This window comes from Kibdelosporangium philippinense (assembly GCF_021390435.2).
GTDB classification, from domain to species: Bacteria; Actinomycetota; Actinomycetes; order Mycobacteriales; family Pseudonocardiaceae; genus Kibdelosporangium; species Kibdelosporangium philippinense.
Map to the genome: position 1 here is coordinate 1 of NZ_JAJVCN010000001.1, position 57147 is coordinate 57147.

Genomic DNA, 57147 nt, shown 5'->3' on the forward strand with positions numbered 1-57147 from the left:
GCTGGAATGGTGGACACGGTGTGCTGGAATGGTGGACACGGTGTGCTGGAATGGTGGACACGGTGTGCTGGAATGGTGGACACGGTGTGCTGGAATGGTGGACACGGTGTGCTGGAACGGTCAACACACCATGCTGGAATGGTGGGCACGGCATGGGGTGGGCGTGCTTGAGGGTGGGGTTAGGTGCGGGGGATGAGGGGGTTGCGGCGGACGTCGGACCATGCGGGGGATGTGCATAGGCCGCATGTGGTGTCTGAGCCTAGGAATTCGGAGCGGGCTTGGGGGTCGTCGGCGAGCCAGAGGCGGAACCATGCGGTCGTTGCCCCGCGGTATCCGCCGCCATTGCCGGTGGGTGTGGTGTGGGTGGCGCCAGCGAGCTCGCCATACACGGCAGGGATGTGGGTTGCTGCGTTGTACCGGGGAAGCACCAGGAGCAAGGGGAGGACGACGACGTCGAGTTGGCCGCTGAGGATGAACATGGGGCTGTGCAAAGCTTCGATGCCGCCAAGGGGACCCGGTTGGATGGGCACGGTTGTCCGGATGCGAGGGTCGGCACCGGCGGCGATGGCCCCGCCGCCGCCCTGTGAATGCCCGCTCGCGCCAATCCGGTTCAAGTCGACATGCCCGAAGTACAGACTGCCGGGACGGCTGTCCTCGGCGGTCAGGTACGTGATTCCGGCCAGCATCTCCTTGCCGGACCCGGAGTTAGGGGTGTTGGCCGCGGCGACGATGAAGCCGTAAGAGGCCCAGTGCTGTAACAAACCCGCGTACAGCGAAGGGGCTGCGCCTGTGCCGTTGCCCCAGATGATCACGGGGTGCCGTTGGGTCAGAGGGGATGGACGGTAGATGGTGTGCGTGGCCGTGGCCTCTGAGGTCACGGCGTGCGGGCCAGGGGCGGCCCAGTCGACGGCAGAAGGTGCCGCGACAGCAGGGAGCGCACCCCACAACAGGAGCGCGAGGAGCAGGGAGACTACGCGGGTCATATCTCAAGAGTGCCGCGAGTGCGAGCGTGTCAGATGGTCTGTGTATGAGATCAACTTGTTGAAGGAGTACACAGGTGACCGTGACTGATGATCAGCTGCCGCCGGCTCGTCAGGCGATCAACGAGATGATCGATGCCGGGCTGTTGGACGATGTGATGTCCAAGGTGGACCAGGAAGGTCTGGCGCTGACCGGGACGGGCGGGTTTCTGCCCGAGCTGGTCAAAGCCGTGCTGGAGCGTGGGTTGCAGGGCGAGATGACCGGGCATCTCGGTTATGAGAAAGGCGATCCGGCCGGGCGCGGTTCGGGCAACTCCCGCAACGGCTCAAGCGGCAAAACCCTGTCCACCGAGGTCGGTGACATCGATCTGAGCGTGCCGCGGGACCGGGCCGGGAGCTTCGAGCCCCGTCTGGTGCCCAAGGGCTCGCGACGGGCCGGCGGTCTGGACGACATGATCATCTCGTTGTATGCGGGTGGGATGACCGTGCGCGATATCCAGCATCACCTGGCTCGCACGCTGGGCACGGAGCTGTCGCACGACACCATCTCCACCATCACCGACGCGGTGCTGGAGGAGGTCAAGGCCTGGCAGAGCAGGCCGTTGGAGGAGATCTATCCGATCATCTACATGGACGCGCTGGTGGTGAAGGTCCGCGATGGCCATCAGGTGCGCAACAAGGCCGCGCACATCGCCATCGGCGTGGATCTCGACGGCGTGAAACACGTGCTCGGGATCTGAGTGCAGGCCACGGAGGGCGCGAAGTTCTGGGCCGGGGTCTGCGCGGAGTTGCGTAACCGTGGGGTGCGCGACGTGCTGATCGTGTGCTGTGACGGGCTGACCGGGTTTCCCGAGGCGATCGAGGCGACCTGGCCGCAGACCACGGTGCAGACCTGCACCGTGCATTTGATCCGGGCGGCGATGCGGTTTGTGTCCTATCAGGACCGCAAAAAGGTCGCCGCGGCGTTGAAACCGATCTATACCGCGCCGACCGTCGATGCCGCGCAGGTCGAGTTGGCCGATTTCGCCACCTCGGAGCTCGGCCGCAAGTATCCGGCGACGGTGTTGACGTGGGAGAACGCGTGGGACCGATTCGTGCCGTTCCTGGCGTTCCCGCCGGAGCTCCGCAAGATCATCTACACCACGAACGCGATCGAGTCGTTGAACTACCAGCTCCGCAAGATCATCAAGAACCGGGGGCATTTCCCGACCGATGACGCGGTGATCAAACTGTTGTGGCTGGCCATCCGCGACATCGAGGACAAACGCGCCCGGCAACGCCAGAAAGAGAAAGGCAAGCCCCGAGACCAACGCAAAGCCCCCGCACGGCTCGTCGAGGGAGCAACAGTCAGCGGCTGGAAACAAGCCCTCGGCGCCCTTGTGCTGCACTACCCCGACCGGCTAACCCACCACATCAACTAACCCAATTTACGATCACTTACACAGAAAACTTGACAAGCTCGCGAGTGCCTGTCAAAGAACATCACTCAATCGGGCGGCGTTTGGGGACGACCACCTGTGTCCCGTCGGGGCTTTCCACCACGACCAACCGCGCACAATAGTGCTGCTCCAGCACCGAAGCATCCAACACGGCAGAAGCATCCCCAGAAGCCACAACGGTTCCACGGTCCATGAGCAACAGCCGGTCCGCGTACTGCCCAGCCAGAGTCAGGTCGTGCAAAGTGGAGATGACGGTAGTCCCATCCTCGGTACGCAACCGGTCAACCAAATCCAGCAAGGCCTGCGCGTGCCCGATGTCCAAACCGGTCGTCGGCTCGTCCAGCAACAAAACTCCGGTCTGCTGCGCCAAAACCCGGGCCAGCACGGCCCGCTGGCGCTCCCCGCCCGAAAGCGTCCGAAGCAACCGCCCAGCCAGAGTAGACAAGTCCAACCGAGCCAGAACCTGGGAGACCACGTCCAGATCCCGAGCACCCTCCCGAGCCAGAGCGCCCAAATGCGGAGTACGCCCAAGCAAAGCGTAAGACGTAACCGACAACCCCTCAGGCAGCAAAGGAACCTGAGGCGCATAACCAAGAGCCCGCGCCCGCGAGCGAGCGTCCAACTCGGAAACCGGCCGGCCATCAAGCAGAACCGAGCCCGAGTGCGGAACGAGCCCTGCGATGGACTTGAGCAAAGTGGACTTCCCGGCGCCGTTGGGCCCGATGATGGCCAGCCAGCTACCCCGGGGAACCGAAACCGAGACGTCGGAAACGACGGTTTTCCCCCGATACCCAGCCGAAACCCCCATCAGCTCAAGCATCACCGGCCCGCCCTGTTCATCCGAAGCACCAGCAAGAAGAACGGCGCGCCAGTGAAAGCGGTGATCACGCCGATCGGCAACTCGGCTGGCGCGAGGACAGTACGGGCGATCTCATCGGCCACGATCAAAAATGTAGCTCCACCAAGGAAAGAAAGCGGAACCACGACCCGATAACTGGCCCCGGCAAGCAACCGGACGATGTGCGGCACGACGATCCCAACGAACCCGATCAACCCACCAACAGACACAGCCGCTGCGGTAGCCAAAGAAGCCGCGCCCAGTACGAGCAACCGAACCCGAGCCGGACGAATCCCAAGCGAAGCCGCCTCCTCATCACCCACGGCAAGCACATCAAGCAGCCGCGCACACAAGCACAGCACCACACTCGTCACAGCGATGTAAGGCAGTGTCAGCAGAACCTCACGCCACCCGGTGGTGTTCAACCCGCCCAGCATCCACGAGTAAACCCGCTGAATGGTGTCAATGTTCGCCTGCTGAACAAAAGTCTGCACGGCCGTCAGGAACGAAGCCACAGCCACTCCGGCGAGCAGCAACGTGGCCGGACCCCGTCCGGCGGACTCACTCAAAACCCAGGAAAGCCCAACCCCGCCAAGCGCCCCAGCGAAAGCCGCCAACGGCAGAGCAAACCCCCAAGAAGGAGCACTCACCACGATGATGGTCGCCCCCAACCCCGCCCCAGCCGCGGCCCCAAGCAAGTAGGGATCGGCCAACGGATTGCGAAACACCCCTTGAAAAGCCGCACCCGAGATCGCCAAAGCCCCGCCGACCAAAGCCGCAAGCACAACCCGAGGAGCCCGCAAGTACCACAGGATCGCCGCCTCACGAGAAGACAGCGGCGAAACGCCACCGGTCACCTGCGCCCAAATCTCCTGCAGCACGCGGCTGTAGCCGAGGCTGGAAGCGCCGAGCAACAGCGACCCCAAAGCGGCGAGTACCAGCAGAACCAGTGACAGGGCCAGCGCTCGGCCAGACAGTCTCAGGCCGCCGCTCGTTTCACCGCGGCGGAAACCTGCTCGACCAGCGTGACGATCCGTGGCCCCCAACGTGAGGCGATGTCGTCGTCCAGCGCCACGATGTTGTTGCGCTGCACCGCTGTCAGCGTCGACCACTGTGGCCTTGCTCGGACGGTTTCGACGGTCTGGGCGCAGCATTTGGTGTCCGATAGGAAGATCAGGTCGGGGTTGGCCTGGAACAGCGCCTGCTCCCCGAGTTGCGGGAATCCGCCAGCGGCAGGGGTGTCGGCCGGGTCAGCCACGTTCTGCAGGCCGAACAACGCGTAGACCCGCCCGATGAACGTGGCCGATGTCGCGGAGAACAGGTCCGGCCCGAGTTCGTGGTAGTACTTCAACGGTTTCGCCGGTGTCGCGTCCACCACCCGCTTGATGTCGTCACGGGCTTTCCGCACCACGTCATCGGCCTGCGTGATTTGGCCGGTCGCCTTGCCGAGCAGTGTCCACTGTGCATACGCGTCGTCCAGCGTCTTGGCGGTTGGCAACAGCAGCACCGGGATCTTCACCGCGGCCAGGCCGCCGACCACGTCGTTCAGGTCGGCCGCGACCACGACCAGATCGGGGTTCTGCTGGGTGATCGCCTCGACATTCGGCTTGAAGCCGGACAATTGGGTACGCGGGGCCTCAGCCGGATATGTCGACTGGTCGTCCACAGCGGCCACTTGCTTGCCCGCGCCGATGGCGAACAGGACTTCGGTTGCCGTAGGGCTAAGCGACACGATCCGGCTCGGCTGGCGTTCGATCACGACTTGCTTGCCGTCCGGCGCGCTGAGGGTCACCGGGAACGCGGCTTGCGGCGGCGCGGGCGAGGAGGCCGGTTGCTCTCTGGTAGCGCAGGAGACCAGCGCAAACACGCTCAGTAGCGACAGCAGCAGCGCCGTTACCCGGCGTCCAGAGCTCATTGCGAGCACGCTACCAGGTAGTTTGCCGTATTTCGCGGTAACCCGTACGTCGGTTATGCTTAGCATGTCGAACGAAGTCCAGCCTGACCGGCGCACTATCGTTGTGATCAATCGAATCGTTACCTAGGCCGACGGATTTCACTCCACAAGAGTGTTTTTTACGTTTCGCGGCTGTTAAGGTCACGTCAACAAAGCGGGCCATCGGCGTCCCGCGCCCAGAAGAAGGAAACACCTGAGCGCGAGGACGACGAGGGAGGTCTGCTCATGATCTTCTCCGCCATCCCGGGTTCCCAAGGACTGTACGACCCCACCACCGAGCAAGATTCCTGCGGTGTCGCGATGGTTGCCGACATTCTCGGCCGCCGGTCGCACGGCATCGTCTCGGATGGGCTGACAGCACTGGCGAACCTGGAGCACCGTGGTGCGGCCGGGGCGGAACCGACCAGCGGCGACGGCGCCGGCATCCTGGTCCAGCTGCCCGACCGGTTGCTGCGGGCGGTGGCCGGCATCGAGTTGCCGGAGGCGGGTGAGTACGCGGCCGGGATCGCTTTCCTGCCCGCGGAACCAAGCGAGCGAACCGCGGCGATGGAGCTGATCGGACGCATTGCCGCCGAAGAGAACTTGACCGTCTTGGGCTGGCGCGACGTGCCGATCGCGCCGGACGCGGCGGATGTGGGCCCGACGGCGCGGTCGGTGATGCCCCACTTCGGGATGCTGTTCGTTGCCGGGCAAGAGGATGCGGGCGGCCGCGTGCCGACCGGCATCGACCTCGACCGGCTGGCGTTCTGCCTGCGCAAGCGCGCCGAGCACGAGAGCAGGGCGGCCGGGTGTGGCGTGTACTTCGCCTCGCTGTCGGCGCGCACGATCGTCTACAAGGGAATGCTCACCACCGAGCAGCTGCCCAAGTTCTTCACCGACTTGCGGGACGATCGGCTGGAAAGCGCGATCGCCTTGGTGCACAGCCGGTTTTCCACCAACACGTTCCCGTCGTGGCCGCTGGCGCACCCGTTCCGGTTCGTCGCGCACAACGGTGAGATCAACACGGTCCGGGGTAACCGGAACCGAATGCGGGCGCGTGAGGCGCTGTTGGAGTCGGACCTGATCGGGGGCGACCTGACCAGGCTGTACCCGATCATCGACCCGGACGGCTCGGACTCCGCGTCCTTCGACGAGGTCCTCGAGCTTTTGCATCTGGGTGGCCGCAGCCTGCCGCACGCGGTGCTGATGATGATCCCGGAGGCGTGGGAGAACCACGCCACAATGGACAGTGCGCGCCGCGCGTTCTACCAGTTCCACGCCAGCGTGATGGAGCCGTGGGACGGCCCGGCCTGTGTGACGTTCACCGACGGCTCGCTCGTTGGCGCTGTGCTGGACCGCAACGGCCTGCGGCCCGCGCGCTGGTGGCGTACTGCGGACGACCGGGTTGTGCTCGCCAGTGAGACCGGTGTGCTGGACGTGCCGCCGGACCAGATCGTGGCCAAGGGCCGGTTGCAGCCGGGCCGGATGTTCCTTGTGGACACTGAGGCCGGCCGGATCGTCGGCGATAACGAGATCAAGTCCGAGCTGGCGAACGAGCTGCCGTACGACGAGTGGCTGCACGCGGGGTTGCTTGAGCTCTCCGACCTGCCCAACCGTGAGCACGTGGTGCAGACGCACGAGTCGGTGCTGCGCCGCCAGCTGACCTTCGGCTACACCGAGGAAGAGCTGAAGATCCTGCTCACCCCGATGTCGGTCAAGGGCGCGGAGCCGATCGGCTCGATGGGCACCGACACGCCACCGGCCGCGCTGTCCAAGCGGCCACGGCTGCTCTACGACTACTTCAAGCAGAACTTCGCCCAGGTCACCAACCCGCCGCTGGACGCGATCCGGGAAGAGCTGGTCACCTCGATGGCCAGGATCATGGGCCCCGAGCAGAACCTGCTCGACCCCGGTCCGCGCACCTGCAGGCACATCCAGCTGAAGTATCCGGTCATCGACAACGATGAACTGGCCAAGCTGATCCACATCAACGACGATGGGGATCTGCCTGGCTTCGCCTGCACTGTCCTGTCCGGACTGTACGAAGTGGACGGCGGCGGCAAGGCGCTCGAGGCCGCGATCGAGCGGGTGCGCCGCGAGGCGTCCGAGGCGATCGCCGCTGGTGCCCGCACGCTCGTGTTGTCGGACCGTGACTCCGACCACCGGATGGCCCCGATCCCGTCCCTGCTCTTGGTTTCCGCGGTGCACCACCACTTGGTGCGCACGAAGGAGCGCCTGCGGGTCGCGCTGGTGGTGGAGAGCGGCGACGCCCGCGAGGTGCACCACATCGCGCTGCTGCTTGGTTATGGTGCTGCCGCGGTCAACCCGTACCTGGCATTCGAGTCCATTGAGGACCTGATCAGCGGTGGCGCGATCACCGGCATCGAGCCGCGCAAAGCCGTTCGCAACTACGTCAACGCGCTCGTCAAGGGCGTGCTGAAGATCATGTCCAAGATGGGCATCTCGACCGTGGGCGCGTACACCGCCGCCCAGGTCTTCGAGGCTTTCGGTCTGGCCAACGACGTCCTGGCCGAATACTTCACCGGCACGTCCTCCAAGCTCGGCGGCGTCGGGCTGGAAGTCATCGCCGAAGAGGCGGCGCAGCGGCACCGCCGTGCCCACCCGGAGAACCCGACCGACCGGGTGCACCGGCGGCTGGAGAGCGGCGGCGAGTACGCCTACCGCCGCGAGGGCGAGCTGCACCTGTTCACGCCGGAGACCGTGTTCCTGTTGCAGCACGCGACAAAGACCGGTCGCGAGGACGTGTACCGCGAGTACGTCAGCGAGGTCGAGCGCCTCAACCGTGAGGGTGGCGCGCTGCGTGGCTTGTTCAAGCTGCGTAAGGGCGAGCGCCAGCCGATTCCGTTGCACGAGGTGGAGCCGATCGAGGCGATCCTCAAGCGGTTCAACACCGGTGCCATGTCGTACGGCTCGATTTCCGCCGAGGCGCACGAAACCCTGGCTATCGCGATGAACCGGATCGGTGGCCGGTCCAACACCGGTGAGGGCGGCGAGGACGCGCAGCGCCTATACGACCCCGAGCGCAGGTCGGCCATCAAGCAGGTCGCAAGTGGACGGTTCGGCGTCACCAGCGAGTACCTGGTGAACGCGGACGACATCCAGATCAAGATGGCGCAGGGTGCGAAGCCTGGTGAGGGTGGCCAGCTGCCGCCGAACAAGGTGTATCCGTGGATCGCCCGCACGCGGCACTCGACCGCGGGCGTCGGGCTGATTTCCCCGCCGCCGCACCACGACATCTACTCGATCGAGGATCTGGCCCAGCTGATCCACGACCTGAAGAACGCCAACGAGCGGGCCAGGATCCACGTCAAGCTCGTCAGCGAGCTGGGTGTTGGCACGGTCGCGGCCGGTGTCGCCAAGGCGCACGCGGACGTGGTGCTGATCTCCGGCCATGACGGCGGAACCGGTGCCTCGCCGCTGAACTCGTTGAAGCACGCCGGAACGCCGTGGGAGATCGGCCTCGCCGAGACCCATCAGACGTTGATGCTCAACGGTTTGCGTGACCGGATCACCGTTCAGGTGGACGGCGCGATGAAGACCGGGCGGGACGTGGTGATCGCCGCGCTGCTCGGTGCCGAGGAGTTCGGCTTCGCCACAGCGCCGCTCATTGTCGAGGGTTGCGTGATGATGCGGGTCTGCCACCTGGACACCTGTCCGGTCGGCATCGCCACGCAGAACCCGGTGCTGCGCAAGCGGTACACCGGCAAGGCCGAGCATGTGGTGAACTACTTCCACTTCATCGCGAACGAAGTCCGCGAGCTGTTGGCAGAGCTGGGTTTCCGGACCATCGACGAGGCTGTCGGCCACGCCGAGATGCTGGACATCGACGACGCCGTGGAGCATTGGAAGGCCAGTGGCCTCGACCTCAAGCCAGTCTTCGAGGTCCCGGCGCACACGTACAACAACGCTCCCCGCAAGGTCCGCGAGCAGGATCACGGTCTGGCGCACGCGCTCGACCGGACCCTGATCCAGCTTTCCGAAGCGGCCCTGGAAGACGCGCACCCGGTGAAGCTGGAACTGCCGGTGCGCAACGTGAACCGGACGGTCGGCACGCTGCTTGGCTCCGAGGTCACGAGGCGCTACGGCGGCGATGGCCTGCCGGAGGACACGATCAACGTGACGCTGACCGGTTCGGCCGGTCAGTCGCTCGGTGCGTTCCTGCCGCGCGGGATCACGCTCGATCTCGTCGGCGACGCGAACGACTATGTCGGCAAAGGCTTGTCCGGTGGGCGAATTGTCGTCCGTCCACACGCGAGTGCGCCGTTTGCCGCTGAGGCGCAGGTGATCGCGGGCAACGTGATCGGCTATGGCGCCACCTCGGGCGAAATCTATCTGCGCGGACGGGTCGGCGAACGGTTCGGTGTGCGCAACTCGGGCGCGGTGATCGTCGCCGAAGGCGTCGGCGATCACGCGTTCGAGTACATGACCGGTGGACGGGCCGTTGTGCTCGGCCCGACCGGCCGAAACCTGGCCGCTGGCATGTCCGGCGGTGTCGCGTACGTGCTCGATCTGCAGCCCGCCTTGGTCAACGCCGAGATGGTCGATCTGCAGCGGCTCAACGCGGACGATCTGAATTGGTTGCGCACCACGGTGAGCCGCCACCACCAGTTGACCGGTTCGGCCGTCGCGGCTTCGCTGCTCGGCGACTGGACCCGGCGCTCGGTGTCGTTCACCAAGGTGATGCCGCGGGACTACCAGCGAGTCCTTGAGGCGATGCGACTTGCCAGGGCCGAAGGCCGTGACGTCGACGAGGCAGTGATGGAGGCGTCCCGTGGCTGACCCGAACGGTTTCCTTTCCATTCCTCGGCGCAACGCGCCGAAACGGCCGATCGACGACAGACTCGGCGACTGGCGCGAGGTCTACGAGGCCCTCTCACCGTCCGAACGCGACATTCAGGTCCGCAAGCAGGCAACCCGCTGTATGGACTGCGGTATCCCGTTCTGTCACTCCGGCTCGGCAGGCTGCCCGCTTGGCAACTTGATTCCGGAGTGGAACGACCTGGTTCGCCGTGGCGACTGGGAACTGGCCAGCGAGCGGCTGCACGCGACCAACAACTTCCCGGAGTTCACTGGGAAGTTGTGTCCGGCGCCGTGTGAGGCGGCCTGTGTGTTGGCCATCTCGCAGGACTCCGGCGGCGCGGTCGCGATCAAGCGGGTCGAAGAGACGATCGCCGAAGTCGCGTGGGACAACAACACCGTGGCTGCCCGTGTGTCCACTGTGTCCTCGGGCAAGAAGGTCGCTGTCGTCGGATCGGGCCCGGCAGGGCTCGCCGCCGCGCAACAGCTGACCCGCGCTGGGCACGAGGTGACCGTGTTCGAGCGTGACGACCGGCTAGGTGGCCTGCTGCGGTACGGCATTCCCGAGTTCAAGATGGAGAAGAAGGTCCTCGACCGGCGGCTCGCGCAGCTGCGTGCCGAGGGCACGAAGTTCGTGACCGGCTGCGAGGTCGGCGGCAGTGGACTATCCGTTGAGGAGCTTCGCGCTTTCTTCGACGCAGTGGTTCTTGCTGTCGGCGCGTTGCGCGGACGCGACGCTCCGGACATCCCCGGGCGTGAGCTCAAGGGCGTGCACCTGGCGATGGACCACCTGGTCCCAGCCAACCGTGAATGCGAAGGCGACGGACCGTCGCCGATCAGCGCAGCGGGCAAGCACGTTCTGGTGATCGGCGGCGGTGACACGGGCGCGGACTGCTACGGCACAGCGACCCGGCAGGGCGCGCTGAGCGTGACGCAGCTCGACCAGTACCCGAAGCCACCGGACATCCGTGACGACGCGCGCTCGCCGTGGCCAGTGTGGCCGGTCGTGCTCCGGACATATCCGGCGCACGAGGAAGCGGGCGAGCGCCGGTTCGCCGTGGCGGTCAAGCGTTTCGTCGGTGACGACGAGGGCAACGTCCGTTCGGTGGAACTGCAGACGGTTCGGGTCGAGAAGGACCCGGCGACCGGCCTGCGCACGGTGACTCCGGTGTCCGACGAGGCCGAGACCGTCCTGGCGGACATGGTCCTGCTCGCGATCGGGTTCGAGGGCGTGGAACACATGCCGCTGCTCGACGGATTGGACCTGCAGCTGACCAAACGCGGCACATTGTCGTGTGGGCCGGACTGGCAGACGACCGCACCGGGTGTGTTCGTCTGTGGCGACGCGCACCGCGGTGCCTCTCTTGTGGTCTGGGCGATCGCCGAGGGCCGCTCGGTGGCCAACGCCGTGGATGCGTACCTCACCGGTGCCTCGGATCTGCCTGCTCCCGTGCACCCGACCGCATTGCCTCTGGCCGTTGTTTGACACCTGACGCACAATCCGAGGTATGGAAGAGCTCGTCCTCAACGGTGCGTCCCTGTCGCTGGACGACGTCGTCCGGTTCACGTCCGGTGACGTCCGGGTCAGTGTCGACCCGGCGTCGCTGGACGACGCCGAAGCCGCGTGGAAACTGCAACGCGAAGCGATCTCGCGACGCGCGGTGTACGGCCGGACCACTGGTGTCGGCGCCAACAAATCGGTCGTCACCGAGGGCACTTCCGACGACAGCCTCCGCCTGATCCGCAGCCACGCTGGCGGTGTCGGCGATCTGATGCCGCCGGGGCTGGTCCGGGCGATGCTGTTGATCCGGCTCAACCAGCTCGCGGCCGGACGCTCAGGCGTGCATCCCAGGCTGCTGCTCGCGGTCGCCGATGCCTTGAACTCCAACAGCTTGCCAGGAATTCACCGAGTCGGCGCAATCGGCACCGGTGACCTGACGGCGTTGGCGGAGACGGCGCTCACCCTGGTCGGCGAAAAGGCCTGGGTCGCTGGGGGAATGGCGCCGGTCGAGTTCGGTGTCGGTGAGGCGCTCGGCTTCCTCAGCAGCAACGCGGCCACGCTCGCAGAGGCAGTTCTGGTCACGGTCGAGCTGCGGCAATTGTTGCGTGCCAGCCACACTGTGGCTGCTCTGTCGTACATCGCTTTGGGCGGTTCGCCGGAGCCTTACGCGTCCACTGTGCACGAAGCCAAGCCGCATCCAGGGCAGGTCGAGGTCGCCGCGGAAATGCGGCGGTTGCTGGGAATGACCGAGGTTCCCATGCCTGGTCGCCGTTTGCAGGATCCCTACGGGCTCAGGGCTTTTCCGCAAGTGCAGGGGCCAGCGTTGGATGCGCTGGCATATCTGGAACAGGTTCTGACGACCGAAATCAATGCGTCGACCGAGAATCCGATGATTTCGGTTCAGGACAATGACGTGTACCACAACGCGCATTTCCACACGGCTTATGTGGCCACCTCGCTCGACACCGCGCGGGCGACTGTGCACACCGTGGCCGAGCTTTCCGCGGCACGACTGGGCGACCTGGTCGAACCGGATCAAACCGACCTACCGGCGTTCTTGGCGTACGGCCCGCCGGGCAGTTCCGGCGTGATGATCCTCGAATACGTTGCGCATGACGCACTCGCGCAACTGAGGCAGGCCGCTTTGCCTGTCACATTGGGCAGTGCGGTCGTCTCGCGTGGATTGGAGGACCACGCTTCGTTCTCGACGCAAGCCGCGCGTCAGGCCGGGCAAGTCGCTTCCGCATACCGGATTGTCCTTGGCAGCGAGCTTGTCGCGGCCGTTCGGGCGCTGCGCATGCGTGCGGCCGACTTGGTGGATGTCCCGGTTCGTGCGGCATACGAACACATGGCGGCGATCCTGGATCCACGGATGGAAGACCGGTCATTGACCGCGGACGTGGAACGTGCCGCAGCGGCCCTAACTCAGTTGGCAGACATGGAATAATTCACTGTGTGCGGGGGCTGAAGCAGTTCTTGGGGTTCGGAGTCGGCAGGTCAACCTGGATTCTGGCGGCCTGCCAGGCGTTCTACTTCATGGGTATCAGCATCGACCTGACGCTCACCGCGATCGTCGGCCTGAAACTCGCGCCAACTCCGGAACTCGCGACCGTTCCTCTTGCGGCGATCACGATCGTCGGCACGTTGTGTTCGGTTGGGACTGGCTTACTAGCGGCCAGGATCGGCTATGTCGCTGTGATGGTTCTCGGTGCGTGTGCTGCTGCAGCAGGTGGCGCGTTGTCGGTTTTCGCTGTCGTCAATGACTCTTTCGTTCTATTGTGCTGCGGTACGGGATTGGTCGGTGCGTACCGGTCGACAGGTGGCTACATCCGTTACATGGCAGCCGATCGTGCGCCCGGTGGTCAGCGGGAACGTGCGCTGTCGTTCATTCTCTACGGCGGTCTGGTTGCCGCGTTCGTCGGGCCTTTTGTGGCGACGACAAGTGCTGATTTCCTTGGCGTGCAATACGCGGGCGCGTACGTGATGGTCGCGGTCTTCGCGTTGACCAACGTTCCGCTGATGTTGCTGCTGCGCGCCGGAAGCAGTCGCCCGCACGAGCAGGTGGACAAGCAGGAACCAGTCCCGCTCTCGACTGTGCGAGGATCTCGGGAGTTCTACACCGGTCTGATGTCGTTAGCGGCCGCGGGTGGTCTGATGACGATGATCATGGCGGTCGGCCCGTTGGCCAACCATCACGCCGGACACTCGGAAAGCGTTGGCGCGGCGATCATTCAGTGGCATCTGGTCGGCATGTTCGCCCCGGCGATCGTCAGCGGCCACATCCTGTCGAAGATCGGTCCACAACGGACCGGAATGATCGGCGCGGGGCTCTTCGCGGCAGCGGCGATCGCCGGACTGACCGGAACCGGTTCGGCGAACTTCGTTCTTGCCTTGGCGCTCAACGGAATCGGCTGGAACTTCCTGTATCTGGCTGGAACAACGCTGCTGGTACGCAGTTACCCGCCGGGCAGAGGTGGCCGGATCCAAGCCGTCGCCGAAGGAACCGCACAGGTGACGGGCGTGGCCGCGTCCCTGACCGCGAGCTCGGTCTTCGTCCTTCTCGGCTGGCACGGCACGAACTGGCCGGTGTTCGGGATTTCGCTGGTGCTGCTGCTCGTGTTGTTCGTGACACGGACGTCACGCAGTACTGAAGCCGTCCTTGTGCCTGTCAAGTAGCTCGCAGAACTTGTCGAACCGGTCCAGATGATCGTGATCTCCGGCGGGATCCGCGCAATCGCCGTACGGATCGAAGTGAACCGGCAGCAATCCGGCAGATCGGGCCCCATCGACGTCGAGCCGCGCGCTGTCGCCGAGGTAGGCGGTTTCGCCTGGATCGACGGCCATCGTGGTCAATGCGAAGTGGAAGATCCGCGGATCAGGCTTGCGGACGCCGACGATCTCTGAGTCGATGATCACCTCGACTGGTGCCGACGGTCCAGGCCCGACCTGGCAGATCTCGGCGGCAGCAAGCATTTGCTCGATCGTCCCGGCCGCGTTGGAGACAATGCCAAGCCGGAATCCCGCAGCAAGCAGTTGCTCGATTCCCTCCCGGGCATGAGGTGCGACGCGTTGCCAGGTGTGACCGTTGAACCGTTCGACGAGCAACTCGTACACGGCCTCAGCGAACTCGGCGGACACACCGCAACTGGTCGCGAAGGTACGCCGGTACACCTCAAGGTCAGGACTACCGTTGGCGTCCAGCGCGGCGATGGCCGCATAGTGCGCACGGCGTAACTGTTCGTCGGTCGCGTTGATACCTGAATGGCCGATCGCGGCCTGCATGACGTCGGAGGACGGCAGCAGCAACACGCCGCCGACATCCAGCAGAACTGTGGTGATCCGTCGCATGTCCATCGAACCTACCGGATGGACAGGCCCGGTGGGCGTCGCTAAAGTCGAACAGGGGTGACGACTCAATGTCCGAAGTGGACTGGCTGGAAGCGGGCGCTGTCCGCCTGCGTGACGCCATCACACGGTTCGTCGCCGACGGCGCGGCACCAGGTGTGATCGCGGTCGTGGGAACCCCTGACGATTCGCGGGTTGTGTCCGCGGGCGTGGTCGCGACCGGCCTCGCGGAGGTGCCGCCGACCACCACCACGTGGTACGACGTGGCTTCGCTGACCAAACTTGTGGCAACGTGGGTGCTTGCCGGAGACCGTGAACTCAATCTGGACAAGCCGGTCAGCAGTTACCTCGGTTCGTTGACAGGCCCGGGATCGACCATCACCGCAAGGCAGATTCTTGCCCACACCACCGGACTCCGGTCAACCACCCGTTTCGATGAGTACCTGCACAACGGAACAGACCTGGCCGAGCTGATCATCCGTGAGGACCTCGAAGCCCAGCCAGGCGAACGGCTCAAGTACATCAACCGCGGCTTCATCCTGCTCGGCCTTGTCCTTGAACGAATTCACGGTTTCAGCCTGGATGTCCTTGCCAGGGAACGGTTTTGGCAACCGTGGAGGATGGACAGCACTTGCTATGGTCCGCTGCCCGCCGGTCCTGACGTCGCACCGACCGAACGACGACTCGTTGGCGCGAGACCGGCCTGGGGCGTTGTGCATGACGAAAGCGCCGCCTTGATGGGCGGTGTCGCCGGGCATGCGGGCGTTTTCTCCACTGTGGACGATATGGCCCGTTTTGCCCGCGCCGCAGTGGAATGGGTGCGTGAGGACGCGTACGCGCGAGACAGTTTCACTGTGCACGCGACGGATGGGTCGACTCGCCGGGGCCTCGGGTGGATTCTCGTGCCGGAGAAGGAAGTGGCCTATCACCACGGTTTCACCGGAACCAGCCTGTACCTTTCGCCGAGTACAGGCCGGTTCATTGTGGTGCTGTCCAACGCCGTGTTCGTATCCCGAGACCGTCAGCGGTTGAGGGTCATGCGGACGGAAGCACTGCGTGTCATGACTGAAACTCTGCCCTGAGGTAGGTCTCGTACTTGATCACCGCCGGAATGCTGACGTTCAGCTCCCCAGGGGATGTGGTCAGCGCGCCGTACGCGGAGTCCAGCGAGAACACCAGAGCTGGCCTGTCGACCCGGTCGCTGGTCCGCCCGTCAAGGCGCAAACCGGGCAGGTCAGCGATGAGTCTCAGAACCGCGGCTCGCTCCGTTGGCAGCAGGACTCGTTCGCTGAGCAGGTGGTCGGTTGTCGCCACGAAGGTTTTGATCGGACCGATGGAGCCGGGTGGGTTCTGCCGGTACAGCCACTTCGCCAGCTCCTGCACATCGGTCGGCGGCCGCCGCGGATTGGCGATCGGGCCCCAGGACCGCTCTCCCACGCCGCCGCTGGCCGACTCCCATGCGTCCCGATCGGCTTCGCTGCGAAACTCCGGCTCGCCCGTCCGGGTCACGGACCGGCCGGAACCGTCCGGCCGCCGCCACGGCTGCCGGGTCTCGGGTTGGATGGCCGACACGGTGGAGCCCCCGCTGATCTGACTGTGTAGGTACCAGTTCCGCATCTCCATGTACTCGGTCTGCCCTGCCACGGGGATTCCGGACCGTGCGGCGTTCTCGGCGATCTCTTTCAGCACCACGTCCGCGGGACGCTGGGGTTCGAGTGGGGTAATCGCCAACGGCATTGGTGTCGCGGCCAAACCGGGCGGGGCGGCTGGGCCGACGCTGGACCACCAATATTCACAGGTCAACTACCCACGCCCGCCGCCAGCCTCGGCCAAACTCCGAACCCCAAGTTCCTGGCATGGACGTTCAACGCGTCAAGGGCGGCCCTCGCGCGTCTAACGCCGCGAGGGTGGCCTTCACGGCACTCAGCTCCTGTTTCCCCCATAGACCGCTGCCGCCACCGCCGCGTCCGTCCCCGAGACCAACCCGCGGAACGGCTGAACGATCACACTTTTCACCCGTTCGATCCAATCCGTACTTTGCTTTCTTGACAATTCGGGCTCACAGATATCGTCGAGCCCAACTGTCCACGCGAGCACCGCGAGAGTCGCTGTTGGCAGGTCACACCGGTTCTGGCCGAGCATCGCCGATCTGATCATGGCTCGTGGAGCCGACGCGGTACGAAGATCAGCCGGCTGGTAGTGCAGGGAATGCCTGAACATCCCACGTTTCTCTTTTGGAGTAACGAGTTCCCGGACTGTGAGATTCTCGACCACGGTATCGAAGATCCCGTCGGCGAGGTGTTCCACCCAATCGCGGATACCGTGCTGCTCCGTTTCGGCCATGATGCGCGCGAGCATCCGGTCGGCGATCGGCTCGCCAGTGGCGTAACGACTGATCAATACCACTGTTCCGTGGTCGAGCGTGATCCTTTCGTCGAACAACAAATCCGCGAGTATCGTCGCAGATAGACCGATGTCGAGCAGGCCACCGCGGATTCTGGCTTTCCCGTTGAACGGGTCGTGGCCAAGGAAGAACAACGATTCACACAGTGACAGGCCGTTCAGGCGCACCTGGACTCCTGGTATGAAAATAAATAACGCCGAACCGATGGATAACAGCAGTACTTGATCCTATACTTCCGCGGCGTCGTGTCCAATCCCGCAGGAGGACAACCGAATCATGGTGACCTCAGCGTCCAGTTTCACGCGTGGTCTTGCCAAACCCAGGCTGGGTGTCGTACAGATCGTCTTCTTCGTTGTCGCCGCGTCCGGACCGTTGTATGCAATCGCCGGTGGAATCTCGACCACGTATGCGGTCACCGGAATCATCGGTGTACCACTCGCATTCGTCATACTCGCGCCGATTCTGGCGTTGTTCACCGTCGGTTACGGCGTTATGAGCAAGCACATCACGAACGCGGGCGCCTTCTATCCGTATGTCGCGAACGGGATCGGCAGACCGGCGGGTGTGGCGGTGTCCTTCGTCGCGGTCCTCGCGTACAACTGCATCCAGATCGGCGTGTACGGCCTGTTCGGCTGGTCGGTCGCGGACTTCCTGAAGCAGAAGGCCGGTATCGACACCCCGTGGTGGCTGTGGGGACTGGCGATTCTCCTGGTGGTCGGCGTGCTCGGCGCGATGCGCGTGGACCTGAACGCCAAGGTGCTCGGCGTCGTGCTCGTCCTGGAATGTGTGACGATCGTCGTGATCGACTTGGCCGGTCTGCTCAATCCCGTCGGCGGCAACTCGCTGGCGCCGTTGGAACCCGGCAACCTGTTCGTCACGGGCGTCGGTGCGGTGTTCGCGTTCTCCGTGGCGGTGTTCACGGGATTCGAGGGCGCTGCGACTTACGGCGAGGAGACTCGTGATCCCGCGCGGACCGTGGCGCGGGCTACTTATGTCGCGATCGCGCTGACCGCTGGGTTGTACGCGGTGTCTTCGCTGGCCATGGCGGTCGGCGTTGGCCCGGCGGAGATCGTCACGCAGGCGCAGCAGCAAGGCCCGGGCGTGTTCTTCGGGATCAGCGGCCAGCATCTCGGCTCGACGGTCACCGACGTCGCCTACATCCTGTTCCTGACAAGCCAGTTCGCCTCGCTGCTGAGTTTCCACAACGCGGTCGCCCGGTATTTCTTCGCGCTGGGGCGGGAAGGCGTGCTGCCGGACGCGCTCGGCCGGACGAACCGGCGCAACGGCTCGCCGATCGTCGGCTCGCTGACCCAGACCGTGATCGCGCTGATCGTGGTGTGCGGGTTCGCGATCGCCGGCCGTGAACCGATTTTCGAGTTGTTCACGTGGCTCGGGGTGACCGCGTCGACCGGGGTCGTGCTGATCATGATCATGGTGTCGATATCGGTGATCATGTTCTTCCGTGGCCGAGGCGGTCAGGAAACCGTGTGGCAGCGGGTGATCGCGCCCGCGCTCGCCGCGCTGCTGCTGACCGTCATCCTCGTGCTGATCCTGGCGAACTTCGATGTCCTTGTTGGTACGCAAGAGGACTCGCTGCTGCGGTGGATCCTGCCGGGTTTGCTGTTGCTTGCCGCTGTTGCCGGATTTGTGCGTAGTGTGGTGTTGCGTAACAGCAAACCGGCTGTGTACGCCAAAGTTGGGGGAATCGGGGATAACCATTGACCGTTCGTACGGCCACAACTGAAGACTTACCCGAAGTTGGCGCGTTGCTGGCGGCGTCGTTCCACAAGGACCCGGTGAGCATCTGGCTGTTTCCAGACGAGGATCGCCGCGCGGCCGCTCAGCCGCCGTTCTTCAAGACATTCGCCATGCTCGCGCTCGAATCCGGCGGCTCGATCTCGTTACGGGAGGACGGACTCGCTGCCACAGTCTGGTTTCCCAGCAGTGACGACGAAGAAGACGTCCTGTCGTACTTCGACTTCCTGACTGACGAGGAACTCAAACGGTTCGGGCACCTGGCCGAACTGATGGCCGAGAACCACCCAGACCAGGGGGAACACCAGCACTTGCAGTTCATCGCGGTGCACCCGGATCGCCAACGGCTCGGCGTCGGTGGCGCGTTGCTTGCCCACGACCTTGCCAACCTCGACGGCGTCCCGGCTTATCTTGAGGCCAGTTCTGAGTTCAGTCCGCCGTTGTATCAACGGTTTGGCTTCGAACACATCGGGACGCCGTTCGGACCGGACCCGCAGGCCCGGATGTATCCGATGTGGCGCAAGGGTTAGATCGACCAGGACAGGTGTGCGGTGGTCGGCGACTTCTCCTCGACCACCGCGCATACCTTGTATGTCAGGACAATCCCGGTGTGCCTGCACATCCAGTCCTTGTATTCGGAAGGCGTGGTGAATCCGCGGGAGTCGAGGAAGTCATGCATCCGTTGCGCGGCATGGTCTCCGGTGGCTTCCACGGTTCGCGTGCAGCCACCGGAGCCGCATCCCGGCTCAAGTTCGACCATCCGCAGACCCGATGGGCCTGGCGGCCAGACCCCTTCCGCGCCAGTGTTTCCCTCCGCGTAATCGAGGACGACCACCCCGGTCATCAGCACCCCGGCGACGAACAACGCGGCGAAACCAAAGACCGGTGCCACCACGTTCGACCGCTCCTGTCGTACGCCCACAATCCAGATCAGGACGCTGACGAGCGGCAGGAACAGGCACACCTCCAAGATCGAAGGCACTGCCGATCCGGAAATGCCCAATGCCCGCGGCACCAGGACCCACGCGGCGATGAGCACCTGAATCACGCCGATAACCAAACCGGTCTGTTTCGACCTTGCCACGCCAAGGCACCAGATGAGCACGGGAGCAGCCGCGAACACGGCGACAACCGGGTCGTGCCAAGCGAAAGCTGCCATCGCCAAGGTCACCGCGACCAGAAGAACACGCCAAAGGTTTCGGTTCAGGCGTTCGGATAACGGCACATCGGTAGCAGACACCCTGCTACATGTACCACTCCACACGTGCCGCAGTCGGCGAGTCCTCAGTTACCGCAGTACAAACCGTATACGTCAGCACGACGCCGTTGACCCGGCACATCTCGGATGGCCTGGGGGCGTAGCCATGCGAGCGGAGGTGCTCCCGAATCCGCTCGGCGGCCCGCTCTCCGGTGACTGACACGCCTCGCAGGCACGCAGACCCACACCCTTCCGTCTGCGAGACGACGTGCAAATCCGGTGGGACCGGCCAAATCCCTTCATCGGCGGGGTGACGGTCGTCGAACATCAGCGACGCCATCCCGGCCAGGAGAAGCCCGACGAGGATGAACGAGACGAGCCCAATGCTGCGCACAGGTGAGCGCTCCAACCGCATGCCCACCACACAGATCACTGCGGCGAGCAGCGGAAGGAACACGTACACATCGAACAACGACGGCACCCACCGGCCGCCCAAGCTCAGCGCACGCGGCACCAGGACCTACGCGGCCAAAGCCAGCAGGACCAGCCCGATGATCAATCCGATCCGCGCCGACCGCGCCAGTCGCAGGCACCACAGCAGCACTGGGATCGTGGCGAACACCGCGATGACCGGTTCGGCCGTGACGACAAAAGCCGCCATCATCAGTGCGCCAACGACTAAACCTCTGGTCACCGGGTGGTGGTCGATGTCTCAGACACCCGGGCATTGTGCGGACCATGTCCGAACTAGTCTCCCGAACATGAAGTTCTCGGGGTTCGGCGAGCACGCCATCGACTTCTACGACGGCCTGGTCGTGGACAACTCCAAGGCGTTCTGGGAAGACAACAAGGACGTCTACTTGGGCGACGTGAAGGCGCCGATGGAAGCCCTGCTCGCCGAGCTGTCCGGCGAGTTCGCCACGGACTTCGGCTCGGCCAAGGTCTTCCGCCCGTACCGCGATGTCCGGTTCGCCAAGGACAAGACGCCGTACAAGACCCACTGCGGCGGTGTGATCGAGCAGGGCCGCGGCGGCGGCGCGTACTACGTCGAGATCAGCCCGGCCGGTATCCGGGTCGGCGGCGGCTGCTTCCACCTCGAAGCCGACCAGATCGCCCGGTTCAGGGCCGCGATCGCCGAGGACGTGCACGGCCCGTCGTTCGAGCAGATGGTGACCAAGCTGCGCCGGTCCGGCTGGGAGATCCTCGGCGAACGGCTGAAGACCAAGCCGAAGGGCTACGAGGCCGACCACCCTCGTATCGAGCTGCTCAAGCACAAGTCGCTCTACGCCGCCCGCACCTGGGAACCCGGCGATTTCCTGCACGAACGCGAGTGCTTCACCCGCGTGCGCAAGGCCTGGCGTGAGCTGCGACCACTCAATGAATGGGCCCGCGACCACGTGGGGATCAGCATCCGTTCGGCCTGATCCGTGCACCCGATGTGGTGAATGGCGGGCGGCTACGACACCATCACGGGCATGGAACGCACCCCGTGGTCCTGGTGGCGAGCAGCGGCGGTCGTCGTTGCACCCGTGCTCGGCGTGACCGCGATCGCCGTCGTGGTCTTCCTGCTGACCGGCAGTCCGACCTTGGATTCGGTGCGCACAGCGGTGTGTCTGGGCCTGGTGACCGGTGTCGCGGTCGCGCTCATGATCGCCGGATGGCACGTCTGGCGGCTGGCGCAGACCGCAGCCGCCCGTGAGTTCGACGTCGCTGAACGTCGCGGCTCCGACGCGTACGCCCGTGCGGCCGACCAACTCGGTTCCGACAAGGCGCCCGTGCGCCTAGCCGGGCTGTACGCGCTCGAACGCCTGGCACAGACCGACCCGCAGTACCGCCAAACCATCGTGAACGTGATCTGCTCGTACCTCCGGATGCCCTACGCCCCGCCCGAACAAGCCGGTGACAGCGTCGGTGACGTCGCTGAACGTGGTGTTCGCGTCGCCGCTCAGCGGATCTTGGCCGGGCATCTGAGGCCAGCCGAGACGGACCTGTTCTGGCCGGACATCGATCTGGACCTGTCCGGAGCGACCCTGATCGACTTCCGGCTGAGCGAATGCCGGGTCCGCCTCGGCACGTTCGACCGCGCGCACTTCGCGGGCGAGATCTCCTTCACCGGCACGCAGTTCGCCAGCGATGCCAGGTTCTACAACGCCCGCCTCGTCAGCAGGCGCGCGGACTTCCGTAACACGTGGTTCGCTGGCCGGGTCGACTTCACCGGGGCAGGGTTCGCTGGTGACGCGGACTTCGGGAGCACGAAGTTCAACGGTGAGGCCCTGTTCACGAAGGTCGTCTTCGCGGGGATGGCGGATTTCTCGCAGGCGGCTTTCAGTGCGCTTGGCGGCTTCCGGACCGTGATGTTCGTGGGGCGTAGCGAGTTCGCCGGGGCTTGGTTCGCGGCGGAGACCGATTTCAGTGGGTCGACGTTCTCGAAGGATGCGTCGTTCAACGGGGTCCGGTTCGGGGCGCACGTTGAGGCCCTCGGGGCTTACTTCGCCGCGCATTGCAGCTTCCGCGGTGCTTACTTCACGCGCAACGCGGACCTGCGGGCTGCTCGCTTTGGCGGGAACGTGGACTTCACCGAGGCCTGGTTCGCCACTACGGCAATGTTGGACGGTGGCCGGGTCCGGGTGGACGCGGATCGCAGCTTGTCCATCTGGCCTCGGGGCTGGGCGATCCGTGAACCTCGGGATGACGCTGAGGCGCGGCTTGCCGATCGTGAGGGCGCGTGGGGTTACCTGTTGCGGGTGACGTCCCCAGAGAAGCCTCCGGTACCAGCTGAACGAGGGGCTCCACCCAACGCGCCCTAGTCTTCCGGAATGACGAATTGGGGGCAACTTTCGCACGCCTATGGGACGGCCGAAGACATTCCAGGCCAGCTGGATGTTCTGCGGACCGACCCGACTCCCGAGCGGTGGAACGACCTCTGGAGCGCCTTGTGCCACCAGGGGTCGGTCTACTCGGCCAGTTTCGCGGCGCTGCCCCGGTTGGCCCAGATCGCTGAGCAAGGCGACGCCGAGCAGCGGACGCAGGCGTTGGTGCTGGCAGGAGCGATCGTCGGGTCCGATGACCGGCCGAGCGACCTCGGCGACGTGCGGGCGATCCACGCTGCTGACATTGCCGCGTTGCTGGTTTTGACGCGGCAGCATCTGCCCTCGGTGACTGATCGGACCGAGTACATCTACCTCGTGCAATCGCTGCTGGCGTTCGAGGACCATCCCGTCGGCAACGACCCGCTCGACGGACTGGTTGACGAGGTTTATGAACTTGACTGCCCCCATTGCGCAGAGTTGATCGTGGTTGCGTTGGGTAATGATGTCGAGCCTGATGTCCAGTCGCCTGAACTCGTTCCGGCCGACCCCAGCGACCTCTCCAGCGTGCCCCGGCAGATCCATGACGATGCCCTCAAGCATGGGCATCCGCAGGTCGCGATAGCCCTGACCTATCTGTTCGGCCAAGCCGTATGTACGGACTGCGGGGAATCTTTCGGCATAGCTGACCAGGCCGAGGTCGCTTTCAGATGACCGTTGGACAAATTACTGGGTGGTAGTTCCGCATCGGTTCAGATGAAGGGGCTAGGCTGCACGAACGTGAGCCGACGCGCGAAGATCGTCTGTACCCTGGGGCCTGCCACGGCGACCCCGGAAAAAGTCCTCGAACTGGTCGAGGCGGGTATGGACGTGGCGAGAATGAATTTCAGCCACGGCAGCCACAGTGACCACAAGCAGGTGTACGACGTGGTCAGGGCGGCATCCGACGAGACGGGACACGCCGTCGGAATCATGGCTGACCTGCAGGGACCGAAGATCCGGCTTGGCACTTTCGCCAGCGGACCGGTCGAATGGCGGAACGGGGACGTTGTCCGGATCACCGTTGAGGACATCGTCGGTACCCACGACCGCGTATCCACCACGTACGACGGGCTGGCGCGGGACGCCAAGCCCGGCGACCGCCTGCTCGTCGACGACGGCAAGGTCGGTCTGGTGGTCAGAGAGGTAGACAACCAGGACGTTGTCTGTGAGGTCGTCGAGGGCGGCCCGGTCAGCAACAACAAGGGCATCTCCCTGCCCGGTATGGACGTGTCCGTTCCGGCCATGTCCGAGAAGGACATCGAGGACCTCGAGTTCGCGCTTTCGCTCGGCGTTGACTTCGTGGCGCTGTCGTTCGTGCGCTCGCCCGCCGACATCGACCTGGTGCACCAGGTGATGGACCGGGTTGGCCGGGGCAGGCTGCCGGTGATCGCCAAGCTGGAGAAGCCGGAGGCGGTCGACAACCTCGAGGCGATCGTGCTCGCCTTCGACGGGATCATGGTCGCCCGTGGTGACCTCGGCGTCGAGTTGCCGCTCGAGCAGGTGCCGCTGGTGCAGAAGCGCGCGATCCAGATCGCCCGCGAGAACGCCAAGCCGGTCATCGTGGCGACCCAGATGCTCGACTCGATGATCAACAACTCTCGGCCGACCCGTGCCGAGGTGTCGGACGTGGCGAACGCGACGCTCGACGGCGCCGACGCGGTCATGCTTTCCGGCGAGACCAGCGTGGGCCGTTATCCGATCGAGGTCGTCAAGACGATGGGTCGCATCGTTGAGGCGGTCGAGAGCGAGTCGACGGCCGTGCCGCCGTTGACCCACGTGCCGCGCACCAAGCGTGGCGTTCTGTCCTACGCCGCCCGTGACATCGGTGAGCGTCTCAACGCCAAGGCGTTGGTCGCGTTCACGCAGTCCGGCGACACCGTTCGGCGGCTCGCCCGGTTGCACACGCATCTTCCGTTGCTGGCGTTCACGCCGGAGCAGGACGTGCGCAGCCAGCTGTCGCTGACGTGGGGCGTCGAGACGTTCCTGGTGCCGCAGGTGGACTCGACCGACCAGATGGTCCGCCAGGTGGACATCTCCATGCTGTCCATCGGCCGCTACCAGCCCGGTGACCTAGTGGTGATCGTCGCAGGCTCGCCGCCTGGGACCGTGGGGTCAACTAACCTCATCCGGGTACACCGGCTTGGGGAAGAAGACCACGCGTAGGGAGTCATTGATGACAGAGGTCGCGCGGGCCGCCGCGGCGGATCCAGGCCAGGCCGGCGCGACAGGCCAGCCCGTCCTCGACAAGCTGGTCGCCCTGCTCGACCTCGAGGTCATCGAGGAGAACATCTTTCGCGGTGTCAGTCCCGCCGACCGCCCGATCCGGGTGTTCGGCGGGCAGGTCGCCGCGCAGGCGTTGATCGCGGCTGGCCGCACGGTCCCGGCGGATCGGCACGTGCATTCGCTGCACGCCTACTTCATCCGGCCGGGAGATCCGAGCATTCCGATCGTGTACGAAGTGGACCGCATTCGTGACGGCCGCTCGTTCACCACGCGGCGCGTGGTCGCGATTCAGCGCGGCAAGGCCATTTTCTCGCTGTCCGCGTCGTTCCAGTTGATCCAGCAAGGCCTTGAGCACGCCGACGCGATGCCCCAGGTGCCGGGTCCGGACGAGTTGCTGACGTATGTCGAGCAGGTCGCCGCCGCCAAGGGCACGCTCGACCCGACGCGGTCGATTCCCCGGCCCATCGACGTCCGTTACGTCACCGAGCCGCCATGGCTGTCACGGGACAAAGGCCCGCGTGAGGGCCGTAACCAAGTGTGGATGCGCGCCGACGGCAAGCTGGCCGACGATCCGCTGCTGCATGTCTGCGTTCTCGCGTACGCATCGGACATGACGTTGCTGGACGCTCCGCTTGCGCGGCACGGCAAATACTGGTGGCTGGACAACGTGATCGGCGCGAGCCTTGATCACGCGATGTGGTTCCACCGTCCATTTCGGGCGGACGAGTGGTTCCTCTACGACTGCGAGTCGCCGAGTGCGTCCGGCGGGCGTGGCCTTGCCACGGGCCGCTTCTTCAGCCAGGACGGGACTTTGGTCGCGACGGTCGTACAGGAAGGCCTGCTCCGGGTGATCGACTGACGTCCACTTCAGACAGTGGAATCGCGGCGGTGACCTCGAGACCGCCGCCGGTACGGGGGTCGGCGCGAACGGCGCCGCCGTGGGCCGCGATGATCGCCCGGACGATCGACAGTCCCAGTCCGGTTCCGGTCGAGTGACCGAGGCGCGCGGCGCTGCCGCGCCGGAACGGCTCGAACAGTCTGGCCGTTTCCTCTTGCGGCACTTTGATTCCCGAGTTGGCCACGCGCAGAACGGCCGTACAGTCCAGCTGGCCCACCTCGACCGTGATGTGACCGCCCGGCTCGTTGTAGCGCACCGCGTTGTCGGCCAGATTGCACACGACCTGTTCCAGCAGCACGATGTCGCCGTCGACCACGCACGGCTGGGTGTCCACGCGGATCGTCAAACCAGGCGCAGTCGTCTTGGCCATGGTCTTCTCCACAAGGACATCCAGCCGGAGCGGCTCGTGCCGCTGCCCGCCTTGCTCGCCGCGTGCCAGCGTCAGCAGGCCGTTGACGAGCGCCGTGCACCGGTCGTTGTAGTGCAGCAGTTCGGCCTTGGCCTCCCGGATCCGCTCGGGGTCGTCGGTGGCCAGGCCCACCTGGACCAGACTGCGCACGACGGTGAGCGGCGTGCGCAACTCGTGCGACGCGTTGGCGATGAACCTCGACTGTGCGTCGAAAGCGGCTTCAAGACGGCCAAGCAGCTCGTCGAACGTGTCGGACAGTTCCCGCAGTTCGTCCTGAGGTCCGCCCAGCTCGATCCGTTCGTGCAGGTTCGTCGCCGAGACCTTCCGTGCGCGTGCGGTGATGCGGTGGACCCTGCGCAGCACCCGCGCGGAGAGCCACCACGCGAGCAGCGCCGACATCAGGCCGAGGGTGAGGAACGTGACGACGGACTGGGTCAGCAGACGGTCGAGGGCCTCGTTGCGGTCGTCGACGAGAGCGGCCAGCGCGTCCTTGCTCCAGTCACTGACCGGCTCGTCAACCCGGGGTTCGGCCACGGTGGACCCTCCTTGGGACGACGAATCAACGTCGATCGCTGGCAGCTGTGGTTCGACCGGGTACACCAACTCGCCATATTCGGACGTGCCTACGCTCAGAATGGACGATCGAGTGTGCAGGTGCAGTACCACAACGACGACCATGCTGACCGACAGAAACACGCCGACATATTTCGCGATGAGCCAGGCCCGCCAACCAGGGCCGCTCATTCTTGACTGCCTTTCAACCGATACCCGACCCCGGAAACCGTCTCGATCACATCGTCTGAATCGATTTTCGCGCGGATCCGGCATATCGTCACGCGTACCGCGGACCGGGTGCTGGATCCGTTGCGGCGTCTGGCCAAGGGGCGTACGACGATCATGATCACGCACGACCTCCGGCTGGCGGCGCACGCCGACCGTGTCCTGACGCTGACCGACGGCTGGTTGATCGGTCACGACGAACCGACGCTGCGGATCGCTCGCCTGCCGCCTGTGGCTTTCCGGGTCCTCGATGGACCGCGAAGGACGACGACGCCCCGTGGCTACTGGCCGTATTCCGCCACGTAGGCTCGTCTCGTACATATCCCGCGAGCCCTGGACGGGCTGATACGGCAGGCTGGTACACATGGCGAACAGCACGGAAGGCACGGCCCGCATCGCGGTAACCGGCCTAGCGACGATGGGCAGCAACCTGGCGCGGAACCTCGCCAGGCACGGCTACAAGGTGGCGGTGCACAACCGCTCGTTTGCCCGCACCAAAGCGCTCATCGAGCAGTACGGCCACGAGGGCGACTTCGTCCCGGCCGAGACCACGGCCGAGCTGGTCGCGTCCCTGCAGCGACCCCGTCAGGTGATCATCATGGTCAAGGCGGGCGGACCGACCGACGCGGTGATCGACGAGCTCGCCGACGCGATGGAGCCCGGCGACATGATCATCGACGGCGGCAACGCGCACTTCGCCGACACCCGTCGCCGTGAGGCGGCGCTCAAGGAGCGTGGCCTGCACTTCGTCGGCGCGGGTATCTCCGGCGGCGAGGAAGGCGCGCTGAACGGCCCGAGCATCATGCCGGGCGGCTCCCCGGAGTCCTACAAGCACCTCGGCCCGGTCCTCGAGGACATCGCGGCGAAGGTGGACGGCGAGCCGTGCTGCGTGCACGTCGGACCGGACGGCGCCGGACATTTCGTGAAGATGGTGCACAACGGCATCGAGTACGCCGACATGCAGCTGATCGCGGAGTCCTACGACCTGCTGCGCCGGGCCGGTGGCCTCGAGCCCGCGGCGATCGCGGACGTGTTCCGCACGTGGAACTCCGGTGACCTGGAGTCCTACCTGGTCGAGATCACCGCGGAGGTGCTCGGGCACGTGGACGCGGAGACCGGCAAGCCGTTCGTGGACATCATCACCGACCAGGCCGAGCAGAAGGGCACCGGCCGCTGGACCGTGCAGGAAGCCCTTGAACTGGGCATTCCGGTCACGGGTATCGCGGAGGCGGTGTTCGCGCGGTCCCTGTCGGCCCGTGTCGACCAGCGGTCGGCCCTGCAGTCCACTTCGGACGCTTCGGTGCAGGTGCCGGACACGCTCGTCGACGACGTGCGCTCGGCGCTCTACGCCTCGAAGGTCGTGGCGTACGCCCAGGGCTTCGACCAGATGCGTGCGGCAAGCGAGCAGTACGACTGGGACATCGACCTCGGTGCGATGGCGACCATCTGGCGTGGCGGCTGCATCATCCGCGCGGTGTTCCTCAACCGCATCCGTGAGGCGTACGAGAAGGCTCCGGACCTGCCGTCGCTGCTCGTCGACGACTACTTCCGGTCGGCCGTCGAGAACGCCGTCGACGCGTGGCGCCGCGTGGTCACCACGGCCGTGCAGGCCGGCGTGCCGGTTCCCGGGTTCTCCAGCGCGTTGGCGTACTACGACGCGCTGCGGTCCGAGCGCCTGCCTGCCGCCCTGATCCAGGGCCTGCGGGACTTCTTCGGCGCGCACACGTACCGCCGGGTCGACAAGGACGGCAGCTTCCACACCCTGTGGAGTGGCGACCGCAACGAGATCGACGCCTAGAAAACCTCGTGAGTGGTTATCCGTGTTCTAACACGGATAACCACTCACGAGGGTTTTTCAGGCCTGGGACTCTAGCTGGAGTAGCCGGAAGTCGTCCGGGTCGACCAGGTAGACACGGGCTTCGGCCAGGTCGAAGTACATCCCGACCAGCCGCAGTTTCCCTTGCTCCTCGGCCTTGCGGACACTGGGATACGTCCGCAGGTTGTCCAACTGCTGCGCGACATTGGCCGCTGCCAACAGTTCCAGATCGTCCGTCCCGTCCACGCGCGCCAGACTCGAAGCGGCGTTACGCAACCACGAGTGCAGCCGAGTCCCTGGCTCCGCGGTGCCGCCCATCAGCGCCTTCATCGCGCCGCAGTGCGAATGTCCACAGACGACAATCGTGGGCACGTTCAACACATCGACGGCGAACTCGATCGCCGCGCCAACCGAGCTGTCCTCATCGGACTCCAGATGGACCGGCGGGACGAGGTTTCCGATGTTCCGTACGCAGAACTGCTCGCCAGGGCCACTGGACGTGATCAGGTTCGGCAGCACGCGTGAGTCCGCGCACGTGATGAACAACTGCTCGGGACGTTGCCCATTGCGAGCCAACTCGGCAAGGAACGGCCGGATCAGGTGCGCCGCCATCCTTTCGAACTCCAGTGCGCCGTCGAAAACCGGCTCACGTGGCTCGGGCATCCGGAAAGTCCGGCGCTCCCAGTCCGTCCAGCGACCGACCCACGGGATTGTCTTACGCCGCCCGGGTTCCCCGTCCCTGGCACGGCTGTACCAGGTGTCTTCCTCGTGCACCTCGACCTGGCCGCCGCGGTCTTCGTAGCCGGTACGCCAGTCGTCGATCGCCTCGAACGCGGCGTGATCCATGAAGTCGATGTGCAGCTGCAGAATCACCTTCTGGCCCACCGGAATCCTGCGCAACTCGCGAACCAGTCTGCCGACGCCGAGGAACACCAGCGATCCGCCGACGTCCACACGCCACTCGTCATCCTGCTGCGAGACTCGCACAGACGTATGGGCCAACCGGTACAGCGCGCGGACAACAGCGACCGCGACGCCAATCGCGACACCTTCCAACAGGCCCAGGGAGATCACACCGAGGACCGTGACCGCGTAGACGGCCAGTTCGCCGTGCAGTTTCAGGCACTTCAGATGTCCCGCGTACACGAGACGGACGCCGACGACGATGAGCACACCGGCGAGCGCGGCCATCGGTATGTGCTCCAACACGTTGGCCAGGAACAGAACGAACAGTGCGATCCAAACCCCGTGCAGGATGGACGAAGACCGCGTCCGTGCACCCGCGGCCACATTGGTGGAGCTACGGACGATCACGCCAGCGACAGGCAATCCGCCCAGGGCACCGGAAACTGCGTTCGCGGCACCCTGGCCGATCAGTTCACGGTCCAGATCCGCCCGGGGACCGTTGTGCATCTTGTCCACGGCGACGGCCGACAGCAACGATCCCACGCTGGCGACCAGAGCGACGCTGAGCACGGCGAAGCCGATGTCCAGCACGCCTCCACTCGGGACTTCCGGAGTCGCCAGCCCCAGTAGGGGATTGTCGGGCAGTTGCACGGTATCCACGTCCCAGCCGGACAGGATCTCCAGCCCGGTCGCCGCCACGACCGCGATCAGCGGCGCGGGAACGACGTTGCCGCGTGGGACTTTCGGCCACAGCACCATCAGTCCGATGGTGACGGCACCGACCGCGACCGCACCCCATACCGGCGCATGCGTGAACAGGCCGACGACGCTGGACAGGACGTCGCTGTCGGCATGTCCGCCGAACAGGACCTGAAGCTGGCCGATGACGATCGTGATCCCGATACCCGCGAGCATGCCGTGCACGACCGCGGGGGACAGCGACAGCGTCAGGCGCCCGACTTTCGTGATGCCCAACAGGATTTGGACCACACCGGCGGCGATGGTGATCCCGGCGGTGGCCGGCCAGCCGTACTGCTCGACCAGCCCGGCGACGATGACGGTCATGCCCGCGGCCGGTCCGCTGACCTGAAACGCCGACCCACCAAGGGAACCGGCGACGATTCCGCCGACAACGGCCGCGACCAGCCCGGCGATCAGCGGGGCACCGGACGCGGCCGCGATGCCGAGCGACAACGGAACGCTGATCAGAAAGACGACGAAGGACGCGGGCAGGTCATATCTGAGCACGGTTGAGACGCGAGACATTTCTCTTTCCTTGATCCAACAGGGGATGCCCCGGATTTCGTGACGAAGTCCGAGGTTTTCCGGTCTGGTCTGGTGGGTCAGTCGGTTAACCGGGGCTGATCCACGAGGGCGCGCCGCGCGCGCCCGAAACCCCCACGTGGGCGGAAGGGCCCTCGGGGCGCCCTCTGTTGGTTGTTGGAACCTGCCGTCATGCGAACCTCCGTGTCGGCACGACCTGTGTCGGCACTGGGGTGGATCTATTGGGGCGGATTACGGTCTACAAGTCCTTTGTGTACCGTCCCGCTCAATACCCATGATGGCGTCAGATTGCTTGCAGCGCAAAAAATTCATCCGGACGAGTTGATCACACCCGGCTCGGTGACAGCAGGTAAGAGACTGGTCCCAAGATCGACTCAACAAGATCGCCCGTCCGTGGGGAACTCAGACGAGATAACTCGCTGGCTCACTGATCCCAACCAATGCGCGACCGTATATGTCAGTGGACAGTTCCGCGCTGATCGTAGGGTGGCGTGCGGCGGTGTTCAGATCACGCCAGTACCGCTGAACCGGATTCGACGTGGCCAACGAACTCGCGCCGCCAACGCTGAGCAACAAGTCGGCGGCCTGCCGCAGCAGCTTCGACGCGTATCCAGTGTCCATTCGCACCCTGGCCCGCGTCTTGGGATCGAGCGGCGCGTCATTGTCCACACTGTCCGCCGCACGGAACAGATGCAGCCGTGCGGAATCGATCAGGGTGCGCGCGTTGGCCAGATTGGCCCGCAGATCAGGGGAATCCGCGAGATGCTCGTACACCGAGTCGGCCATCGGTTTGCCGCGCTCGACCACCCGCATGGTCGCGTCGAAGATCTCCTCGGCCGCGCCGAGCATCGTCCCGGCGAACGTCAGGGCCAGTGAGCCAAGGGATACGTGGTACAGCGACTCCCGAACCTCGGCCGGTGGCTGCATGAGGTCGGCGACATCCCTGATCCGGTGGTCCGGTACGAACACTTCCGCCGCGACCAGGGTGTGCGATCCAGTCCCACGTAGACCGGCCATGTCCCAAGTGTCTTCGATGGACAGTTCACGCGTTGGCACGAGAGCCATGGCCTCGCCGACAGTTTCGTTCTGTTCGTCGACGAGTGGCACTGCCAGCACGGCCCAATTGGCTTGGTAGCAGCCGGAGACCCATGACCACCGTCCACTGACGACCTGTCCGCCGTCCACTCTGGCCGTCGACATTGCCATCCCGTTGAACGATCCACAGAAAGCTTGGTCCGGATTGTCCGTCCACAGTTCTTGTCGTGTGCGATCCGGGAAACGGGCGGCCAGATGCTGCGCGCCATAGGAGACGTCAATGATCCACGAGCTGGACGGACATGCCCGAGCCAGTTCGACGACCACCTCAAGGCATGACGTCAGGTCCGCTTCGAGGCCGCCATACGCCTTCGGCACCCCGAGCCGGAACAATCCCGCGTCGTGCAGCGCTTTCGCGCTTTCGTCGGAGAGCCGGTTCGCGCGCTCGGCTTCAGCCGCGTTCGCCCGCAGAACCTGGGTCACTGTTGTGAGAACGTCCATCGAACACCTGCCGCGCCATAGTCGCTCGTTGGCGACACGGTATCGCTGGTGCGCCCGGTGTCGCTCGTGCGCACGCGGCACGTTCTGGACAGATGAAAGAGAGACAACCTTTGTGGACCATGGCTTGGAGGCCAGCGGGACCGGAAATTCAGTCGGGGGGCGCGAAAATCCCGGCCCCGCTGGGGAGGGTCACCGGATGGCACGGGAGGTCGGCCGAGGGGAAGGGGGGGTGGCCGGGGGAGGGACCGTGCGATCCGGTCGAACCGGCGGCGTGGCCGGTTCGTCTTGGGTGCTCAGCAGGCGCCGAGCTGTGGGGTGTCGCGATAGGGCTGGTCGTCTTCGGTGACCAGCAGGCAAAGATGCGCCGCGAGGTACGCACGGCACGGCGCGGGCGCGCGGCCGAACAGGCGTCTGCGGCACGTTGGGCAGCGGCCTTGCTCGTCTGGACGGTGTTCATCCAGTACCGCCTGCAGTGCGGCGACAACGCGAGGAAGCTCGTTGTTGGCGATCCTCGGTGCAGTCGCCGGGTCGGCCGACTCCCCTCGACGGGTGAGATCGGCCAGGTAACCGTTCAGCGAGGACTCAAGGTGGCCGAAGATTGAATTGTTGACGTCGACCACGGCTTCACCACGTCCTCTGCGTCCCGTGCGGACCTTCAACTGCTCCTGACAGGCGGTAAGAAGTAGCTTGGAGCTGCAAACCGCATTCTGCAAGTTGCAATACACGAATGGGTGACACCGGGAGCGGGAGATGGCACGAGGGCAAAGCCCAACGGTCCGGCGGCGCAGGCTGGCGAGCGAACTTCGCCGGTTGCGCGAGACCGCGAAGCTGACCATCGAGGAAGTCGGTGAGAAGCTCGAATGCTCCGCGTCCAAGATCAGTCGGATCGAGACCGGCCACGTCGGTGTCACACCCCGCGACGCGCGCGATTTGCTTGAGCTCTACGACGTCGCGCCGGATCGGCTTGAGGCCCTTGTCCAACTGAGTCGCGAGGCTCGCAAAAAGGGCTGGTGGCACGCCTATAACGAAGTTTTCACCGGAGCGTTCGTCGGGCTTGAGTCGGATGCCACGTCACTGCGCGCTTTCCAGGCATTGCTCGTTCCAGGGCTGCTGCAAACCGAGGACTACATCCGGACCGTGATGCGCTCGATCAGGCCTGATTGGACCGAGGCCGAAGTGGAGCGCAGGGTCGTTGCGCGGATGGAACGCCAGCGGCTGCTGACCGATCCGGAACCGCCGAACTACTGGGCCATCATCGATGAAGCCGTGTTGCGCCGGACGGTTGGCGGTGCCCGTGTCATGCATGGACAGTTGCTCCGATTGTGTGAGCTCGCGGCCCTGCCGAACGTCACCATTCAGGTGGTTCCGTTCGAGGCCGGCGCACACTCCAGTATGGAGGGTCCCTTTCTGATCCTCGGTTTTCCGGAACAGATGGATCCGGATGTCGTCTATGTGGACACCACCACCGGCGGCGTCTACTTGGAGGAGCAGGCGGACGTCCAACGGTATACGTTGATGTTCGACCATTTGCGAGCGTCCGCGGCGAGCCCGGACGACAGTGTGCACATGGTCTCTCAGACAGCCGAAAGGTTGTCTCGTCAACGAGAGGAGTGAAGGCTTTGACTGTTTCCGAACCGGCCGGCCCGGTGTGGCGCAAGAGCAGCCATAGCGGCGCCGGCAACGACTGTGTGGAAATCGCGCTGGCGCACACGGGCGCGAGCGTGCGCGACTCCAAGAACCCGGAAGCCGGCATGCTCCGATTCGGCACAGCGGGATGGGCGACGTTCATCGACGCCGCCAGGAGATAGCTGTCGAGAAGGTATCGATACAGCGCACTGCATAGCGGCACAATGGTCCAGACCTATTGCTCGATCAGGTCTGGACCTCTTAACGTCGAGGCATTTCCGACAGGACGTGGCCCGGTTCAGTGGGTCACCCCCTGCCCCTGGCGGAGGTCGATGATGGCTCGATGGCGTTTTCCTTGATCGGCTTGATGGTCACGGCCTTGGCCGGACTGTTCGCGGTCTCGGTCGATCGGCAGGCCGTGAGAAACTGGCGAACGGCAACACTCGGCGGGTGACCGGCTACTTCACCAGTTGGCGAACCGGCAAGGACGGTTCACCCGGTATCTGGCGAACAACATCCCGTGGTCCAAGATCACGCACATCAACTACGCGTTCGCGCATGTCGGCGCCGACAACAGGATCTCGGTCGGCCCAGCTGGCGCGGGCAACGCGTCGACCGGGATGGAGTGGCCTGGCGTGCCCGGCGCCGAAATGGATCTTTCCCTGTCCTACAAGGGACATTTCAACCTGCTGACCAAGTACAAGAAGCAGCACCCTGGCGTCAAAACACCGATTTCCATTGGCGGCCAGGCGGAAACCGGCGGATTCCTCAACCCGGACGGCAGTCGCACCGCGTCCCGTTCGCCGACTCGGTCGTCGGATTCCTGCGGCAGTACGGTTTCAACGGCGCCGACATCGACTACGAGTACGCCACATCGGCCAACTACGCCGGAACCCTGACGACTTCTGGATTTCCCAGAGCACTCATGGTCAGCAGCTGGCCGGGTATGTCAACCTGACGCGCATCCTGCTGTCCAAACTGGACGCGGCAGGCGCGGCCGACGGCAAGCACTACCTGCTGACCGCCGCGGTCTCGTCATCCGGCTGGATCCTGCGCGGTGCCGAGGCCTAACAGGACACGCAGTACTTAGACTTCGTCAACCTGACGTCCTATGACCTGCACGGCTCGTGGAACCATTTCGTCGGCCCGAACGCGGCGTTGTTCGACGACGGCGCCGACGCCGAACTCAAGCACTGGAACGTTTACACGATCGCAGTACGAAGGAATGGGGTGACGATCCCGCCGACCGACCAGCCGCCAGGTCCCTGCTGAAGCCTGTCGTGAGTGGTTAGGCGAGTTCTAACCCGCGTACCCACTCACGCGCTCTGAGCTGGGGAAACGTGGTGCCTTAGGCGCCCTTACCTGGCTCGTGTGACCCCTTACTCCCTGCGGTAAGGGGTCACACCCATAACAGTGGGTGTTCGCCCAATGCCCGGACCGGGGCCTTACGACGAATCTCATCATCACCGAAACAGCGAGACAACGAGGTGAGTGAGATGGAATGGACCACCCCGGAGGCGGTCAAGGCACAGGTCGAATACCGCAGGGGCGACATGGTCGCACAGCAGCACATCCGTGCGATCCGCGAATCGCAGCCGCCGCGCTGGTGGCAGCGGATACGCGTACATCGGTCCGAGGACACAAAAGGTGACCGCGACGCGGCCTGAGGTGTGTCACTATGCCTGACGTGCCGAGGTTGGGATCAGGAATACCGTTGGTCGCGCGCAGCCGGGAGATGACCCGGTTGCGCGCGGCTTTCAGTCGTTCCTCTGGGGGTACGGCTGGCGCGGTGCTGATCGCTGGGGACGCCGGTATCGGTAAGACTCGGATGGTCGAGGAGATCAGCGCGGTCGCGGCCGGCGAGGACGCGATCGTGCTGGCCGGGCGCTGCGTCGACGTCGGCGAGACCGGCCTGCCTTACCTGCCGTTCGCCGAAGCGCTCACGCAACTGCGCGGGTTGGGCCGTGATGACGTGCTCACCAGGCCGGCACTGGGGATGTTGCTGCCGGACCTGGTCGTGTCGAGCCACGAGCCCTCAGAACGCGAGCCGAACCGGTTCGTGCCGAACTTCGCGCCGTCAATCGGGAAAGTGCAGGGCATGCAGCCGCGGCGCGAGCAGGACATCGCGCAGCTACGCCTGTTCGACGCCGTGCACGGCCTGCTTGGCGAGCTGGCCGAGGACAACACGGTCGTGCTCGTGATCGAGGATCTGCATTGGGCGGACAGTTCGACGCGCGGCTTGTTGTCTTTCCTGATGAGCAGGCTACGAACACAGCGGCTGCTCGTGGTGTGTACGTATCGGACAGATGACCTGCACCGCAGGCATCCACTGCGGCCCTTGATCGCCGAGCTGGTCCGACTGCCCGCGGTGGAACGGCTGGAGTTGTCGGCGTTCGACAAGACGTCCGCGCGCGATTTCGTGGACGCTTTGGGCGAAGGGCTTGTCGACCAGGAGACCGTGCGTAAGGTCGCCGACCAGTCTGAGGGAAACGCTTTCTTCGCCGAGGAGCTGCTCGCCGCGATCGCCGATGACGAGTCCGGTATTCCGTCGTCGCTCGCGGATGTTCTGCTGTCGAGGGTTGAGCGGTTGAGCGAGCCCGCGCAGCAGGTGATCCGGCTGGCGTCGGTCGCCGGGCGGACGGTGAAACACAGCACCCTGCGTGAAGTCGGTGACCTCGACGACATTCAACTCGAGGAGACGCTGCGCGAAGCCGTGCAGCACCACATCTTCGTGACCGGCGGCGAACAGGTGCACTATTCGTTCCGGCACGCGCTGATGCGCGAAGCTGTGTACAGTGACCTGTTGCCCGGCGAACGCGTCCGGCTACACGCCGGATATGCGCGGTATCTGAAGGAACGGCTCGACGAACGCGGCAACTCGGCCGCTTTTGCTTACCACAGCATGGAAAGCAACTCGCTTGCCAACGCGTTGCTCGCCTCGGTGAAGGCCTCGAAGGAAGCCACCGACCTCGGAGCGCCAGGGGAGGCGCTGCGGCATCTGGAAACCGCTTTGCGGTTGTGGGATTCCGTTGACGAGGAACACCGTCCTGATGGTGTGACCGAGTTGCAGTTGCTGCGTAAGGCTTCTTGGTCGGCCGGTACGTCCGGCGATCCTGAGCGCGCGATCGCGTACTCGCGCTCGGCGGTGAAGCTCGCCGACAAGGAATGCGACCTGGAAGTGAAGGTCGAGGTCCGCCGCAGGCTCGCGCAGACGTTGATGGCGGTCGAAGGTGGCGAGATAGAGGCCAAGGACGTCATCGAAACCGCGTGGTCCCATGCCGCCGATTTGCCGCCGAGCTCAACGCGCGCTTGGACTTTGGCGATGTACGCGCGAATCATGCGTGCGGAAAAGGACATGCGGCGCTGCATTGAATACGCCGAGATGGCCATCACGGACGCGCGTGCGATCGGTGCGATGGGCGCCGAGGCAGACGCGATGACCACGCTCGCGACAGTGTACGAGACGGCCGGGGAGATCGAGAAGAGCCAGAACCTGCTGCTTGAGGCTGAGCAGCGGGCAGGCGAGGCCGAGGCGCTCACGGTCGGCCTGCGTGCTCGTTTCTACCACGGTCTCAACCGCTACGAGCTGGGCTTTCTCGACGAGGCAGCGGCCATTCTCGCGGACGGTGTCGAGTTGGCGCGCAGTAATGGGCTGTCGTGGAGCGACTTCGGCGTCGAGCTGCGGGTCCTGCAGATGCTCAACAACTACGCGAGCGGCAACTGGGACGCCGACGAACCGCCGGAGCAGCCCCGTGGGCGGATATCGAGCGCGATCTCCGCGCGCCTCGCCGCGTGCAGCCTGCAGATCGCGGTGGCCCGCGGCCGTTTCGCCGACGCCGAGCGGCTGCTGACGAATCTGCGCCCGGAGTGGGAGCGTGAGGTGCAACTGGCGTTGATCTCCGGTTGGGCAGGCGCCGAGCTGGCGATCTGGCGTGGCAAACCGGACGTGGCGATCCAGCGGGTGACCGAGGCTCTCGAGTACACCACTCGGATCGGTGGCCCGTGGATGACGTTCAACATCAAGTTCGGTGCGATTGGCGCGGCTGCCGCCGCCGATGCCGCGGCGAAGGCCCGGGTCAAGGGCGAGCCGGTGGCCGAGATCGTCGCCGAGGGTGAGCGCTTCGTTGAGCTGGCCCGCGACACCGCCGAACACCAGGCACCGCGTACCGGAAAGCTCGGGCCGGACGGCCGGTTCTGGGCTTTGCGAGCCGAGGCCGAGCTGACCAGGCTGCACGGTCGTAGCGACCCCGTGGCCTGGTCCGCGGTCGTAGCGACCTCGGACTACGGTGCGATCTACGACCACGCGCAGGCCTGCTGGCGCCATGCCGAAGCACTACTCGGCACCGGCCACAGGGATGAGGCGGCGACTCAGCTCCGGCAGGCTCATGCGGCCGCGGTCCAGCTGGGCGCGAAGCCGCTGCAGGACGCGGTTGCCCAGCTCGCCCGCCGGGCCCGGCTTTCGCTGACCGAGGATGGGGCTGGACCTCGTGACACGGTGGACCTGTTCACGCCGCGTGAGCAGTCGGTGCTGAAACTGGTGGCGATGGGACAGACGAACCGGCAGGTCGGCGAGGAGCTGTACATCAGCGAGAAGACGGTGAGCGTGCACCTGTCGCGGATCATGGCGAAGTTGGGCGCCAGTCGACGAGCGGAAGCGGTGGCGATCGCCTACGACCGTGGCCTGCTGGACTCAGGCACGGGATCAGACTGAAGTCTGATCCACAACTAGTCTCCGAGCCGATGCCCACAGTGGCGGTCAGCTTCTAACGTAAAAGCATGTCGGTCGGGGCTGCTGTTCGTGGCGTGGAGCGTGCGCGCGTGTTGCGTGGCGTGGACCTCGACGTACCCAGCGGTCAGCTCACCGCGGTCGTGGGCAGATCGGGCGCGGGCAAGACGACCTTGCTCAATTGCGTCGGCGGGCTGGACCGGCCCGACCGCGGGACCGTCCACATCGGAGCCGACCGGATCACCGGCCTCGGCGACGCCGCGCTGACGAAGATGCGCCGTGACCGGATCGGATTCGTGTTCCCCACCTGCAGCCTGTTCCCGAAGTTGTCGGTCGAGCAGAACATCCGGATCGGCCAAGAACTCGGCGGCACCCCGCCCGAGAAACCATGGTTCGACACGGTGGTCAACTCACTGGGGATCTCCCTGCTCCTGAACTCCCGCCCAGCCGTACTGACAGCGGAGCAACGACAGCGCGTGGCGTGCGCGCGAGCCTTCGTGAACCACCCGGACATCGTCCTCGCCGACGAACCGACCTCGGAGTTGAATCGAACCGAATCCGCTGCGCTGTTGGGATTCCTGCGCATGTGGGTCCGCAAACTCGGCCAGTCAGTGCTGCTGGCGACCAAGGACCCTTATGTGGCCGCGCACGCGGACCATGTGTTCGTACTCGCCGATGGCCGGATTGCCGGCGAGGTGCACAGGCCAACGGTCGAGTCGGTGCAGGCGGCCCTGCGATGAACGTGCACCCCGTCCACGCGGGCAAAAACATGGGAGCGGGTGCAGTGCTGTCCTGCATCCTGGCCATCGCAACACTGATCCTGATGACCATCGGCCGCGTAAGCGCCTGGGCCCTGGTACCCATGATCGTGCTGACCGAGTGCGTGGTGTACAAGGCTTTCGCCTCGACAGTACGCCACCGGCGTCGGGACGTGGCGCTGTTGCGATGCTTTGGTGCGAGCAGAGCGCAAGTGTTCAACGGGATACTGGCCGAAGCGGCATGGCTCGGCGTGATCGGAGCTGTGGCGGGTTTGGGCGGAGTCTTGTTCCTGCTGAACATCCTTCGCTTCGAGACGTCGGTCGCGGCGTTGTTCATCGGAGCGATCGGCGCAGTACTGGCCGCAGTGGTCCCCGCGATCAGAGCAAGCAAGATCCCACCAAGCGGACCATCCACAGTGGCCTAAGCAACGGGACGATATAGATCCTGGACATGACAGCCCAAGCACGCGACGGTGAGAGCGCTCTCGCAAGCTGAGGAACGAAGGCGGCCGAAATACCTCCCGAGGAAATCGCCCACCCATAGCTCGCCTTCCCGGACCTCCTGGTGGAGGGAAGGCCCGGGGCACTAGGTGGCTGGACGGATCGGGTAGCCCGGTCAGCGAAATCCACGTTCCGGCATGCCGTGTCCACCTTTGCGACACAGTGAAACGCACTTTCCTGCACCCTGAGTTCGACGCGCCGGGACCTAAGGTGCCCTTGATGTGGGTCTTGGGCGGGCATGGTCCGATAGTGGCGCCCCAGTGGCCGCTGCCTCTGGTCAGGCGGATTCTCGGCGGACTAGCTGTACCGGCAGGATTTCCCGTTTCCGGACCGAGCCGCCGTCAATCAATACCGTCAGGTTCGCGATCATCTTGCGCACCTGGTCCCCAAGGTCCTGACGGACCGTCGTCAACGGTGGGTCAGCATGGGGCGCGATCATCGAGTTGTCATCGAACCCGACAACGGCCACATCATCCGGAACCCGGCGGTTGGCCTCACGCAAAGCCTGCAGGCAACCCACAGCCATCAGGTCATTGGCCGCGAACACCCCGTCAAGCTTGGGCACGCGATGCAGTAGCAGGTTCATCGCGTGATAGCCGCCCTCGCGCGTGTAATCACCCGACTCCGTCAAATGCGTGAGCTCCGCGTCTCCGGCATTGGTCGCACGGATCCAACCCGCCAGCCTGTCACGTGAGGAAAGCTCGTCATCCGGACCCGTGACGGACACAACGGTCTTACGTCCCATGTGCAACAGATGCTCGGTTGCTAGGTACCCGCCACCTTCATTGTCACTGTCGACCGTGTAGAGGCCGCGCAATGAACCCCAAGGGCGTCCACCGAACACGCATGGCAAATGCAGCTTGCGCACGGTCGTTGGCAACGGGTCGTCTTGGTGTGGGGCGAACAGCAGGGCCCCATCTACGTGTCCGCCGCGCAGGAAGCGTTCGGCGCGGCCGTGGGAGCCTTCGCCTAGGCCGAGCATCAGTACCAACTGGGTGTCTATAAGGGCGAGTTCGCTTGCGGCCGCCCTTACCAGTGTGCCGAAGTGGGGGTCGTTGAAGACCTTCGCTTGTGGCTCCGACACCACCATTGCTATGGCGCCGGTTCGGCGGGTTACGAGGGTGCGCGCTGCTTGGTTCGGTTGGTAGCCGAGCTGTTGGGCTGCCGCTGTGACGGCTTCGTGGGCTTCTGGGCTTACCCGGGGCGACGAGTTGAGCACGCGTGATGCTGTCGCTCGGGAAACCCCCGCTACGGCGGCGACATCCTCGAGAGTGGGGCGTGCACCAGTGAGCGGTCGACCGGCCACCTGAATTCCTCCCATGTCCGCCTCGTACCAGCCAGCCTAGCCTGGTACGGCGCCGACGCTGTGGAGGCTGTCAGCGCGTCCTGATCTCCTCGGAAGCGCTCCCATCCACCGTCAGTCCGAGGCGGAGCATGCCCTGTTCCTGCCTGGTTGACACCGGGATCCCCGCACGCAGCGCCGCCCGCTCGAACCCCGACTCGCCAGGCAGGCACCATGCGACCAGTTCACGGTGTCCTTCCGCGCGTGCGGTACCTGCCAACCGGCGCAGCAACGCGGTGCCGATTCCCTTCCGCTGCCAGGAATCCTCGATCAACAACGACACCTCGGCCTCTTCCAGGCGCGTGGTACGGATCAGCTGGCCGATCCCGATGACCTCGTGTCCGCACACCGCCAACAACGTACGACCGCGCGGCGGCGTCAGCAGGCGGTGCACCAACCGCCGTGGCAACACCCGTACGCCGGAGTGATACCGCGCGAACAACGTCCGTGCCGAGCACCGCGCGTGCAGCGAGGACACGGCATCCAGGTCATCGATGCTGCCGCTACGCAGCACAACCCCGGCACCGTCCGACGTAATGACGGCGGAGGGCGGGTCCGGTGGCGTTGTGAGCATCGCGGCGAATACAGCGGCACGTGCCAGTTCGACGTCGGTGAACGGCGCCCAACCGCGTCGTGCGGCGACGGTCAGGTCGTCGCCCAGCGAGATGATCGCGCGGTGGCCACCGTCCAGCACCTCGCCGGGCGTGCCCATCTCGAAGGCAACGGAGTCTGCGGCGAGCAGCACTCGCAGCGCCTCAGGCGCGGCGCACGGGTCTTCCAAGGCAAGAGTCGCCGCACGAAGCGCCGCAGTCGGTGGGTCGACGAGGTCACGGACGTCCGCTGCCGTGATGCCGAGGCATTTGCCGCCTTCCGCTCGGATCTCCCTGACCAGTTCGGCCGGTGGGACGTCCGGCGCTGCTTTGATGACCAGCTCGTCCACCACTCCCGATGGCACCGGCAGGATCGAGAGCGCGAGGACGTTGCAGTCTCGGGCGGCCAGCCGGGTGGTGATCCGAGCGAGCACACCCGGTGCGTCGTCGAGTTCGACGCGCAGCCGCCATGTGTGGGTTTCGGTCATGCCCACAGGCTTGCCGCGTGGTGTTGCCGGGGTGTTTCCACGAGGTGAGAGTGGTGTGAGAGCTGTACCTGAGCCGAAACGGCATTCGCGGCGCCCGATGGGCTGCCCTTTCGGGCCGTCAGAACTCGCCAGCCACCCCCTAACGTGACGGAGGCTCAACTTTCGCGCGCTAGGGGTGGTCATGGCCGTCCGGTACACGCTGCCCGATACACCGATCGCGGCGGCGTCGGCCGATATTGGGCACGTTGCGGTGGATCTCGCGTTGACCCTCAGCGGGCACGTCATGGTCACGTCCACGTCGAGCGACGACGTCCGGCCGGTGCTCAACCGGATCAGCGAAAGCGTCTTCATCAGCGGTCTCGGCACCGAGGCGCCCAGCGTGACCTGTCCGGCGAAACATCGGTTCACGCAGGTGGAGAGCACTTTCGAGCAGCCGGCGACGATGGTTTTCAGCGGCGTCAGCGTGATCGACTTCGGTCAGGACGGCGTCGACGTGATCGGTGACGTCGAGTACAAGCTGGCGGTCACGGTCACACCACACAACCGCGAGCTGGAGCCTCAGAAAGACGCGGACCAGTGGTTTTCCCGCAATGGCGGCACGCTGGCGTCCATCGGCGCGATCGTGCTGATCGGCCAGGGTGTCGGCTAAGGCGTTTCCCAGACCCGTCGGGGGCCCTTACGCATGGCCGTGGTCGGTTCCGGCAGCATCGGCACGCTGACGTTCATCACGAAAGCCGCCCGCGCGGGCATCCCCAGGCTCGTCCACAAGGAGCCGGGTCCGGTGTTGGCGATTTTGAGGTACACCGGCTGCTTGGTGACCGCGAGCGTCGAGGACATGCATTCCTCGGGCAGTGTGCCGGTGAACATCGCGGTCCGCAGTGCCCGGTCGAGTAACCGATGCTCCTCGTGGATTTTCTCGGCCCTGGCCGTGACCAGGTAGGAGAGCTCGCAGCGGCGGATCGGTTCGCCTTGAGGTGGCGCCCCCGTGTCGTCCTGTAAGCCGAACAGGAACAGGTCGATGGTGTTCGACGGCCGCTCGGTCTGCCACGTCGGTTTCGGCGGATCCAGCCGGACGACCGTGCCCTCCGGCATCTGCCTGCCGAACAGCTTGCACAGCGCGTCGTCCACTTCTGTGATCACACCGTCGAGTGTCCAGTTCGGGACAGTCCCGCCCAAGGGGTGAGCGCCCGCCTGAAAGGGTGCTCCGGGTTGCCCGAAGAGGCGACGGCCGCGGATACGAAAAAGCCCCGCCGGAGCGGGGCTTTTTCCGTGAATCGGTGACTCAGATCAGGCCTTCACGAAGGGCGTACGCCACCGCGTGCGACCGGTTGCGCAGCTGGAAGCGGTTCGTCACGTCGTGCAGGATGCTCTTGACCGTGCGCTGCGAGTAGCACAGCTGGTCGGCGATTTCCTTTGTGGACAGTCCATTGGCGACCAGCTTGAGCACCTCGGTCTCCCGGTTGGTGATACCGGCCAGGTGCAGGCCACGCGGCTCGAGAACGTGCCGCTGCAGCCGGGAAACCCGGTTGAGCAGGCGGCCAAGCAGGTCCGGCGGCAACGCGCCTTCACCGGCGGCCGCGGCCTTCACCAGGCGCACCAACACATCCGGTGTGGTCTCGGAGCGCCGCGCGACCGCGCAGACACCGCCTTCGACGGCCGTGAGGATCTCGGTGTCCTCCAGTTCACCCGCGATCAGCACGATCCGGGTGAAGCCACGGACCTGCAGCGTGCGCAGCAGCTGGCTGCCGCGCTCGTCGAACCGGTCGGTGACAACCAAAGCGACGGCCTCCGGGGTGGCGGAGTCCTCGTCGACCAGCCAGATCTCCGGACGGGTCCGCAGGGCCATGTGCACGCCGTTCTGCAGAATCGGGTCGGTGGCGCGGACGACAACAGGAGTGCGGCGCTGCTCGTGCATTTCTTCTCTCTCCCCGCTGAAGTGACGGACGTCCCCAATTCGTCCGGCACATCTTGAACTTTCGGCTGCACACACCTTGCCCGAAGGGGCGTCCCGGCCACATGGGACTGATGTCCCGTTGTTGCCCGAGCGGGCATCGCCGCGCCGGGCGTCTGCCCCTAGCCGCAACTCCTAGGCGGGCAAGGAAAAGCGCAACCGAGACCAGCTCGTTACGCAATTCGCGTAACGAGTCCACTCGGGACAGTGCAACGGGAATGCCGGGAAAACCGCCGACAAGAAACCGGCGATGCGGGAGTCGGATGCGTGGGTAATTAACCGAGACCGGCGTTGCGCGCACGGACAATCGCCTGCGCCCGATCGGCCACGTGCAACTTGGTGAAGATGCTCGACACGTGGTTGCGCACGGTCTTCGGGCTCAGCGACAAGTCGCGGGCGATGGTCGCGTTGCTGTGCCCCTCGGCGATCAACGCGAGCACTTCCCGTTCCCTACTGGTGAGTTCGGGAAAGACCGGGTCGCTTGAGGGCGGCGGGGTGTTGAAGTATCCGAGTACCCGGGTGGCGATGTCCGGCCCGAAGATCGCCTCACCGCGCCCGACGCCATGCACCGCGCGCACGATCTGGTCCTGCCCGGCGCCTTTGAGCAGATACCCGCGGGCGCCCGCGCGCATCGCGGCGAACACTGACTCGCTGTCGTCGAACATCGTCAGCACGAGCACGCCCGTGCCCGGCAGCTCGGTAACGATCTGGCGGGTCGCCTCGATCCCGCTGATGTCCGGCAGGTGCAGGTCCATCACGACCACGTCGGGCCGCAGTGCCTTGGCCGCGCTGACGGAGTCCAGTCCGGTGGCCGCCTCGCCGACCACCTCGGTCCCCGGTACGTCGGCGAGCACAGTGCACAGCCCGAACCGGAACAGCGGGTGATCGTCAACCACCATGACCCGGAGCGGATCCATCCCCTTACCCGCCTTCCTTTGGCAGCGGCAACATCGCGCGCACCTTGGTGCCCCCGCCGCTGCCCGCTGACACGACACAGTCGCCGCCCAGCTCGGTCGCCCGTTCGCGCATTGACCATAGCCCGACGCCGCTCTCTGGCTGCTCGGGCAGGCCAATTCCATCGTCGACGACCTCAATGTGCAGGTCGTCCTCCACCCATAAGCGGACCGCGCAGGATCGGGCCGCCGCGTGACGGGTCACGTTCGTCAGCGCTTCGGACACGATCCGGTACGCGGCGACGTCAACCGTCGCCGGCAGCCTCGGCATACTTATCGGTACGTCCAACTTAATCGTCACGCCTCGTTCGTCGGCTCTAGTAGATATCGCTTTCGCATAAGCCCTGATCGCGCCGACCAAGCCGATCCGGTCGAGCTCAGGCGGCCGCAGACCGTGGGCCAGCCTGCGGATCTCGTTGATCGCGCCGTCCAGCTCCTCCTGCAGCGTGCCGAGCAGTTCACCTTGCGTCGAGCCGGACCCGATCGCCTTGCGGCACGCGTGCAGCCCGAGCGAGATCGCCGCGAGCGTCGGACCGACGCCGTCGTGAAGATCATGCAGCAGCCGCCTGCGTTCCTCCTCGCGGGCCTGGACCACGTTGTCCCGGCTGCGGCGCAAGTCCCGGGTCAACCGGGCCGTGTAGACCGCCGCACCAGCGTGCCGTGCGACTTCGGCCAGGACAAGCCTGTCCCGGCGTCCTAGGACTTCGCGGGACGTTCTAGGCGCTACCGCCAATTGGCCTACCGGCTCGCCTTGGTACGAAAGGGGTAACCGGAACAGCTCCCCGGTCGGTTCGCCGAACGTCGCCACGTGCTCGTTGGGCGAGCCGCCCGACCCGAGGATCTCGATCGCCACATAGGGAAGCCGCAGCGCGCTGCCGATCGTCTCGACCAACGCGGGCAACGTCTCATTGGGCGTCCTGGTTTCCTCCAACCGTGCGGCAAGCGCGGAAACCACGCGGTACGGGTCGTGGCTGTCGCCGAAGAGCCGCTTGTTGATCAACGCTTGCAACCGGGACCGCAAGGGCTGCACCAGAACCGCGACACACGCCGCGGCGGCGGCCTGTTGCCACAGCTCGTCCAGCGGTGGGAAAAGCAAGGACAGCAACGAAACCAGGCCGATGTACAGGCCGACCGTGCCTGCCGACAAGGCGCCGTAGACCAGCGAGCGGCTGACCACGACCTCGATGTTCAGCGCGCGGTAGCGCAGAATCGCCGCCGCCACGCCGATCGGGACAGGCAGGAACGCGAGCGTGTGCAACTCGCTTGGCAGCAGCGTCTGGCCGATGATCGCCTCAGGCAACGCGAAGAACGCCGAGTACAGCAACGCTCCGCCGCCGAGTGACCAGACGACCCAGCGCATCCTGAGGCGGTCAAGTTCGTCCTGAGCCGATCGATACCGCAGGACCAACGCGACCAGGATGATCAGCGGGAAGCTGTAGAGCACCGGCAGGACAGGCGAACCGAGCAGGCTGAACTGGCCGAGCGGGTCGTCGATGAACTGCCACGCGTACAGCGCCATCAGGCCGTAGAGCAGCAATGCGCCGACATAGCCCGCCGTCACTTGTTTACGAAAGACGCTCTTGTTGTAAACAGCGGGAAAAGCGATCGCCATATGCAGGGTTGCCGCCCACAGCACCATGAAGCTGAACTCGCCCGTGTACCACCGCCAGAACTGGCCGCCTGCGACCAGATCGAGCGCTTCCAGTTGGAAATGCGTCGATCCGCTCGAGGTGATGAAGCTCAGTGCGGAGGTCAGCAGCGCGGCCTGGGCGGCCGGATCCGTCGGCCGTGCGGTGAAAATGCCCGCGGCCACGATCAGGATCAGCGCGAGGACAAGCAGTGTCGGCCAGTTCTTGCCGACCGCCTCCATCAGCGGGAACAGCTTCAGCGTCTTCTCGACCTGCACGCGCTGCCCGTCGCGGAGCAGTTCGTATTGCACGACATCGCCGACTTTTGCCTCTGAGCCACCGATTCCGTCGCGGATCGCGTCCCGCGTGGATGTCCCGTTGATCGAGACAACCTCGTCACCGGCGCGAAACAGCCCATCATCCGTGGTTTTCTGAATGACCACGGCACGGGACGGCACCGCCTGATCACCAATGTTGATCACGGTGCCGTCGGATGGGCTGGTGGCCCTGCTCAGCACACACCAGCCAGAGGCGGCTAGTAGCGCGAACGCCAGCACCAGGCACGCGGCAGGCACACGCCACGCGCCCGCCAAGTCGGACACAGCCAGATCATTCCGTATGGCTGCCCCGCAGCCCTAATGTCTACCCCTTTGGGTCAGTGGGCTGCTCTGCTTCGGCCGGTTGGTCGGCCGGTTCGTCGTACTCCGGTTCGAGTACTCGGACTACTGGAATGCCCATCGGGGGAGTCTCCGGCTCCTCGCCGCGTTTGGCGATCTTGGGCACCAGCATCAGCACGATCGCGGCGACCGACAGCACGCAGCCAAGGATGAGCAGCCAGGTACCGATGCCGGGGCTGACGGTGACGCCGTACCCGCTGAGGATCGACTGCGAGTCAAAGATCCGAAAGACCAGCAGCGGCTGGACGACCGACCCGATCAGCAGACCGGTCCCGCCCGTTCCGATCAGCCGGGCGGCAAGCACGGGTCCAGTCGCCGGGTGCAGCCGCCGTGAGAACAGCCCAAGCAAGCCCGAGATGACCAGCACCACCACGCTGACCACGACGGCGACCCCGACTTGCGGGAACATGTCGGCGCCGTTGCTGCCGTCGCTGCCCGTCAGTCCCCACAGGGTGAGGTTCAGCTCGGTGGTCTCCGATGGCGTGACCCGGATCCGGTCTTCCTGGGTCAGCGGAAGGAAACTGCCGAAGACCGCCAGCGCGCCCGCGAGGATCCACAGGCCGGAGCCCATCACACGCAGTCGGGCAACGGGCCATTGGAGCGCTTGTGTCACGTCTCATCTCCGTCGAGCTTGCGGGAGATCGAACCCGGTGGTGGCGGGTCGATCGCGGTGGTGCGCTCCGGTTCGTCCAGAGGGCTTTCGGGCTGTACGGGAACACCGTATTTGGGTGTCGCGGGCTCGACCCTCGGCGGTGGCGGTGGCGGTGGCGGTGGCTGCGGCGGCCGCATTGGATACGCGTGCGGCGGTGGTGGTGGCATGAAGCGTGGCGGAGGCTGGATCATCGGGCGTGCGCGTTCGGCTAGTGCCACGCCCAGCCCGATGAGAGCGACCACGGCGGCACCAGCGAACAGCCACAAACCAAGCTGTGGCTCCGGTTCACCGGCCGCGCTCGGCAACGTGACTATCCACGTCAGCGCCGATGCCGTGTACATGCCGGTACCGAAGGTCCCGGCGATCGCCGGGGCCCAGCGCCGCTGCGTCAGCAGCACGAGCAGGAACGCGAGCAGGAGGAACGCGGCGGCTACGACGATCTCGATGCCGTAGTACGCCATCTGGCCCTCGACTTCGCGGCCGTTCTGGATCCCGCCCTGGGTCCAGAACCCGGTACGGAAGCCCGAGCCCTGGCCGAAGTCCTGGACCAGGATGTCGCTGAAGGTCGCGCCCACCCCGAGCCCGGCGGCGACCAGCCAGAGCAAACCCGCGGTCAGGCGGGACGCCGGCCGCTTGACCGGCGGCTGGGCGGTATAGGTCATGCGTCCGATCCTGCCACCGGTCGCCAAGATCAGAACGTTTTTCATCTCGCGGCGTCATAGTCGGAGCACGCGACTGTCTTCATAGGTGTTGGTCGGCTCGAGCGAGGGCCGGGCCGACCAACTCCAGGCGTGTGCACTTTACATGCAATCTTGCACGCATGTATTTTCGCGGCATGACGTGGCTCGACGAGGACGTGACGGCTTTCCGTGAGCTAGCCCGCTCCTTCTGCGAGAAGGAACTCGCCCCACACCAGGAGCGATGGGCCCACGAGAAGCAGGTCGACCGCGAGCTGTGGAACAAGGCAGGCGACGTAGGACTGCTCTGCCTGAGCATCCCCGAACAGTTCGGTGGCGGTGGCGGCACCTTCGCCCACGAAGCAGTGTTGTTGCAGGAACAAGCCCGCGCCGGTGACGACGCATGGGGCGTAGCCGTCCACAATGGAATCGTCGCCCACTACATCAACGCATACGGGACGACCGAGCAGAAGCAGCGATGGCTGCCAAAGATGGCCTCGGGAGAACTGGTCGCGGCGATCGCGATGACCGAGCCAGGCACCGGATCGGACCTGCAAGGAATCAAAACCAAGGCGATCCGAACCGGCGACAACTACGTGATCGACGGCGCGAAAACCTTCATAACCAACGGAGCCCAAGCCGGGCTGATCATCGTCGCGGCAAAGACGAACCCGGAAGAAAAAGCGGCAGGCGTCTCCCTGGTAGTGGTGGAAACCGAAGGCACCGAAGGCTTCCGACGCGGCCGAGTCCTCGACAAGGTCGGCATGAAAGGCCAGGACACCGCGGAGTTGTTCTTCGACAACGTGACCGTGCCTGCCGAGAACCTGCTAGGTGGCGTGGAAGGCCAAGGCTTCATCCAACTGATGCAGCAGTTGCCGCAAGAACGCCTGGTCATCGCGGTGAGCGCGGTAGCGGCAATGGACCTCGCGGTCCAACTGACGATCCAGTACACCAAAGAGCGCACGGCATTCGGCCGCCCATTGTTCGGCTTCCAGAACACCAAGTTCGTCCTGGCCGAAGCGGCGACAGAGGTGGCGGTGAGTCAGGCATTCCTTGATCAGTGCATCACCCGGCACCTGAAGGGCGAACTGGACGTAACCGGTGCCGCGATGGTGAAGATGTGGACAACTGAGCGGCTCGGCAAAGTCGCCGACAACTGCCTACAGCTGTTCGGCGGCTACGGCTACATGAACGAATATCCGATCGCGAAGGCATGGACATCCGCCCGTGTGCAGCGAATCTTCGGCGGCACAACAGAAATCATGAAAGAAATCATCGCCCGCACCCTGTAAAACCCGCGCCCCAGTCCACACACAGGTCAAAGGCATGCCCACCTTCTGTTGTGCTGACCGATGTTTGGTTGATGGTGCGTGTGGGGTTGGGCGGTGTACCTGCCTTCTGTTGTGCTGACCGATGTTTGGTTGATGGTGCGTGTGGGGTTGGGCGGCTTACCCGCCTTCCGCTGTGCCCACCAACGTTTAGCCACTGTGCGTGAGCGGTTGGGCGGTTTACCTCACGTTGATCGAGGGGATGAAGGGTTGGGCCTGGAATGTGTGGCGTGCACCCGGTAGCACAATGACGTATCGCCGTGAGCGAAGCGAACAGGCGGGAAGTCAGCGACGGGTGCCCGCGCGTGTCTGCCGCTCCGGCATGGCGTGTTGAACGCGCGAGCGGCGCACGGCGGCGAGCAAGCAGGCTGGTGGCGAGTCGAGCAGTTTGACTCGCCGTGCCGGTGGGGCGGACACGCGGAAGATCACCCCAACCAACCCGGCTGGACCTTGAAGCCAGCAACGGGGCCGGGCCTGTCGGACACACCAGGCCGTAAAAGTCGGGGCTTCCACTGCACGGTGTCTCGCATTGCACCGCCCTGGCGCGTGTCCACCGTTCCGTCACGGTGTGTCAAACTGCTCGACTCGCTTCCAGCGCGGTTGCTTCTCCCCATGCGCCGCTCGCGTGTTCAACACACCATGACGGAGCCGGTGGACACGCGAGCACGCGCGTGCACACGCGAGGACGCGCGTTTCCGCGCGAACGCGAGCTCGTGCGCACGCGAGTGGGCGCTAGGCCAGGGGGATGAAGTCGTTGGGGACTTGTTTGGGTGGTCTTGGGGTCACTGTCCGGCGTGTCGCTGGACGGCTTGCCGCTTTTGGTCCAATAAATTGAACTATGCGTAGTTGCGCGTATCCGATGTGTTACCAAAACTCTCGATGGGGATATCCCCTATCGGGTGATTACGGGGTGTGCCCGACTGCACCGATCAGCGTGGCACCCGTAGAGTGATGAGGCATCAGTCCTGTGGTCGAGTGGTCGCTCGCGCAGGGCTGGAGGGGTGCGATACGGACGGAGAGCTTGGCCGGTGAACGTCAAGAAGATAGTCATGCTTGCAGTGGTCGCACTGCTGCTGTTCTACCTGATCACGCAACCGACTGGGTCAGCGAACGCGGTTCAGACGGTTCTCGGCTGGCTGCGTGATGGCGCCGAAGCGATCATCACGTTCGTCCAGGGTGTTTTCGCGTAATGACGCTGAGTCACAGTTAGCGCCGAAGAGCGGATCCATATTGGACCGAGTGGGTGGAATATCGGGAAAAAGTCCAGGTGGCGAGATTGATGATGAGCAGACTCTGGATTCTTGGGTCCCATCCACCCTACGGTCTTCCGCAACGAGTGATCATCGCCCCCACAGGAGGCACGCATGGTCGACGACCACGGGGTCGACGCTTTGGTTCGGCAGTGGACGGCTGAGCGTTCGCAAGACGCGGAAGCGGAGGAGATCAATCGGATTGCCTCGACGTGGCTCGCCGAGGGACCGGTAACCGTTTCCCAACCGGGGATCCCTGGTCAGCGTTCCAAGGGTGGAACGAAGTCATGGGTGGGCGTGCAGTCGGCCGACCCGCGCTACATCGAGGCGATGAGCAAGCGCCTGCCCGGTGTGCCGCAGGACCTGATCGCGTCCGCGGCCGGTTACTGGCAGATGGTTGGCGGACTGGCCGAGGCCGAGCAGTGGTGGGACGCCGGCATCAGCCCGCTTGACCAGCGTGCGCTGGACTATCGTGCGGCCGGCCTGGTGCCGTCCGATCTGAGCCGTCGGCTCGGACCGCTCACAGTGCTCGAGCACCTGCGTCGCGGCAGCGCGGCGGCGTGGTGTGTTGCGCGGCTGCAGCGGCAGCAGCGCAATGGCGTCGCCTGATCAGGGGACGTAACGAGGCTTGGCCCTCGTCGTTGACAACCCGTGGTGGTTGATCGTCGTCGAGGGCTGCTCGTGCGGCTTGCCTTGGTCACGCTGGCCGTCCTGCTCGCAGGCGGCAGCGTGTGGCTGTTGACGGCCACATCAGCGCCCCAAGCCGGGCCCGTCACCACCGAGATTCCCGCATTGCAGGTTCAGCCTGCGCCGGTGCGACCCGGCGAGGTCGCACCCGAACCTGTGGCGGAAACCATCCCGCAGGCCACGAGTGGCGTCGATCCGTTGATTGCCTGGGCGAACCAGGTGTCGGCGGCAACCGGCGTTCCGGCTCGGGCGTTGCGGTCATACGGAAACGCCGAGCTCGTTCTCCGATCAACGACGCCTGGCTGCAAGCTGTCGTGGGCGACGCTCGCCGGTATCGGCCGGATCGAGTCCAACCACGGGCAGTTCGGCGGCGCCCAACTCGGAGCTGACGGTCGGCCGAGCAAGCCGATCATCGGCGTGCCGCTTGACGGTTCCGTTGGCGTGCAACACATCTCCGACACCGACGGCGGCCGTTACGACGGTGACGCGACGCTGGACCGTGCCGTGGGGCCGATGCAGTTCATCCCGTCCACGTGGGCGAGGTGGGCTTCGGACGGCAATGGCGACGGTCGCGGTGACCCGCAGCAGATCGACGATGCCGCACTGGCGGCCGCGCGGTATCTGTGCGTCGGCGGCCGTGACATGGGTTCGCCATCTGGTTGGTGGGCCGGGGTGCTGTCGTACAACAACTCTGTGCCGTACGGCCAAAAGGTGTTCGGGCTCGCGGATGGGTACGCGAAACAAAGCCAGCGCCGGTGACGACGGTCACTCAGGGTGGGGATGTTAGCGTCGAGCTGTGCGCGGAGACCGGGTAGTGGTGCGCAGGCTGGCGATTGTGGCCGTCTGTGTGGTCAGTCTGGTCGGTGCGTGCCTGTTGGCGTGGTGGCAGTGGAACCGGTACGAGTCGGCGAGCGGTTCGTGGCAAAACCTTGGCTACGTTCTGCAATGGCCGCTGTTCGGGCTGTTCCCGGCGTTCATGGTGTGGCGGATCAAGCGGCTGAAGCAGCGGGAGGTCGAGGAGCGGGCCGGGGCGGGACCCGCCGAACCTCCAGTGCCTGCGCCTCGCCCAGCACGCCAAAACCCGGTCCAGGCTGAGCCGGATGACGAGCTCGCCGCGTACAACAGCTACCTGGCCGAGTTGAACGCGAAGGAATCCCATGACCGCCCCTGAACCCGCCGTCACCAACGAGGAGAGCCCGGCCCGTGACGCCGCCGCCCCTGGTCTGAAGGGTGCGCTGGCCCGGTACCGGGTACTCGCCTACATCGTCGGTGTCGGCCTGCTCGCACTGGTCGGCGCGATGATCATGAACTACGGGTTCGACCAGCCGCAGTACAGCCGGATCGTCGGCCCGGTGCACGGCTTCCTGTACGTGATCTACCTGGTCTTGACGGTCGACCTCGGCCTCAAGGCCCGCTGGCCGATCGTCAAGACCGGGCTGATCCTGCTCGCCGGGATGATCCCGTTCGTGTCCTTCGTCGCCGAGCGCCGCGTAACGAAAGAGCTCAGCGAAGGCTGATCGGCGGAACAGTCGAGCCTTGCAGCGTCAGCGCGTCGATGGTCTTCGGGCGGTACTTCGATGAAGGCAGCCTGGAGACCATCTCGTTCTCTTGCGAGGTCCCGAAGAAGAACGCCCACTCGTGCTCGTCGGAGCCGAAGTACACCGGTGCCGAGAAGACCTCCTCGAACCGGCGCCAGCACTTGATCAGCGTGCCGTTGCGCCAGAGCGTCGGGCAGCCGCCTTGGTACGCGACCACGCCGCCGGGCGCGAGCAGCCGTTTGCACATCGACAGGAATTCGGCGCCGTAGAGCCGGTTCTGCTGCGCGTCGTGGTCGTCCTGCTCGTCAGGCAGGTCCACGACCACGATGTCGTACTTCTCCTCGGTGGTACGGATGAACTCGTACCCGTCGGCGTACAACACCCGGATGGGACCGTCGCCCTTCTCAGCGGCCTCAAGCTCATCGAGCGTGTAGCCGTACGGAAGGTGCTCAGCGCACAGCTTGACGGCCTGCGTGTCGATGTCGACGTGGTCAACCACCGTGGCGCCCGCCTCAACGGCCATCTGGCTCGCGACGCCCTCACTGGAACCGACAATGAGCACACGGTCGACCTGCGCGGCAAGCAGGAACGCGGGCACCATCAGCGCCTCGTGGTAGACGAGCTGGCTGAAGTCCGTGCTCTGCCGTTCGTTGTCGCAGAACAACGAAACGCCCTGCGCGGTCTTGCCGATCACCAGGTGCTGAAACTCCGTCTTGGTGTCGACGAGCACCTCGTCGACCTGCCAGACACGGGTCAGCCCGGCACCGACCGGCTCCTCGATCCTCACCGGTACTCCTGTCCTCTGTGGACGACACTGATCCTTGACACGCCCGGGTCGAGCATGTCCCGCAACAAGTTCACCGCGAGCTCAGGGTCGGCGACCCGGCCGCAGGTGAAAACATCGATGAACACCGCACCCCGTTCCGGGTACGAGTGGATGGACGCGTGCGACTCCGACAGCAGCGCGAGCACGGTCACACCCTGCGGCTCGAACTGCTTGAACGACATGTCGCAGACGGTCGCTCCCGCCTTGTCCAGCGCGCGTTCCAGGCTCTCGCACAGGAACTGGGCGTCGTTGAGCAGTTCCCCTGAGACGCCCTCGAACTCCGCGAGCACGTGCCGACCAGCGAACTCGCCAACCTCGTCCACAGCCGCGGCGGAAACTGGTGCGCCGCCGATGAAGTACGTCCGAAGCGGCGGGAACCCGTTGAAAGCCACCGAAGAGTAACTCTGGGTGTACGCCCCAGTACTCATGATGTCGACGTAGTCACCGGCGCGAAGGGATAACGGCAGGTCGTACGGAGTCCGTTGGTAGAGCACGTCATCGCCGTCGCACGAAGGCCCAGCGATGACGACCGGCCCAGCGGGCTCGTGGTCCTGGGCGGTCTGCAGGCGGTACGCGATCGCCTCGTTCTCGGTCTCGGCCATCCCGCCGTAACGCCCGATGTCCAGGTACACCCAGCGCTTTTCGTCGGTGTCGGACTTGCGCGACACCAGCACGACCTCGCTGCGGATCATCCCGGACTCGGCGACCAGCACCCGGCCCGGCTCGATGGCGAGCTCCACGGCGTGCTCGAAGTGCAGGGCGATCGCCGCACGGATCGTGTTGGCATAGTCCGACAGAGGCGGCGGGTCGACGAGGTAGCGGCCAGGGAAGCCGCCGCCGATGTTCAAGCCCCGCAGGGTGATTCCCTGCGCCGCGACGGTCCGCGTCACGTGGCCAGCGGCGGCGATCCAGGGCTCCCACGCCCGCGGATCCAGGTGCTGCGAGCCGACGTGGAACGCCACGCCTTCCGGGTCAAGCCCGAGCGCGGCGGCCCGGACGAGCAGCCGTGCGGCCATGTCGGGCGCGCACCCGAACTTGTGGCCGAACGGCGTCTGGGAACCCGTGCTGTCCACGAGGATCCGGCACCACACGGTCGCACCAGGCGCGAAGGTGGCGATGGTCTCAAGGTCGGCTTCGCTGTCGAAGGTGAACCGGCGAACGCCGACCCGGTGGGCGTACGCGATGTCGCGGGCTTTCTTGATGGGGTTGCCATAGGAGATCAGCTCCGGCAGCGCACCCTGGGCGAGGCACAGCTCGATCTCCTCGCGGCCGGCCACGTCGAACCCGCAGCCCTCGGCGGCGAGCAGCCGGATGATCTCGGGGGCCGGGTTCGCCTTGACGGCGTAGTACATCCTCGCTTCCGGGAGCGTTTCCCTCAGCCTGGTATGGCTTTCGGCCACCATGTCGAGGTCGATCACGAGACACGGGGTAGGTGGCCTGCGGTCGTCCAGGAACGCTCTGATGCGCTCCGGCGCCTGCGGGAGGGCGTCGATCACAGCCGGGAAGCATAAGTCCAGCCGTGCCCCGCGACGAAATCCGCTTATGCGATCGAGACGGTGTGCCTGATCACTGTGCTTGATTGCCTCGCTCCGCTCGGCGGAGTTGATCGCCCGAGCCGGGCAGTCACATTCCGACCCCCTGCGGGGGCCGCCCACCCCCAAACCGCGGGTTCACCCCGCCCCACGCAACCGACATCTTCGTTGTGAGCTGGCCGAATGCCTGGTTAGGGCGATGTCGGGCGTGTTGCGAGGCGTAAATGACCGGCGCGACCAACTCGGCCTCTCAGCCCATCCCGAGGCCTGATCGGGACGGCTTTGGTCGGCACGGCCGAACCGGGCTCAAGATCCAGCTCCACCCGGGCAAGCAGCCTCGTCAGCAGCACCGTGAGCTCGCTGATGGCCAGCGTCGAGCCGACGCATCGATGCGGTCCGCCGCCGAACGGCAGGAACTCGTGCGGCCCAGGTTTGCGATATGCGGGATGCGCCGGATCCCAGCGTTCCGGCATGAACCGCTCCGGCTCCGGCCAGATCTCGGCCA

At 65.2% G+C, this 57147-nt stretch carries 55 protein-coding genes and 2 pseudogenes (1 of these 57 only partly in view); 30 read left to right on the forward strand and 27 right to left on the reverse strand.

The window, feature by feature from the left end; all coding sequences use genetic code 11:
* Nucleotides 1–179: 179 nt before the first annotated feature.
* The gene (locus tag LWC34_RS00005; RefSeq protein ID WP_233722316.1) at nucleotides 180–983 is read right to left on the reverse strand and encodes a poly(ethylene terephthalate) hydrolase family protein; all 804 of its coding nucleotides are present in this window, start codon (nucleotides 981–983) and stop codon (nucleotides 180–182) included.
* A 155-nt stretch (nucleotides 984–1138) separates the two neighbouring features.
* Here LWC34_RS00005 and LWC34_RS00010 point away from each other — a divergent pair.
* Nucleotides 1139–2401, forward strand: a pseudogene (locus LWC34_RS00010) (IS256 family transposase).
* 61 nt (nucleotides 2402–2462) lie between these two features.
* On the opposite strand, the gene LWC34_RS00015 reads toward LWC34_RS00010, so the two are convergent.
* Genes LWC34_RS00015 through LWC34_RS00025 form a run of 3 tightly spaced genes read right to left on the reverse strand, consistent with a single transcriptional unit; the run spans nucleotide 2463 to nucleotide 5172 of the window.
* Nucleotides 2463–3239, reverse strand: a complete 777-nt coding sequence (locus tag LWC34_RS00015; RefSeq protein ID WP_233722317.1) for an ABC transporter ATP-binding protein — start codon at nucleotides 3237–3239, stop codon at nucleotides 2463–2465.
* On the reverse strand, nucleotides 3239–4303 hold the full coding sequence (locus tag LWC34_RS00020; RefSeq protein WP_372496408.1) for a FecCD family ABC transporter permease: 1065 nt from the start codon (nucleotides 4301–4303) through the stop codon (nucleotides 3239–3241). The genes LWC34_RS00015 and LWC34_RS00020 overlap by 1 nt, the downstream gene beginning before the upstream one ends.
* Entirely contained in the window at nucleotides 4237–5172 is a 936-nt protein-coding gene (locus tag LWC34_RS00025; protein ID WP_233722318.1) for an ABC transporter substrate-binding protein, read from the reverse strand. The genes LWC34_RS00020 and LWC34_RS00025 overlap by 67 nt, the downstream gene beginning before the upstream one ends.
* 264 nt (nucleotides 5173–5436) lie before the next feature.
* Here LWC34_RS00025 and gltB point away from each other — a divergent pair, with 264 nt between their 5' ends.
* The 4 genes from gltB to LWC34_RS00045 are packed head-to-tail and all read left to right on the forward strand — an operon-like array spanning nucleotide 5437 to nucleotide 14185.
* Nucleotides 5437–9990 carry a glutamate synthase large subunit gene (gene gltB / locus LWC34_RS00030; protein WP_233722319.1) on the forward strand — a complete coding sequence of 1518 codons (4554 nt, stop codon included), beginning with the start codon at nucleotides 5437–5439 and terminating at the stop codon, nucleotides 9988–9990.
* On the forward strand, nucleotides 9983–11494 hold the full coding sequence (locus LWC34_RS00035; protein ID WP_233722320.1) for a glutamate synthase subunit beta: 1512 nt from the start codon (nucleotides 9983–9985) through the stop codon (nucleotides 11492–11494). The genes gltB and LWC34_RS00035 overlap by 8 nt, the downstream gene beginning before the upstream one ends.
* 22 nt (nucleotides 11495–11516) lie before the next feature.
* The gene (locus LWC34_RS00040; RefSeq protein WP_233722321.1) at nucleotides 11517–12956 is read left to right on the forward strand and encodes an aromatic amino acid ammonia-lyase; all 1440 of its coding nucleotides are present in this window, start codon (nucleotides 11517–11519) and stop codon (nucleotides 12954–12956) included.
* An 8-nt stretch (nucleotides 12957–12964) separates the two neighbouring features.
* Complete coding sequence (locus LWC34_RS00045; RefSeq protein WP_233722322.1) at nucleotides 12965–14185, forward strand: MFS transporter; 1221 nt, start codon at nucleotides 12965–12967, stop codon at nucleotides 14183–14185.
* Here LWC34_RS00045 and LWC34_RS00050 read toward each other — a convergent pair.
* Complete coding sequence (locus LWC34_RS00050) at nucleotides 14147–14863, reverse strand: HAD family hydrolase (protein WP_233722323.1); 717 nt, start codon at nucleotides 14861–14863, stop codon at nucleotides 14147–14149. The two genes, LWC34_RS00045 and LWC34_RS00050, sit on opposite strands and share 39 nt — an antisense overlap.
* A gap of 62 nt (nucleotides 14864–14925) precedes the next feature.
* Here LWC34_RS00050 and LWC34_RS00055 point away from each other — a divergent pair, with 62 nt between their 5' ends.
* Nucleotides 14926–15936 (forward strand): serine hydrolase domain-containing protein, encoded by a 1011-nt coding sequence (locus LWC34_RS00055; protein ID WP_233722324.1) that lies wholly within the window; start codon nucleotides 14926–14928, stop codon nucleotides 15934–15936.
* Here the strand turns inward: LWC34_RS00055 and LWC34_RS00060 are convergent.
* Both LWC34_RS00060 and LWC34_RS00065 read right to left on the reverse strand, forming a co-directional pair.
* Nucleotides 15914–16585 (reverse strand): hypothetical protein, encoded by a 672-nt coding sequence (locus LWC34_RS00060; RefSeq protein ID WP_233722325.1) that lies wholly within the window; start codon nucleotides 16583–16585, stop codon nucleotides 15914–15916. The two genes, LWC34_RS00055 and LWC34_RS00060, sit on opposite strands and share 23 nt — an antisense overlap.
* A gap of 192 nt (nucleotides 16586–16777) precedes the next feature.
* A complete protein-coding gene (locus LWC34_RS00065) occupies nucleotides 16778–17425 on the reverse strand; it encodes a GOLPH3/VPS74 family protein (protein WP_233722326.1) in 648 nt (215 codons plus the stop codon).
* A 109-nt stretch (nucleotides 17426–17534) separates the two neighbouring features.
* Between LWC34_RS00065 and LWC34_RS00070 the strand changes: the two genes are divergently transcribed.
* Together LWC34_RS00070 and LWC34_RS00075 are read left to right on the forward strand one after the other, a co-directional pair.
* On the forward strand, nucleotides 17535–18980 hold the full coding sequence (locus tag LWC34_RS00070; RefSeq protein WP_233722327.1) for an APC family permease: 1446 nt from the start codon (nucleotides 17535–17537) through the stop codon (nucleotides 18978–18980).
* Complete coding sequence (locus tag LWC34_RS00075; protein ID WP_233722328.1) at nucleotides 18977–19543, forward strand: GNAT family N-acetyltransferase; 567 nt, start codon at nucleotides 18977–18979, stop codon at nucleotides 19541–19543. Before LWC34_RS00070 ends, LWC34_RS00075 begins: the two co-directional genes overlap by 4 nt.
* Here LWC34_RS00075 and LWC34_RS00080 read toward each other — a convergent pair.
* The 3 genes from LWC34_RS00080 to LWC34_RS00090 form a co-directional block, all read right to left on the reverse strand.
* Entirely contained in the window at nucleotides 19540–20172 is a 633-nt protein-coding gene (locus LWC34_RS00080) for a hypothetical protein (RefSeq protein ID WP_233722329.1), read from the reverse strand. The two genes, LWC34_RS00075 and LWC34_RS00080, sit on opposite strands and share 4 nt — an antisense overlap.
* 85 nt (nucleotides 20173–20257) lie before the next feature.
* Nucleotides 20258–20725: a hypothetical protein gene (locus LWC34_RS00085; RefSeq protein WP_233722330.1), complete on the reverse strand. Its 468-nt coding sequence runs from the start codon at nucleotides 20723–20725 to the stop codon at nucleotides 20258–20260.
* Between the two features lie 6 nt (nucleotides 20726–20731).
* Entirely contained in the window at nucleotides 20732–20905 is a 174-nt protein-coding gene (locus LWC34_RS00090) for a hypothetical protein (RefSeq protein WP_233722331.1), read from the reverse strand.
* Nucleotides 20906–20972: 67 nt separating this feature from the next.
* On the opposite strand from LWC34_RS00090, the gene LWC34_RS00095 reads away from it, so the two are divergent.
* From LWC34_RS00095 to tesB, 5 genes are all read left to right on the forward strand, one after another.
* Nucleotides 20973–21635, forward strand: coding sequence for a DUF2461 domain-containing protein (locus LWC34_RS00095; RefSeq protein ID WP_233722332.1), 663 nt, complete (start codon nucleotides 20973–20975; stop codon nucleotides 21633–21635).
* A 51-nt stretch (nucleotides 21636–21686) separates the two neighbouring features.
* Nucleotides 21687–23018, forward strand: coding sequence for a pentapeptide repeat-containing protein (locus LWC34_RS00100; protein ID WP_233722333.1), 1332 nt, complete (start codon nucleotides 21687–21689; stop codon nucleotides 23016–23018).
* Between the two features lie 9 nt (nucleotides 23019–23027).
* Nucleotides 23028–23732: a hypothetical protein gene (locus tag LWC34_RS00105; RefSeq protein WP_233722334.1), complete on the forward strand. Its 705-nt coding sequence runs from the start codon at nucleotides 23028–23030 to the stop codon at nucleotides 23730–23732.
* 66 nt (nucleotides 23733–23798) lie between these two features.
* A complete protein-coding gene (gene pyk / locus LWC34_RS00110) occupies nucleotides 23799–25223 on the forward strand; it encodes a pyruvate kinase (protein WP_233722335.1) in 1425 nt (474 codons plus the stop codon).
* Between the two features lie 10 nt (nucleotides 25224–25233).
* Nucleotides 25234–26142 carry an acyl-CoA thioesterase II gene (tesB, locus tag LWC34_RS00115; RefSeq protein ID WP_233722336.1) on the forward strand — a complete coding sequence of 303 codons (909 nt, stop codon included), beginning with the start codon at nucleotides 25234–25236 and terminating at the stop codon, nucleotides 26140–26142.
* Here tesB and LWC34_RS00120 read toward each other — a convergent pair.
* Complete coding sequence (locus LWC34_RS00120) at nucleotides 26078–27334, reverse strand: sensor histidine kinase (protein WP_233722337.1); 1257 nt, start codon at nucleotides 27332–27334, stop codon at nucleotides 26078–26080. The two genes, tesB and LWC34_RS00120, sit on opposite strands and share 65 nt — an antisense overlap.
* On the reverse strand, nucleotides 27331–27489 hold the full coding sequence (locus LWC34_RS58620; protein ID WP_372496409.1) for a helix-turn-helix domain-containing protein: 159 nt from the start codon (nucleotides 27487–27489) through the stop codon (nucleotides 27331–27333). The genes LWC34_RS00120 and LWC34_RS58620 overlap by 4 nt, the downstream gene beginning before the upstream one ends.
* On the opposite strand from LWC34_RS58620, the gene LWC34_RS00125 reads away from it, so the two are divergent.
* Together LWC34_RS00125 and gnd are read left to right on the forward strand one after the other, a co-directional pair.
* Nucleotides 27443–27676 (forward strand): hypothetical protein, encoded by a 234-nt coding sequence (locus tag LWC34_RS00125; protein ID WP_233722338.1) that lies wholly within the window; start codon nucleotides 27443–27445, stop codon nucleotides 27674–27676. The two genes, LWC34_RS58620 and LWC34_RS00125, sit on opposite strands and share 47 nt — an antisense overlap.
* A 58-nt stretch (nucleotides 27677–27734) precedes the next feature.
* Entirely contained in the window at nucleotides 27735–29168 is a 1434-nt protein-coding gene (gene gnd, locus LWC34_RS00130; RefSeq protein WP_233722339.1) for an NADP-dependent phosphogluconate dehydrogenase, read from the forward strand.
* Nucleotides 29169–29225: 57 nt separating this feature from the next.
* On the opposite strand, the gene LWC34_RS00135 is transcribed toward gnd, so the two are convergent.
* From LWC34_RS00135 to LWC34_RS00145, 3 genes are all read right to left on the reverse strand, one after another.
* On the reverse strand, nucleotides 29226–31358 hold the full coding sequence (locus LWC34_RS00135) for a SulP family inorganic anion transporter (protein WP_233722340.1): 2133 nt from the start codon (nucleotides 31356–31358) through the stop codon (nucleotides 29226–29228).
* A 420-nt stretch (nucleotides 31359–31778) separates the two neighbouring features.
* Nucleotides 31779–32912, reverse strand: a complete 1134-nt coding sequence (locus tag LWC34_RS00140; RefSeq protein ID WP_233722341.1) for an acyl-CoA dehydrogenase family protein — start codon at nucleotides 32910–32912, stop codon at nucleotides 31779–31781.
* A 293-nt stretch (nucleotides 32913–33205) separates the two neighbouring features.
* Nucleotides 33206–33532, reverse strand: coding sequence for a hypothetical protein (locus LWC34_RS00145; protein ID WP_233722342.1), 327 nt, complete (start codon nucleotides 33530–33532; stop codon nucleotides 33206–33208).
* A 130-nt stretch (nucleotides 33533–33662) separates the two neighbouring features.
* On the opposite strand from LWC34_RS00145, the gene LWC34_RS00150 reads away from it, so the two are divergent.
* From LWC34_RS00150 to LWC34_RS00185, 8 genes are all read left to right on the forward strand, one after another.
* Nucleotides 33663–34526: a helix-turn-helix domain-containing protein gene (locus tag LWC34_RS00150; RefSeq protein ID WP_233722343.1), complete on the forward strand. Its 864-nt coding sequence runs from the start codon at nucleotides 33663–33665 to the stop codon at nucleotides 34524–34526.
* A gap of 5 nt (nucleotides 34527–34531) precedes the next feature.
* Complete coding sequence (locus LWC34_RS00155) at nucleotides 34532–34720, forward strand: DUF397 domain-containing protein (RefSeq protein ID WP_233722344.1); 189 nt, start codon at nucleotides 34532–34534, stop codon at nucleotides 34718–34720.
* 288 nt (nucleotides 34721–35008) lie between these two features.
* Complete coding sequence (locus LWC34_RS00160) at nucleotides 35009–35437, forward strand: glycosyl hydrolase family 18 protein (protein WP_233722345.1); 429 nt, start codon at nucleotides 35009–35011, stop codon at nucleotides 35435–35437.
* Between the two features lie 217 nt (nucleotides 35438–35654).
* Nucleotides 35655–35810 (forward strand): hypothetical protein, encoded by a 156-nt coding sequence (locus LWC34_RS00165; protein WP_233726330.1) that lies wholly within the window; start codon nucleotides 35655–35657, stop codon nucleotides 35808–35810.
* A 224-nt stretch (nucleotides 35811–36034) separates the two neighbouring features.
* Nucleotides 36035–36205 (forward strand): hypothetical protein, encoded by a 171-nt coding sequence (locus LWC34_RS00170; protein WP_233722346.1) that lies wholly within the window; start codon nucleotides 36035–36037, stop codon nucleotides 36203–36205.
* A gap of 11 nt (nucleotides 36206–36216) precedes the next feature.
* Complete coding sequence (locus LWC34_RS00175) at nucleotides 36217–39249, forward strand: helix-turn-helix transcriptional regulator (RefSeq protein WP_233722347.1); 3033 nt, start codon at nucleotides 36217–36219, stop codon at nucleotides 39247–39249.
* Nucleotides 39250–39314: 65 nt separating this feature from the next.
* Nucleotides 39315–40004: an ABC transporter ATP-binding protein gene (locus LWC34_RS00180; protein ID WP_233722348.1), complete on the forward strand. Its 690-nt coding sequence runs from the start codon at nucleotides 39315–39317 to the stop codon at nucleotides 40002–40004.
* Nucleotides 40001–40447, forward strand: a complete 447-nt coding sequence (locus LWC34_RS00185) for an FtsX-like permease family protein (RefSeq protein WP_233722349.1) — start codon at nucleotides 40001–40003, stop codon at nucleotides 40445–40447. The genes LWC34_RS00180 and LWC34_RS00185 overlap by 4 nt, the downstream gene beginning before the upstream one ends.
* A gap of 353 nt (nucleotides 40448–40800) precedes the next feature.
* On the opposite strand, the gene LWC34_RS00190 is transcribed toward LWC34_RS00185, so the two are convergent.
* Both LWC34_RS00190 and LWC34_RS00195 read right to left on the reverse strand, forming a co-directional pair.
* A complete protein-coding gene (locus tag LWC34_RS00190) occupies nucleotides 40801–41844 on the reverse strand; it encodes a LacI family DNA-binding transcriptional regulator (RefSeq protein ID WP_233722350.1) in 1044 nt (347 codons plus the stop codon).
* A gap of 55 nt (nucleotides 41845–41899) precedes the next feature.
* Nucleotides 41900–42943, reverse strand: coding sequence for a GNAT family N-acetyltransferase (locus LWC34_RS00195; protein WP_233722351.1), 1044 nt, complete (start codon nucleotides 42941–42943; stop codon nucleotides 41900–41902).
* Nucleotides 42944–43124: 181 nt separating this feature from the next.
* Here LWC34_RS00195 and LWC34_RS00200 point away from each other — a divergent pair, with 181 nt between their 5' ends.
* On the forward strand, nucleotides 43125–43592 hold the full coding sequence (locus LWC34_RS00200; protein ID WP_233722352.1) for a hypothetical protein: 468 nt from the start codon (nucleotides 43125–43127) through the stop codon (nucleotides 43590–43592).
* On the opposite strand, the gene LWC34_RS00205 is transcribed toward LWC34_RS00200, so the two are convergent.
* The 6 genes from LWC34_RS00205 to LWC34_RS00230 form a co-directional block, all read right to left on the reverse strand.
* On the reverse strand, nucleotides 43589–44083 hold the full coding sequence (locus tag LWC34_RS00205) for a Pvc16 family protein (protein ID WP_233722353.1): 495 nt from the start codon (nucleotides 44081–44083) through the stop codon (nucleotides 43589–43591). The genes LWC34_RS00200 and LWC34_RS00205 overlap by 4 nt on opposite strands.
* Before the next feature lie 142 nt (nucleotides 44084–44225).
* Nucleotides 44226–44858, reverse strand: coding sequence for a response regulator transcription factor (locus LWC34_RS00210; RefSeq protein ID WP_173124161.1), 633 nt, complete (start codon nucleotides 44856–44858; stop codon nucleotides 44226–44228).
* Nucleotides 44859–45169: 311 nt separating this feature from the next.
* Nucleotides 45170–45811 (reverse strand): response regulator, encoded by a 642-nt coding sequence (locus LWC34_RS00215; protein ID WP_033381520.1) that lies wholly within the window; start codon nucleotides 45809–45811, stop codon nucleotides 45170–45172.
* Between the two features lie 4 nt (nucleotides 45812–45815).
* The gene (locus tag LWC34_RS00220; protein WP_233722354.1) at nucleotides 45816–48077 is read right to left on the reverse strand and encodes a histidine kinase; all 2262 of its coding nucleotides are present in this window, start codon (nucleotides 48075–48077) and stop codon (nucleotides 45816–45818) included.
* Between the two features lie 40 nt (nucleotides 48078–48117).
* The gene (locus LWC34_RS00225) at nucleotides 48118–48765 is read right to left on the reverse strand and encodes a hypothetical protein (RefSeq protein WP_233722355.1); all 648 of its coding nucleotides are present in this window, start codon (nucleotides 48763–48765) and stop codon (nucleotides 48118–48120) included.
* Nucleotides 48762–49466 carry a hypothetical protein gene (locus tag LWC34_RS00230; protein ID WP_233722356.1) on the reverse strand — a complete coding sequence of 235 codons (705 nt, stop codon included), beginning with the start codon at nucleotides 49464–49466 and terminating at the stop codon, nucleotides 48762–48764. The genes LWC34_RS00225 and LWC34_RS00230 overlap by 4 nt, the downstream gene beginning before the upstream one ends.
* A gap of 173 nt (nucleotides 49467–49639) precedes the next feature.
* Here LWC34_RS00230 and LWC34_RS00235 point away from each other — a divergent pair, with 173 nt between their 5' ends.
* From LWC34_RS00235 to LWC34_RS00260, 6 genes are all read left to right on the forward strand, one after another.
* Nucleotides 49640–50773, forward strand: a complete 1134-nt coding sequence (locus tag LWC34_RS00235; RefSeq protein ID WP_233722357.1) for an acyl-CoA dehydrogenase family protein — start codon at nucleotides 49640–49642, stop codon at nucleotides 50771–50773.
* A gap of 1085 nt (nucleotides 50774–51858) precedes the next feature.
* Nucleotides 51859–51999, forward strand: coding sequence for a hypothetical protein (locus tag LWC34_RS00240; RefSeq protein ID WP_233722358.1), 141 nt, complete (start codon nucleotides 51859–51861; stop codon nucleotides 51997–51999).
* A 174-nt stretch (nucleotides 52000–52173) separates the two neighbouring features.
* A complete protein-coding gene (locus LWC34_RS00245) occupies nucleotides 52174–52668 on the forward strand; it encodes a hypothetical protein (RefSeq protein ID WP_037254747.1) in 495 nt (164 codons plus the stop codon).
* Between the two features lie 42 nt (nucleotides 52669–52710).
* Nucleotides 52711–53505 (forward strand): lytic transglycosylase domain-containing protein, encoded by a 795-nt coding sequence (locus LWC34_RS00250; RefSeq protein WP_233722359.1) that lies wholly within the window; start codon nucleotides 52711–52713, stop codon nucleotides 53503–53505.
* Between the two features lie 37 nt (nucleotides 53506–53542).
* Complete coding sequence (locus LWC34_RS00255; protein ID WP_233722360.1) at nucleotides 53543–53917, forward strand: hypothetical protein; 375 nt, start codon at nucleotides 53543–53545, stop codon at nucleotides 53915–53917.
* Nucleotides 53904–54263 carry a DUF3817 domain-containing protein gene (locus tag LWC34_RS00260; RefSeq protein ID WP_233722361.1) on the forward strand — a complete coding sequence of 120 codons (360 nt, stop codon included), beginning with the start codon at nucleotides 53904–53906 and terminating at the stop codon, nucleotides 54261–54263. Before LWC34_RS00255 ends, LWC34_RS00260 begins: the two co-directional genes overlap by 14 nt.
* Here LWC34_RS00260 and LWC34_RS00265 read toward each other — a convergent pair.
* The 4 genes and pseudogenes from LWC34_RS00265 to LWC34_RS00280 form a co-directional block, all read right to left on the reverse strand.
* Entirely contained in the window at nucleotides 54250–55071 is an 822-nt protein-coding gene (locus LWC34_RS00265) for a spermidine synthase (protein WP_233722362.1), read from the reverse strand. The genes LWC34_RS00260 and LWC34_RS00265 overlap by 14 nt on opposite strands.
* Entirely contained in the window at nucleotides 55068–55433 is a 366-nt protein-coding gene (gene speD / locus LWC34_RS00270) for an adenosylmethionine decarboxylase (protein WP_233726331.1), read from the reverse strand. The genes LWC34_RS00265 and speD overlap by 4 nt, the downstream gene beginning before the upstream one ends.
* A 24-nt stretch (nucleotides 55434–55457) precedes the next feature.
* Nucleotides 55458–56627 (reverse strand): annotated as a pseudogene (locus tag LWC34_RS00275) (type III PLP-dependent enzyme); the annotation flags it as partial.
* A 206-nt stretch (nucleotides 56628–56833) separates the two neighbouring features.
* On the reverse strand, nucleotides 56834–57147 hold the 3' portion of the coding sequence (locus LWC34_RS00280; RefSeq protein WP_233722363.1) for a cytochrome P450. Its footprint extends 1009 nt past the window's final position; only the last 314 of its 1323 coding nucleotides appear in the window; its start codon lies off the right edge, out of view; it ends in the stop codon at nucleotides 56834–56836.

Bases quoted from the DNA above. Each gene is read 5' to 3' on its own strand.
- LWC34_RS00140 (WP_233722341.1), bottom strand. From the start codon at position 32,912: ATGGACGTTCTCACAACAGTGACCCAGGTTCTGCGGGCGAACGCGGCT.
- LWC34_RS00100 (WP_233722333.1), top strand. From the start codon at position 21,687: ATGGAACGCACCCCGTGGTCCTGGTGGCGAGCAGCGGCGGTCGTCGTT.
- LWC34_RS00235 (WP_233722357.1), top strand. From the start codon at position 49,640: ATGACGTGGCTCGACGAGGACGTGACGGCTTTCCGTGAGCTAGCCCGC.
- LWC34_RS00240 (WP_233722358.1), top strand. From the start codon at position 51,859: ATGCTTGCAGTGGTCGCACTGCTGCTGTTCTACCTGATCACGCAACCG.
- LWC34_RS00180 (WP_233722348.1), top strand. From the start codon at position 39,315: ATGTCGGTCGGGGCTGCTGTTCGTGGCGTGGAGCGTGCGCGCGTGTTG.
- LWC34_RS00050 (WP_233722323.1), bottom strand. From the start codon at position 14,863: ATGGACATGCGACGGATCACCACAGTTCTGCTGGATGTCGGCGGCGTG.
- LWC34_RS00150 (WP_233722343.1), top strand. From the start codon at position 33,663: ATGGCACGAGGGCAAAGCCCAACGGTCCGGCGGCGCAGGCTGGCGAGC.
- LWC34_RS00170 (WP_233722346.1), top strand. From the start codon at position 36,035: ATGGAATGGACCACCCCGGAGGCGGTCAAGGCACAGGTCGAATACCGC.
- LWC34_RS00120 (WP_233722337.1), bottom strand. From the start codon at position 27,334: ATGAGCGGCCCTGGTTGGCGGGCCTGGCTCATCGCGAAATATGTCGGC.
- LWC34_RS00245 (WP_037254747.1), top strand. From the start codon at position 52,174: ATGGTCGACGACCACGGGGTCGACGCTTTGGTTCGGCAGTGGACGGCT.
- LWC34_RS00095 (WP_233722332.1), top strand. From the start codon at position 20,973: ATGAAGTTCTCGGGGTTCGGCGAGCACGCCATCGACTTCTACGACGGC.
- gltB (WP_233722319.1), top strand. From the start codon at position 5,437: ATGATCTTCTCCGCCATCCCGGGTTCCCAAGGACTGTACGACCCCACC.
- LWC34_RS58620 (WP_372496409.1), bottom strand. From the start codon at position 27,489: ATGATCGTCGTACGCCCCTTGGCCAGACGCCGCAACGGATCCAGCACC.
- LWC34_RS00135 (WP_233722340.1), bottom strand. From the start codon at position 31,358: ATGTCTCGCGTCTCAACCGTGCTCAGATATGACCTGCCCGCGTCCTTC.
- gnd (WP_233722339.1), top strand. From the start codon at position 27,735: ATGGCGAACAGCACGGAAGGCACGGCCCGCATCGCGGTAACCGGCCTA.
- LWC34_RS00195 (WP_233722351.1), bottom strand. From the start codon at position 42,943: ATGACCGAAACCCACACATGGCGGCTGCGCGTCGAACTCGACGACGCA.
- LWC34_RS00055 (WP_233722324.1), top strand. From the start codon at position 14,926: ATGTCCGAAGTGGACTGGCTGGAAGCGGGCGCTGTCCGCCTGCGTGAC.
- LWC34_RS00040 (WP_233722321.1), top strand. From the start codon at position 11,517: ATGGAAGAGCTCGTCCTCAACGGTGCGTCCCTGTCGCTGGACGACGTC.
- LWC34_RS00210 (WP_173124161.1), bottom strand. From the start codon at position 44,858: ATGCACGAGCAGCGCCGCACTCCTGTTGTCGTCCGCGCCACCGACCCG.
- LWC34_RS00190 (WP_233722350.1), bottom strand. From the start codon at position 41,844: ATGGGAGGAATTCAGGTGGCCGGTCGACCGCTCACTGGTGCACGCCCC.
- LWC34_RS00185 (WP_233722349.1), top strand. From the start codon at position 40,001: ATGAACGTGCACCCCGTCCACGCGGGCAAAAACATGGGAGCGGGTGCA.
- LWC34_RS00015 (WP_233722317.1), bottom strand. From the start codon at position 3,239: ATGCTTGAGCTGATGGGGGTTTCGGCTGGGTATCGGGGGAAAACCGTC.
- LWC34_RS00080 (WP_233722329.1), bottom strand. From the start codon at position 20,172: ATGGCAGCTTTCGCTTGGCACGACCCGGTTGTCGCCGTGTTCGCGGCT.
- LWC34_RS00070 (WP_233722327.1), top strand. From the start codon at position 17,535: ATGGTGACCTCAGCGTCCAGTTTCACGCGTGGTCTTGCCAAACCCAGG.
- tesB (WP_233722336.1), top strand. From the start codon at position 25,234: ATGACAGAGGTCGCGCGGGCCGCCGCGGCGGATCCAGGCCAGGCCGGC.
- LWC34_RS00200 (WP_233722352.1), top strand. From the start codon at position 43,125: ATGGCCGTCCGGTACACGCTGCCCGATACACCGATCGCGGCGGCGTCG.
- LWC34_RS00260 (WP_233722361.1), top strand. From the start codon at position 53,904: ATGACCGCCCCTGAACCCGCCGTCACCAACGAGGAGAGCCCGGCCCGT.
- LWC34_RS00005 (WP_233722316.1), bottom strand. From the start codon at position 983: ATGACCCGCGTAGTCTCCCTGCTCCTCGCGCTCCTGTTGTGGGGTGCG.
- LWC34_RS00025 (WP_233722318.1), bottom strand. From the start codon at position 5,172: ATGAGCTCTGGACGCCGGGTAACGGCGCTGCTGCTGTCGCTACTGAGC.
- LWC34_RS00215 (WP_033381520.1), bottom strand. From the start codon at position 45,811: ATGGATCCGCTCCGGGTCATGGTGGTTGACGATCACCCGCTGTTCCGG.
- LWC34_RS00105 (WP_233722334.1), top strand. From the start codon at position 23,028: ATGACGAATTGGGGGCAACTTTCGCACGCCTATGGGACGGCCGAAGAC.
- LWC34_RS00230 (WP_233722356.1), bottom strand. From the start codon at position 49,466: ATGACCTATACCGCCCAGCCGCCGGTCAAGCGGCCGGCGTCCCGCCTG.
- LWC34_RS00175 (WP_233722347.1), top strand. From the start codon at position 36,217: ATGCCTGACGTGCCGAGGTTGGGATCAGGAATACCGTTGGTCGCGCGC.